Source organism: Butyrivibrio sp. AD3002, assembly GCF_000420905.1.
Lineage (GTDB): Bacteria > Bacillota > Clostridia > Lachnospirales > Lachnospiraceae > Butyrivibrio.
The window spans coordinates 1-57,671 of the sequence record NZ_ATVV01000016.1 but is presented as its reverse complement, the minus strand read 5'-3'; the positions used below and the strand labels follow the sequence as shown (position 1 = coordinate 57,671).

The 57,671-nt window shown below is 43.2% G+C and carries 36 protein-coding genes and 2 pseudogenes (1 of these 38 running past the window's edge); 34 read left to right on the top strand and 4 right to left on the bottom strand.

Annotated elements, in window-relative coordinates:
• Nucleotides 1-1,367: the final stretch of an alpha-L-rhamnosidase gene (locus tag G596_RS0112215; protein ID WP_022762129.1), read on the top strand. It extends 1,447 nt beyond the left edge of the window; 1,367 of the gene's 2,814 nt are visible here — the last part of the coding sequence; the start codon falls outside the window, past its left edge; its stop codon occupies nucleotides 1,365-1,367.
• A gap of 83 nt (nucleotides 1,368-1,450) precedes the next feature.
• On the opposite strand, the gene G596_RS22035 is transcribed toward G596_RS0112215, so the two are convergent.
• The gene (locus G596_RS22035; protein WP_022762128.1) at nucleotides 1,451-3,484 is read right to left on the bottom strand and encodes a methyl-accepting chemotaxis protein; all 2,034 of its coding nucleotides are present in this window, start codon (nucleotides 3,482-3,484) and stop codon (nucleotides 1,451-1,453) included.
• A 217-nt stretch (nucleotides 3,485-3,701) separates the two neighbouring features.
• On the opposite strand from G596_RS22035, the gene G596_RS0112205 reads away from it, so the two are divergent.
• The gene (locus G596_RS0112205) at nucleotides 3,702-6,161 is read left to right on the top strand and encodes a glycoside hydrolase family 2 TIM barrel-domain containing protein (RefSeq protein ID WP_022762127.1); all 2,460 of its coding nucleotides are present in this window, start codon (nucleotides 3,702-3,704) and stop codon (nucleotides 6,159-6,161) included.
• Between the two features lie 242 nt (nucleotides 6,162-6,403).
• The gene (locus G596_RS22030; RefSeq protein ID WP_044928561.1) at nucleotides 6,404-7,813 is read left to right on the top strand and encodes an MFS transporter; all 1,410 of its coding nucleotides are present in this window, start codon (nucleotides 6,404-6,406) and stop codon (nucleotides 7,811-7,813) included.
• A gap of 69 nt (nucleotides 7,814-7,882) precedes the next feature.
• Here the strand turns inward: G596_RS22030 and G596_RS0112195 are convergent, their stop codons facing one another.
• Complete coding sequence (locus G596_RS0112195; protein ID WP_242829188.1) at nucleotides 7,883-8,965, bottom strand: helix-turn-helix domain-containing protein; 1,083 nt, start codon at nucleotides 8,963-8,965, stop codon at nucleotides 7,883-7,885.
• An 82-nt stretch (nucleotides 8,966-9,047) separates the two neighbouring features.
• On the opposite strand from G596_RS0112195, the pseudogene G596_RS22025 reads away from it, so the two are divergent.
• A pseudogene (locus G596_RS22025) lies at nucleotides 9,048-9,269 on the top strand (methylglyoxal synthase); the annotation flags it as partial.
• Between the two features lie 51 nt (nucleotides 9,270-9,320).
• On the opposite strand, the gene G596_RS0112185 reads toward G596_RS22025, so the two are convergent.
• Nucleotides 9,321-10,307, bottom strand: a complete 987-nt coding sequence (locus tag G596_RS0112185) for an AraC family transcriptional regulator (protein ID WP_022762123.1) — start codon at nucleotides 10,305-10,307, stop codon at nucleotides 9,321-9,323.
• Nucleotides 10,308-10,532: 225 nt separating this feature from the next.
• Between G596_RS0112185 and G596_RS0112180 the strand changes: the two genes are divergently transcribed.
• The 30 genes from G596_RS0112180 to G596_RS0112025 all read left to right on the top strand — a co-directional run bounded on the left by G596_RS0112180 (nucleotide 10,533) and on the right by G596_RS0112025 (nucleotide 57,358).
• Complete coding sequence (locus G596_RS0112180; RefSeq protein WP_022762122.1) at nucleotides 10,533-11,783, top strand: L-rhamnose isomerase; 1,251 nt, start codon at nucleotides 10,533-10,535, stop codon at nucleotides 11,781-11,783.
• Nucleotides 11,784-11,799: 16 nt separating this feature from the next.
• A complete protein-coding gene (gene rhaD, locus G596_RS0112175; protein ID WP_022762121.1) occupies nucleotides 11,800-12,648 on the top strand; it encodes a rhamnulose-1-phosphate aldolase in 849 nt (282 codons plus the stop codon).
• 75 nt (nucleotides 12,649-12,723) lie between these two features.
• Nucleotides 12,724-14,175 (top strand): rhamnulokinase, encoded by a 1,452-nt coding sequence (rhaB, locus tag G596_RS0112170; RefSeq protein WP_022762120.1) that lies wholly within the window; start codon nucleotides 12,724-12,726, stop codon nucleotides 14,173-14,175.
• Nucleotides 14,176-14,637: 462 nt separating this feature from the next.
• Nucleotides 14,638-15,474 carry a polysaccharide deacetylase family protein gene (locus G596_RS0112155; RefSeq protein ID WP_022762118.1) on the top strand — a complete coding sequence of 279 codons (837 nt, stop codon included), beginning with the start codon at nucleotides 14,638-14,640 and terminating at the stop codon, nucleotides 15,472-15,474.
• Nucleotides 15,475-16,114: 640 nt separating this feature from the next.
• Nucleotides 16,115-16,834, top strand: coding sequence for a gamma-glutamyl-gamma-aminobutyrate hydrolase family protein (locus G596_RS0112150; RefSeq protein ID WP_022762117.1), 720 nt, complete (start codon nucleotides 16,115-16,117; stop codon nucleotides 16,832-16,834).
• 249 nt (nucleotides 16,835-17,083) lie between these two features.
• Complete coding sequence (locus tag G596_RS0112145) at nucleotides 17,084-17,920, top strand: sugar phosphate isomerase/epimerase family protein (protein ID WP_022762116.1); 837 nt, start codon at nucleotides 17,084-17,086, stop codon at nucleotides 17,918-17,920.
• 73 nt (nucleotides 17,921-17,993) lie between these two features.
• Complete coding sequence (locus tag G596_RS0112140; RefSeq protein ID WP_022762115.1) at nucleotides 17,994-19,283, top strand: Gfo/Idh/MocA family protein; 1,290 nt, start codon at nucleotides 17,994-17,996, stop codon at nucleotides 19,281-19,283.
• Nucleotides 19,284-19,370: 87 nt separating this feature from the next.
• Nucleotides 19,371-20,243 (top strand): sugar phosphate isomerase/epimerase family protein, encoded by an 873-nt coding sequence (locus G596_RS0112135; RefSeq protein ID WP_022762114.1) that lies wholly within the window; start codon nucleotides 19,371-19,373, stop codon nucleotides 20,241-20,243.
• Nucleotides 20,244-20,273: 30 nt separating this feature from the next.
• Nucleotides 20,274-20,717, top strand: a complete 444-nt coding sequence (locus G596_RS0112130) for a C-glycoside deglycosidase beta subunit domain-containing protein (protein WP_022762113.1) — start codon at nucleotides 20,274-20,276, stop codon at nucleotides 20,715-20,717.
• A gap of 121 nt (nucleotides 20,718-20,838) precedes the next feature.
• Nucleotides 20,839-23,247: a GH39 family glycosyl hydrolase gene (locus tag G596_RS0112125; protein WP_022762112.1), complete on the top strand. Its 2,409-nt coding sequence runs from the start codon at nucleotides 20,839-20,841 to the stop codon at nucleotides 23,245-23,247.
• Nucleotides 23,248-23,514: 267 nt separating this feature from the next.
• On the top strand, nucleotides 23,515-24,939 hold the full coding sequence (locus G596_RS0112120; protein ID WP_022762111.1) for an MFS transporter: 1,425 nt from the start codon (nucleotides 23,515-23,517) through the stop codon (nucleotides 24,937-24,939).
• Between the two features lie 107 nt (nucleotides 24,940-25,046).
• On the top strand, nucleotides 25,047-26,081 hold the full coding sequence (locus tag G596_RS23875; protein WP_022762110.1) for an alpha/beta hydrolase: 1,035 nt from the start codon (nucleotides 25,047-25,049) through the stop codon (nucleotides 26,079-26,081).
• Nucleotides 26,082-26,095: 14 nt separating this feature from the next.
• Nucleotides 26,096-27,736, top strand: a complete 1,641-nt coding sequence (locus G596_RS0112110; RefSeq protein WP_026671309.1) for a glycoside hydrolase family 43 protein — start codon at nucleotides 26,096-26,098, stop codon at nucleotides 27,734-27,736.
• 27 nt (nucleotides 27,737-27,763) lie between these two features.
• Nucleotides 27,764-30,004, top strand: coding sequence for a glycoside hydrolase family 3 N-terminal domain-containing protein (locus tag G596_RS22015; RefSeq protein ID WP_022762108.1), 2,241 nt, complete (start codon nucleotides 27,764-27,766; stop codon nucleotides 30,002-30,004).
• Nucleotides 30,005-30,134: 130 nt separating this feature from the next.
• On the top strand, nucleotides 30,135-32,771 hold the full coding sequence (locus G596_RS0112100) for a hypothetical protein (protein ID WP_022762107.1): 2,637 nt from the start codon (nucleotides 30,135-30,137) through the stop codon (nucleotides 32,769-32,771).
• A 220-nt stretch (nucleotides 32,772-32,991) separates the two neighbouring features.
• Nucleotides 32,992-34,107 (top strand): substrate-binding domain-containing protein, encoded by a 1,116-nt coding sequence (locus G596_RS0112095; protein WP_022762106.1) that lies wholly within the window; start codon nucleotides 32,992-32,994, stop codon nucleotides 34,105-34,107.
• A gap of 133 nt (nucleotides 34,108-34,240) precedes the next feature.
• Nucleotides 34,241-35,761, top strand: coding sequence for a sugar ABC transporter ATP-binding protein (locus tag G596_RS0112090; RefSeq protein ID WP_022762105.1), 1,521 nt, complete (start codon nucleotides 34,241-34,243; stop codon nucleotides 35,759-35,761).
• A complete protein-coding gene (locus G596_RS0112085; protein WP_022762104.1) occupies nucleotides 35,758-36,783 on the top strand; it encodes an ABC transporter permease in 1,026 nt (341 codons plus the stop codon). Before G596_RS0112090 ends, G596_RS0112085 begins: the two co-directional genes overlap by 4 nt.
• Nucleotides 36,784-36,972: 189 nt before the next feature.
• On the top strand, nucleotides 36,973-40,545 hold the full coding sequence (locus G596_RS23870) for a hybrid sensor histidine kinase/response regulator (RefSeq protein WP_022762103.1): 3,573 nt from the start codon (nucleotides 36,973-36,975) through the stop codon (nucleotides 40,543-40,545).
• Nucleotides 40,546-40,666: 121 nt separating this feature from the next.
• Nucleotides 40,667-41,554, top strand: coding sequence for a metallophosphoesterase family protein (locus G596_RS22005; protein ID WP_022762102.1), 888 nt, complete (start codon nucleotides 40,667-40,669; stop codon nucleotides 41,552-41,554).
• Nucleotides 41,555-41,895: 341 nt separating this feature from the next.
• Nucleotides 41,896-43,662 (top strand): leucine-rich repeat protein, encoded by a 1,767-nt coding sequence (locus G596_RS0112070; RefSeq protein WP_022762101.1) that lies wholly within the window; start codon nucleotides 41,896-41,898, stop codon nucleotides 43,660-43,662.
• Nucleotides 43,663-43,885: 223 nt separating this feature from the next.
• On the top strand, nucleotides 43,886-44,404 hold the full coding sequence (locus G596_RS0112065) for a hypothetical protein (protein ID WP_022762100.1): 519 nt from the start codon (nucleotides 43,886-43,888) through the stop codon (nucleotides 44,402-44,404).
• A gap of 442 nt (nucleotides 44,405-44,846) precedes the next feature.
• Nucleotides 44,847-46,688 (top strand): YARHG domain-containing protein, encoded by a 1,842-nt coding sequence (locus tag G596_RS0112060; RefSeq protein ID WP_022762099.1) that lies wholly within the window; start codon nucleotides 44,847-44,849, stop codon nucleotides 46,686-46,688.
• A 483-nt stretch (nucleotides 46,689-47,171) separates the two neighbouring features.
• Entirely contained in the window at nucleotides 47,172-49,148 is a 1,977-nt protein-coding gene (locus G596_RS0112055; protein ID WP_022762098.1) for a hypothetical protein, read from the top strand.
• 181 nt (nucleotides 49,149-49,329) lie between these two features.
• A complete protein-coding gene (gene deoD, locus G596_RS0112050) occupies nucleotides 49,330-50,040 on the top strand; it encodes a purine-nucleoside phosphorylase (RefSeq protein WP_022762097.1) in 711 nt (236 codons plus the stop codon).
• A 16-nt stretch (nucleotides 50,041-50,056) separates the two neighbouring features.
• Nucleotides 50,057-51,184 (top strand): BMP family lipoprotein, encoded by a 1,128-nt coding sequence (locus G596_RS0112045; RefSeq protein WP_022762096.1) that lies wholly within the window; start codon nucleotides 50,057-50,059, stop codon nucleotides 51,182-51,184.
• An 11-nt stretch (nucleotides 51,185-51,195) separates the two neighbouring features.
• Nucleotides 51,196-52,785 (top strand): Y-family DNA polymerase, encoded by a 1,590-nt coding sequence (locus G596_RS0112040; protein WP_022762095.1) that lies wholly within the window; start codon nucleotides 51,196-51,198, stop codon nucleotides 52,783-52,785.
• A gap of 90 nt (nucleotides 52,786-52,875) precedes the next feature.
• The gene (locus G596_RS23865; RefSeq protein WP_022762094.1) at nucleotides 52,876-54,447 is read left to right on the top strand and encodes a KAP family P-loop NTPase fold protein; all 1,572 of its coding nucleotides are present in this window, start codon (nucleotides 52,876-52,878) and stop codon (nucleotides 54,445-54,447) included.
• A gap of 9 nt (nucleotides 54,448-54,456) precedes the next feature.
• A complete protein-coding gene (locus tag G596_RS0112030; RefSeq protein ID WP_022762093.1) occupies nucleotides 54,457-56,022 on the top strand; it encodes a hypothetical protein in 1,566 nt (521 codons plus the stop codon).
• Between the two features lie 40 nt (nucleotides 56,023-56,062).
• A complete protein-coding gene (locus G596_RS0112025) occupies nucleotides 56,063-57,358 on the top strand; it encodes a hypothetical protein (RefSeq protein ID WP_022762092.1) in 1,296 nt (431 codons plus the stop codon).
• A 127-nt stretch (nucleotides 57,359-57,485) separates the two neighbouring features.
• On the opposite strand, the pseudogene G596_RS21995 reads toward G596_RS0112025, so the two are convergent.
• A pseudogene (locus G596_RS21995) lies at nucleotides 57,486-57,671 on the bottom strand (ISNCY family transposase); the annotation flags it as partial.

The following is a 57,671-nucleotide window of genomic DNA, read 5'->3' as shown; positions in this document are numbered from 1 at the left end:
CAAAGCGTCACGAGGGAGGCGTTGCAAGCTTCCTGCCCAATACAGCCAATAACCTTGCGGGAGTTGGAAGCATCTGGGCTGATGTAAGCACAATAGTTCCTAATGTACTTTATAATACCTTCGGTTCTCTGGAGGATACCAAAGAACACTATGAAATGATGAAGGGCTGGGTAGAGTACATGCATCGAAATGATGCAGAGCATGGCGACAAGGGGTTCTTCATTTTGCCTTTCCAATTTGGCGACTGGCTTGGTCTTGATGGAATAACTGAGCAGAGCTTCAAGGGAGGGACCAATGACGACTACCTTGCTGCAATCTATTACTATCGCTCAACAGTCATAACAGCACAGATGGCAGAGAGGCTTGGACTCAAAGAGGATAAGAAAAAATATGATGCCCTTGCAGAAAAGGTAAAGAGCGCAATTCTTGATGAGTACTTCTCAAAGACAGGACGTCTTGCCTGTGATACTCAGGCAGCATATATTGTTGCACTTGCCTTCGATGTATATGTGGACAGGGATAAGCTCATAGAGCAGTTCATTGACAGACTTAATAAGGACTGTTACCAGATAAAATGCGGTTTTGTGGGAGCACCTCTTCTTTGTACCACTCTTGCAAAAATCGGAAGAATGGATCTGGCATATCATTTCCTGTTTAATGAAGGGTTCCCAAGCTGGCTCTACTGCGTAAATCTTGGAGCTACCACAATCTGGGAGAGATGGAATTCGGTTATGCCTGATGGAACAATATGTGATGAGGGAATGAACTCCCTTAACCACTATTCATACGGAACGGTCGTGCAGTTTATGTATGAGTACATAGGAGGACTTCGTCCTGCCACTGAAGGCTTTAAGAGTGCAATAATTGCACCGCAGCCTTCCATGAAATTCAGACATTTTAATTCATCTATGGTAACTGCAGCAGGAAAATATGTATCCAATTGGAAGATCGGGGAGGACGGAATATTTACATTAAATATTGAAGTGCCGTTTAACGGAAGTGCTAAAGTAACTCTTCCCAGATTTAGCAGAAGTAAGCTTGCAGTTACAGGTTTTGATGCAGAAACTATTGATGAAAGCGGAGCAGTGGTACTTCCTGCAGGAAAGTATGAAATCAGCTACGTGCCTTCAAGAGATTATCGATGCGTGTACGGACCTGAAACCAGGCTCTCCGAGCTTGAGAAGGACGAAGAAGTGATGGCACTTCTTGAGAAGGAGCTTCCCCCTGCCTATGGAATAATCCGTAAGCATGATAAGGAAAACGGCAATCATACCTTGGGCGAGCTGCCATTCCTGTTCTTTATGGGCTTTACACCTGAAAATGTAGGTCCTGTTAATGAAAAGATATTCAATTTTAAGAGATGGTAAAACTATAGTATAAAGTGCCTCGTCACCATTAAAAGTATTCTGGTAACGAGGCACTTTTATGTTAAATAGGATATAAATCATTCTTATACTTTAAATACATTTATAAGGTTTTCTATTTCTTCTGAAGAATCACTTACAGCGGTAGCACTGTGATCAACACCTTTAGAATTCTCTGCAACCATCTCAGCGCTGGATGTGAGGTGTGTTGCGGTAGCACTTACTTCCTGAGTACTTGCTGACTGTTCCTCTGAAATGGCTGCCATAGAGGTTGCAATTTCATCTACACTGCCGACTTTGGATATCATTTCTCCAACAATATCGCTGGTTTCGTCAAGACTCTTGAAGATTTCTTCAAAGGTAGCGCCTGCAGTATCAACAGCATCCATGTTAGAGCGAATCTCATCCATGTTGGATTGAGATTTGCGTGAAAGCTCCTCAATCTGAATAGTGATATCCTTTATGATGGAAGATATCTGTTGGGTTGAATCAGCAGAGTTCTGCGCAAGCTGTCCAATTTCCTGTGCAACAACGGCAAAACCTTTTCCTGCTTCGCCTGCTCTAGCAGCTTCAATGGATGCATTAAGTGACAGGAGATTAGTCTGGCTGGAGATGGAATTGATCATATCTACGATTGAGTTAATCTTCTGGGCGGACTCTCCAACTACCGAAACAACCTCGTTCATATCTGACATTGATTGTGATATTCCGGTCATACCATTCTGGACAATTTCCATGTCTCGCTGTCCGTCTTTTGCCTTAGTAACAAGAGAATCCATGACATCTCTTGTCCGCTGGCTCTTGTCTGTGAGGTCTGATACCTCCTGAGCAAGGGTTGTTGCCTGATTGGCAAGCTCTGTTACAGCGTCTGCCATATCATCCATAGCACCCTGTATCTGTTGCATGGCCTTTGACTGTTCATCGGCCTGGTAATTCAGGTCGCTTGATGCACTCTTGGAATTATTCGCTTCTCCCGAGAGCTTCTCGGTTACATCTTTCATCTTTATCAGGGTATCACGCATCTGAGCAACATAATCAGCCATATTGTTGTTCATAAGGCCTATTTCATTTTCGCCTCCGCGTGTGCCTTTAGCTATCTCTACAGTGAAGTCACCCTGGGATATACGTGTGATATTATCTGTAAGTCTGCTGACAGGTTTTGCAATCATTGCGTTAAGTATGAAGAGCATAACAACGGAGCCGGTAAGTATTATTATTACCCCAATTACAGCAATGATGATAATAAATTTGTTTAATTCAGCCAGTACATCGCTCTCTTTTACGAAGGATGCCAGATACCAGTTTGTACCGCTTACCGCATCAATAGAAACGTAGTAATCAGCACCATCAGTTCCGTGAAGAACGAATACATCACTTCTTCCGCCGGAGGTTGTTATCTTGGAAATCTCCTGAATAAAGTTATCATTAGGATATTCTGAAACATCCTTACCTATCTGATCTGTTGTGGGTGATGCAACCATTATGGTTCCATCAAACATCATTGTTGAACCTGTTCCAAGTGGCTTATAGGCACTGGCAGTTTCGGAAATTCCGGATAATACGATATCTGTGGAGAGGACACCGGATCTTCCGTCAGTCAGTGTCACACCGCGAGACCCACAGACAACCATTTGCCCTGTTGTCAGATCTACCGAAGGATCTCCGAGTACTATGCTGGACTTTCCCTGTCCGTTCTGGTACCAGGCTCTGGTTGTCGGATCATAGCCTTCGTCAGGAACCCAACCGCCGCCATCATAGAAGTAATCTTTACCAAAGGCAAGGTATACATCGCTGACTACTCCGGGATAGGCTTTCATTCCGGGTTCCAAGGATTTTAAGATTGCAGCATCATCTGCGTAGTCTGAAACCTGAAGTGTATCGGCATACGCATTGTAATAGGAAACAATACCCTCCATCATTCCGGAGATGTCGGACGCATTTTTTTTTGCTTCCTGCTGTAGTCCGTTCTTCGCGCTATCAATAATGATATTTCTTGCATTAAAAGCCAGAAAAATAGTAACAAATGCAATTGCAGATATTACCATAGGCAGCAGGATTGCAAGTAGTTGCCCGGTAATATGCTTGCTCATTACTTTAGTGCCGTTTTCGTTATTCGCCATAGTATAATCCTCCATTGTAGATTGTAGTAACATGATTATATTTTAAGCGATATAGCGTAATGGAGGATAAATCGTGTATTAATTATTTGTTATTTTTATATTAATAAATGTCGGATTCTCCGCAAATTAAGAAGTGTTCCATCTAAACCTCAAATTATAGAATTGCTTATGAACAGACTAATTTGTGCATAACGCAGTATTTAAGAGGTGGAACATAATGAAAAAAACAAAATGGAACGATAACTGGCTTTTCTGGAACAGCAAGGATGCCTTTGCTCTAGTGTGGAGCATTCCTGAAAATGCGAGAAAAATTACACTTCCCCATGATGCGATGATAGAGACAGAGACCCATGCTGATTCGCTTAATGGTGGCAATACAGGATTCTATGATGGTGGTTCCTATACTTATGTGAAGTTTTTTGAATCAAAAAAGGGTGACAGAAGCAGGAATATAATGCTCTTATTTGAGGGTGCTTACATGAATACCTTTGTCTATGTTAACGGTCAGCTTGCTGCTAACAGACCTTATGGATATTCAGAGTTCACAGTTCCGATTTCTCAGTTTTTAAAGGAAGAGGGCGAGAATGAAATTCGCGTTCAGGTGAGAAACAATGCATGTCAGAACAGCCGCTGGTACACAGGCTCCGGAATCTACAGAGACGTATACCTTCTTGAAGCGGATAATACTTATATAAAGGAAAACAGCTTCCTGATAACTACTGAAGAATGTAATGAAGAAGAGGCAACAGTACTTCTTAAGGCATCTGTAAGGAATGCGGATATTGCTCCCAAAGACCTTGTTATCAGCTTTGGAATTTTGGACAGGAATGGAGAGCTTATTGCTTCCGATCAAAAGGTAATCAGCGCTAAGGCTAATTCTGAGATGACTGTTTTTTCAAGATTATATGTGGACAAGCCATCACTTTGGTCTGATGAAAATCCTGCACTTTATAAGGCTGAAGTTACGGTGTTCGAAGCAGTGGAAGAGAATGACGGGCAGACAGGCTGCGGAGAACCTCTGGATGATGAAGCGGAGATCTTCGGTATCAGAAAGCTGAGACTTGATGCAAAGCATGGCCTTAGAGTGAACGGAAAAAGTGTTAAGCTTCGTGGAGCCTGCATTCACCACGACAGTGGAATCTTAGGGGCAAAGACTTTTTATGAAGCTGAATACAGAAGAGTTGCTATATTAAAAAAAGCCGGCTTTAATGCCATAAGAATGTCTCATCACCCTGCGGCACCTGCACTTGTAAAGGCCTGTGATGAACTCGGAATGTATATCATGGATGAAGCCTTTGATATGTGGACCAGGGCAAAATCAGACTATGACTATAATCTGTATTTCATGGACTGGTGGGAGCGTGATGTGGAAGCGATGGTCATGAAGGACTACAACCATCCTTCCGTTATTCTGTATTCAATCGGTAATGAAATTCCTGAGATCGGAACAGATGAAGGCGCAAGGCTTGCTGCAGAAATCAGCGGACTTTGCCACAAGCTGGATCCTAACAGATATACCCTTGCTTCAATAAACGGAGTGTTTGCGGCAGGAGATGCTGTGCCTAAGATTACTGCAGATGTTGCTGCATCTGTAGAAGATGGTGATGATTCCATAAACGTAAATGATTTCATGACTATCATGGATAAGTACATGGATAAAATTGTCGTACATCCTGAGATCACAAAGCGTCTGGACAAGGCCTGTGCAGCAACTGACATAGCAGGTTATAACTACATGACAGCACGTTACAGCCTTGATGCCAAAAAGGCTCCTAACCGTGTTATTGTCGGTAGTGAAACCTATCCTCCTGAGATTGCTGTAAACTGGAGAGAGGTTACAAAATACCCTCAGGTTATCGGAGATTTCACCTGGACAGGCTGGGACTACCTGGGAGAAGCAGGCGTAGGAATTCCTGCATATAAATTCGGTGAGGGCGGCTTTGGCGCACAGTTCCCTGCTAAGCTTGCTTATACAGGAGATATTGATATCACAGGCTTTAGAAGACCTTTATCATATTACAGGGAGATTGTTTTCGGACTAAGAAAAGCTCCTTATATAGCAGTTCAGGATCCCGCACACTATGGCGAGAAACTGATAAAGACACCCTGGGTAATGAGTGATACTGTTTCAGGATGGACCTTTAGCGGATATGAAAATAAGCCGGTTGTGGTTGAGGTTTATTCTTCAGGGGATGAGGTGGAATTATTACTTGATGAAAAATCCATAGGAAAGAAAAAGGTTGTGGAAGAGGATAACTGCAGAACTCTTTTTGAAACAACTTATCAGCCGGGAACATTAAAAGCTGTGGCATACAAAGATGGCGAGAACATAGGCGAATATGAGCTAACTACTGCAGTGGGAGATATGAAGCTTTTTGCTGAGGTAGATGGAAATATATTGGAAGATAGTGAGATAGTATACGTGAATCTTTCTCTTCAGGACTCTGATGGAGATGTTTTCATAAACTCTGATCAGAGTATTACGCTTGAGCTTGAAGGTGACGCTGAGCTTTTAGGCTTTGGATCAGGTAATCCCAAAGAGCAGGAGCCTTATAGTAGCAATACTTCAAATACCTGGAATGGACGTGCCCTGGCTATTGTCCGTAAGATACCGGGAAAAAAAGTCGTTCTCAAGGCAGGTATAGATTCAGGTATTAAAACTGAAATAGTACTGTGATAGAAAATTAAATAATTCGAGATATCATGTAATATAATGGAGTTTCCCCGATAACTGTCCGGAATCTAAAATATTAGGCCGGATTATTATTGGGGATTTTTATTTATATTTATGCATCTTAAAAAATGTCGGATATCGATAAACATATTACATGGAGCAGGAAGTATTACCTTGCTATTATAATCTCACAAAGCAAAAAACATTGTTTACCACATTTAAAAAACATGAAAAGGAGAAGGACAATGGGGAACAATAGTAATTCTACAAATAAAGCAGAAGTCGGTGGTGCCTTTAGATGGTTCCATGCTACTTCCGTAAACGGCGGCGCGATGATGGTAGCTGCAGTACTGGCAAGTTATCTGTCTGTTTATATGACGGATACATTAGGGATTCCGGCAGCTATATGCTCAGTAATAATGTTTATAGCAACTCTCTGGGATGCGATAAACGATCCGATGATGGGTGTGATCGCTGACAGTACACATTCAAAGATGGGACGTTACAGGCCTTACTTCCTGTTTGCACCGGTTCTGCTTACATTCTTTGCAACTATGGTCTGGGTAGACTGGGGCTTTACAAATACTACGGCTAAGGCTGCATACATTCTTATTATGTACATCGGCTACGGAATGACAGTTACTATGTACACAATGCCTCAGATGGCAATTCTTCCTGCAGCTGTTAAGAATGACGGCGAGAGAAATAAGATAATCACAATGGGAGCAGGATGTTGTGCCGCAGCATTTACAGTAGGTAACACCTTTACTCCAAACATCACAGGCTTCTTTAACAGCCTTGGATTTTCAAATGGCTATGTGCCCTACATGATCATTTGCGGTATTCTTTCATTTATTTCCTTCTGGGGACTTTTTAAGGCTTCAAAGGGACAGGAGAGATATCTTGCAAAGCCTGAAAAGAATCCTCTTAAGGGAATTGGAATGGTATTAAAGCACAAGGAAGTATATCCTAACATCATTGCCTGGGTAATGGCTTCAATGGGATATGGACTTATGTTTTCATCATCAGTTTACTACATGATGTATTACTACCAGAGACCTGACCTTATAGGTGCATACATGGGTGTTATTTCAATCGGCGCACTTATTTCAATGGTTGTTGCAATGCCAATCGTTCTTAAGATATTCAAGAGTGGACAGAGAGCACTTTGCTTCTCTCAGGTGACAACAATAGCTTTATATGTAGTTCTTTTCTTCTTCGGAAAGACAAACTTTACTTTCCTTTGCGTGCTCACTTTCATCGCATCTGTAACAGGAGCTATGCAGAACGCACTGGTTAATATTCTTGTAAATGATACTATTGATTTCATCATGTACAAGGAAGGAAAAACAGCAAACGGACTTGTTTCATCAATCAAGGGATTTGCACAGAAGTGCGGTAATACAGCTACAAGCTCAGGCATACTTGCAATCCTTGCAGTATCAGGATATGTGGCAGGTGCCATTGGACAACAGCCCGAATCAGCTATGTTTGCTCTTAACTTCATCAAGTTCGGAGCACCCAGCATTACAGGAAGCATTGTTATTCTCTGTGTAGTATTTGGACCAATCAAGCACTACAAGAAAGAGATAGAAGAGATGAAGTCCAAAATGCATGCTGAGGACAGTGAGAATAGTCTGAAGAAGGCTGTTTGATAAGAAAAAAGGGAACTGAGTCCGCATACGGTCTCGGTTCCTTTTTCAGTGTGTGAAGTTTGATTTACATTACTCATGTGAGAATGGAATGAAGGGGCTGTCCTTTTTATTGGACTTTCTGAAATCGGCCGGTGAGCAGCCATAGGTTTTTCTGAATACCCTGGAAAAATGATCGGCGCTGTTATACCCTATTTCTTCAGCTATTTCATTTACCTTCTGGTCGGTATTTATAAGCAGATTTACTGCATCACGCATACGAAGATTCTTAATAAGATCCGTGAAGTTTTTTCCGGTATTCTGCTTTATGAGTGTGCAAAGATGCGGCTCCGAATAGTGAAAAAACTCGGCAAGAGAGGACAACGAAAGTGTCTGATAGTTGTGCTGAATATATTGCAGTACAAGTGAAAAATCAGAATCAATATCATAGTTGTAAAAGGATATTGTCTTGCTGTAGTTTCGGAGAAGATTAGCAAAAAATAAATTGATTATGTTAATACAGCAGTTGTTACTATACCCGTCAGGAGCCTCTGATTCGATCAGAAGCTTTCGAAGGAAAATTCTGCATTCCATATTGTTTTCAGTAAAGAGCATAAGGTAATTGGGCCTATCCTCATTTCTAAGGATGTGCCTGAAAAATCCTGACAAAAGATCCTGATGAAGCATAAGTGAAGTGAAGGTACTTTCGAAGGTACTTTTCCTGATGCAAACGGTATAAACTATGCTGGTTTCATCATCTATGATGTAGTCATGATTGGAGCCCGGAGCAACTATACATACTTCACCTTCGTGCATCTTATGGGCAGTTCCCTCAAAATACAGAGTGCCCGCACCCTTTATCACAAAATCCAGCTCAAAATAATTATGCCTGTGAGCATAATTTCTGGTAAATCGCGGATGACGAATAGTGTAGACATCATAAAACTGAGGAATGATTTTTTCCTCACCTACATAGGAATTTATTGCATGCTCTACATCATAATGAAGAGGTATATTATCCACAAGCTTATCAAATTCATCATCACTTACTGACAGGGCATCTGCAGGAAGCCTGAAAAAAGATGGCGATGTACTAAGAAGCCCCTTTTCATTCATGCGCTGCATCATTTCGGTAAACTGAAGCTTCATACCTGTGCGCTTGTAATATGAATTCATTTCATTTTGGAATTTTCCATAAGTCGTATATTTTTTCATGGCTATATCATAACATACTAAATTCTTTTGAAAAAATAATGCAGATATTCTTTCAAAGCACTTTTTATGCGGAACAGGTACAACGGCTCGTATGATAACTGATGCAACAAATCTTCCTGTACGCGGTTATAATTTAGGCCCCCTTGGCGGTGACCAGCAGATCGGCACTAAGATAGTAGAGGGGAAAATTGATTTTGTTATTTTCTTTTCAGACCCGCTTACAGCAGCACCTCATGATCCTGATGTAAAGGCACTTATGAGAATTGAAAATGCAATATGATATTAGCTACAGGCAGATGTATTTTGGGATATTTAATCACTGTATAAAACTGTGATTAGCCAGTCGGTAGTCTCTGGGACTGCAGCCATATATTCTGCGGAACAGACGATGGAAAAAGCTGGTGTTGTCATAGCCTACAGAGATAGCGATATCGGCAATAGGTGCATTTGAACGAACAAGAAGAGAGCAGGCCCTTTCAAGGCGCTTCTCCTGAAGGAAATCCTTGAAGGTGTGGCCTGTTTCTTTTTTTATTATGCGACTAATTGTGTATACATCTGCTTTTTCTGTTGCTGCAAAATCTTTAAGAGATGCGGTTTTGTAGGATGTATCAATATAGGAGAGGAGCTTAAGCGTTATCTCCTGTTCATAGGAATTCGAAGCAATATGAATAAGCTCAGAATGATTTGTGAGATTAAGGAAAAGAAGTCCCACAGTGGCCTGGTTTATGGTTCTGCTGTTTTTGTCGGAGTTCAGCATATTCCATATCAGGTTTTCCATTAAATTCTGAATGGGAAGAACATCCGAAACATTAAAATACATGTAGTTGCTGGTCAAATCCTTTCTGGTGAGGCAGCTTATTATGAAGTCTCTAAGGGCGCTTGGCTGAGCTCCCATCATAGGAAGCACCACATCAAAAAATTCCGGAAGTATCATGAAATTAACTGCAATATCATTCTCACCTGCCGGATATATTTCCTGAGTGGCATGCTGATTCAGGAAAAGAAGATCGCCTTCTTTCAGAATAATTTCCTTACCATCCACGATATGTCTTGTAGTACCATTGCACATATAAATGAACTCAACATAGTTGTGAGTATGCTTCGGAAAGTGAATAAAGCGCACATGCGGACGCATATCTATAAGGCGTCCGTTTTTTAATACCCTCGCAGAATCAATCTCATCTGATTTTTTGGACGCTTGAGGACTATAGTACAAGTCACGGTTTATATATTCTTTTCCATCCAGTATGGACTGCTCCTCATCTGTGATAATACTGAGCTTTTGCAGTAATTCTCTGTTCATTTAGGACCTCCGTGAAGGATTATGTCTTTAAATTAACATGTGTGTTTATTATTTGCAATAAAGGACCTATTTTTCTTCAATGTAGGACCTTAAATATTTCGTCTGGGAGTTTTAATATAATTTCAAGATGTTTAAGACGAGAGTTTTTCACGATTGATTTATCTTGGCCAATATTTTTTCGGATTATAAACGGATAGCAAAAAAAGAAAGGGAAGGTTACAAAAAATGATAGTTAAGGAAAGATATGAAGCAGCAAAAGAGCGTTATGCAAAGCTTGGCGTTGATACAGATAAGGCTATCAGCGAACTTGAAAAAATCAGTCTCTCAATGCATTGCTGGCAGGGTGATGATGTAGTCGGTTTTGATCAGAAGGGACCTCTTAGTGGAGGAATTCAGACCACAGGAAATTATCCGTATAAGGCTACAACACCTGAGCAGCTCATGCAGGATATTGATGAGGTATTTTCACTCGTTCCCGGCAAACACAAACTCAACCTCCACGCATGCTATGCAGTATTCGAAGGTGATGAGTGGGTTGACAGAGATAAGCTTGAGCCTAAGCATTTCAAGGCTTGGGTGGATTTTGCTAAGAAGCACGGCATCGGTCTTGATTTTAATCCCACAATGTTTTCACATCCCATGGCAGAGAATGCAACACTTTCATCAGAGGATGAGACAGTTAGAAAATTCTGGGTTGATCACTGTATCGCATGCCTTAAGATTTCTGAGTATTTTGCAACAGAGACAGGCGTACCCTGCATGATGAATATCTGGATTCCGGATGGTTTCAAGGATGTGATTCCGGATCGAATCTCACCGAGAAAGCGCCTGAAGGATTCACTTGATCAGATTCTTGCTACTCCTTATGACAAGAGCAAGGTTTACGTTGCGGTTGAATCCAAGGTATTCGGAATCGGAATGGAATCCGTTACTGTAGGTTCACAGGAATTCTACTTAAGTTATGCTGCTAAGAACGGAATCATGTGCCTCATCGATTCAGGCCATTTCCATCCCACAGAGAATGTTGCGGACAAGCTTTCATCAATGCTCCTTTTCAATGAAAAGATGGCACTTCACGTAACAAGGCCAGTTCGCTGGGATTCCGATCACGTTGTTATATACAATGACGACGCGAAGGAAATCGCGCAGGAAATCGTTAAGAACGGCCCCGACCGTTTCTTTATCGGGATGGATTATTTCGATGCCAGCATCAACCGCGTATCTGCATGGACAAATGGTATGAGAAACTTCCTGAAGGCACTTTTGAACGCAGAGCTTCAGCCTAATGAAAAGCTGTGTGCACTTCAGAATGAGCGTAACTTCACAGAGCTCATGTCACTTCAGGAGCGCATCAAAATGATGCCTGTCGGAGATGTCTGGGATTACTACTGCGAGAAGATGGGCGTTCCCACAGAAGACGAGTGGTTCGACGCCTGCAAGAAATACGAGGACGAAGTGCTCACGAAAAGAGCATAAAGAAAGGAAATATATCATGAAAGTACTTAATTCAGAATTTGCAAAAGGTTTCTGCCGCATGTGTGTAGACGGTTTCTACCAGGGCTGGCACGAGAGAAACGGCGGTAACCTTAGCTACAGAATAAAAGATGAAGAAATCGCATCAGTAAAGGAAGACCTTAAGGAAGACGGAGAGTGGAAAGAAATCGGAACCACCGTACCTGATCTTGCAGGTGAATACTTCATGGTCACAGGCTCAGGCAAATATTTCAGAAACGTGGAGATCGATCCCGCAGCAAATATCTGCATCATCAAAGTGGACGACAAGGGCGAGAAATACCAGATCCAGTGGGGACTTGTGAACGGTGGAAGACCTACTTCCGAACTTCCTTCACACCTCATGAATCTCGAAGTGTGCAAGAAGAGAAACGCAGATATCAGAGTTGTTTACCACTGCCATCCTGCAAATACCATTGCACTTACTTATGTACTCCCTCTTGACGGTGAAGTTTTCACAAGAGAGATATGGGAGATGGCTACAGAGTGCCCCGTTGTATTCCCTGACGGAATCGGCGTTGTACCGTGGATGGTACCCGGTGGCCGCGACATAGCAGTTGCAACCTCCGACATCATGAAAAAGCAGGACGTAGCTATCTGGGCACACCACGGCATGTTCGCCTGCGGAACTGATTTCGACATCACCTTCGGACTTATGCACACAGTAGAGAAGGCAGCAGAGGTCCTCGTCAAGGTTATGTCCATGACAAACACAAAGCGTCAGACTATCGAACCCGATGATTTCAGGGCTCTCAATGAACCCTTCGGAATCAAGGTAAACGAAGACTGCCTCTACGAGAAAAAGAGCAACATAATCGGGGAGCGCTAACATATAAGAGCCTTCTCCAGTGGAGAAGGTGGTGCGAAGCGCCGGATGAGGGCATTAAACAAAGGGTATAGCAACATGAATATAAAATATTACTTAGCCGTCGATATAGGCGCCTCCTCGGGACGCCATATCCTTTCATGGATCGAAGACGGCAAAATTAAATATGAAGAAATACACAGATTCTACAACGGTATGGATGACGAAGGCGGTCACAAGGTTTGGGACACAGGGAGGCTCTTTGAAGAGATCCTTACCGGCATGAAGAAGTGTCATGAGATGGGCAAAGCACCCGCCTCCATGGGAATCGATACCTGGGGCGTTGATTACGTTCTCCTTGATAAAAACGACAACATCATTGGAAGCACTTATGCCTACAGAGATAGCCGAACCGATGGGATGGACGACGAGCTCTATAAGATTATTTCCGAAAAAGATCTTTATGCGCGCACCGGAATTCAGAAAGCTATTTTCAACACAATTTACCAGCTTATGGCTTGCAAAACCAAGGAGCCCGAGAATCTTGAAAAGGCAGAATCGCTTTTGATGATTCCCGACTATCTGCACTTCCTGCTGACAGGGGTTAAAAGGCAGGAGTACACCAATGCAACCACCACGCAGCTTGTAAATCCGGAAACCAACGAGTGGGACATCGAACTTATTGAAAAACTCGGTTTTCCTAAAAAATTATTCGGAAAGCTCTCCATGCCCGGAACTGAAGTGGGTGACCTCTCAAAAGAGATTCAGGAAAAAGTGGGCTTTAACTGCAAGGTCATCCTACCTGCGACGCATGACACAGGCGCCGCAGTCATGAGTGTTCCGAATACCTCGGAGGATGTTCTATACATCTCCTCCGGAACGTGGTCGCTCTTTGGGTGTGAGCTGGAAAAAGCGAACACTTCGGAAACAGCGCGCAGCGCTAATTTTACCAACGAGGGAGGATACGATCACAGATACAGATTCCTAAAAAATATCATGGGCCTTTGGATGATACAGTCCGTGAAGAAGGAGTTTGAGGCAGGCTACAACTATACTTCCGGGGATGGTTGCAGTGATAACGCGGAGGCAGCAGATTATTCCTTTGCAAATCTCTGTGCAAGAGCTGAAAAGGAGACAATCGATTCCATAGTTGATGCCAACTCCGAACTTTTCCTTGCGCCTAAGTCCATGATAAGGGCGATTCAGGATGAGTGTTACAGAACTGGTCAACCGGTGCCTGTCACGCCTTGGGAGATTTCGCGCGTGATTTACAGATCTCTCGCAGCGTGCTACAAACAGGCAGCAGAAGAAATCGAAGAGATTACGGGGAAGCATTTTGACTCCATAAATATAGTAGGCGGCGGATCAAACGCAGAGTATCTGAATAAGCTGACAGCGGGGGCAACCGGCAAGACGATTTATGCAGGCCCTTCGGAAGCAACAGCCATCGGTAACATCGGAGCGCAGATGCTCTCAGACCGCACTTTTGCTGATCTTAATGCCTTCAGACAATGCGTCTTTTCATCCTTTGGGGTTAAAGAATTTAAGTAATTGTCTTGACGACTTTTTGTAGGACACGGGGTGATAAATTATAAGGGTAGCGATGCTTGAAAAAAGTGTTAATAGTAGGGGGATATCATGAAACACAATCGCATTCTATACTTCGCTCCGATACTTATGACTGCAACTATGATGACGTATTTCAGCGTTATGCTGATGCTTGTTCTGATGCTCGCAGAGTAAGGCGTTTAAAAGCAATAATTGGCATTATCATAACAATAATGCCCAAGAACACAGTAGCCGTATATGTTACATTAATATGTAGCATATATGGCTTTTTTATATCATAGGAAATTGCTTTCCTATGATATAAAAACACTCCGTGAGGATGCGCACTCGCGCGAAAGGAATATGTTGCATAAATGCAACCGCGCTCGGCGCGAGAATGCCGCAAGCGGCATTCTTTCTTATTTGGAATATGCTGCTATTATATAGAAAAAAGGAGAAGGAACTATGGCAAATATGATAATGCGCTTTCCCGGAGGCCTTCCGAAGGCGCTTACTTTAAGCTATGACGATGGTGTAGAGCAGGATGAAAAGTTTATTGAAATAGTAGAAAAGAACGGATTGAAGGGAACCTTTAACCTTAACAGCGGTTGTTTTCCTCCGGAGGATGTGAAGTACGAGCCCGGCACAATTCACAGACGCATGCCTCTTAACCGTGCGAAGCAGGTTTATGCTAAGAGTAAATGGGAGATTGCAGCGCATGCCTACACTCACGCATCGCTTGTGGGACTTCCCGGGAATATTGCGACAGAGGAGATTGCAAAGGACAGAAAGGAACTTGAGGAGATTTTCGGAACCTTCGTAAGAGGCTTTGCTTATCCTTATGGTGCTTATGATGATACAAGTGTGGAGATTCTTAAGAATTGCGGCATTTGCTATGCGAGAACGGTGGAGGCAACACATGATTTCCATCTTCCCAAGGATTGGATGAGACTGCCTGCAACCTGCCACCACGCTGATCCGGAGCTTATGAATCTTGCAAAGAGGTTTGTCGAGACCAAGGACTGGTGGGATCCGATGTTCTTCTATCTCTGGGGACACACCTATGAGTTCGAACAGTTCGACAACTGGAACGTGATTGAGGAGTTCGCTGAGTATATTGGCGGCCGCGACGATATCTGGTATTGTACCAACATCGAAGCATATGATTACTGCCATGCGTTCAGTCAGCTTATTTTCAACACTGATATGACTATGTGCAAGAATCCGACTTCCAAGGCACTGTGGTTCTCCTATGGCGAGAAAAATGTATATGTTCCTGCAGGAAATACTGTGACATTTTAAGATTAAAGCTTAATGAGGATTGGGGATCGTAGCTGTGTAATACATGAATTATCTTAAGGACTTGGTATTTATGATTTGCAAATTATAGATGCCTGGTCCTTTTTGTGTGGCATTGTTATGTGGAAATCTGCGGAAAAGCTTATTGGTCGGATTTCACAGATGTATTTTTGGTAGGAAATCTGTGTTAATGAATACTTTGATTATTTCACAGATAAAAAAATATTAGGAATCTGTGGAATGGATAATTTGTCTATTTTCACAGATGAATTATTCTTAGATATCTGTGAAAGGATGTCTTTCTTTGAAAACACAGATGTGCATGATAACAAGAATCTGCGGAATATGTAAAGAGGCCAAAAGCACAGATAGTGGTAGTTAAAGTCATCTGTGGAATATGTAAATGAGCACAAAACGCAGAATCCGGGAATAAAATCATCTGTGGAATAAGTGAAAAAGTCAAGAACACAGATGCCCGATAAAAAACTCTCTGTGAAGTCGTGTGAAGAAAATGCAAACAATGCAAAAAATATGATATTATTATGAAAAGAGGCAAAGACGCTTTCAGAACGAACGTGGTCTTTGCCTTTTGTTATATATAATAGGAAGTAAGACAGGACGGATTGATAAAGGGGATAATGAGATGATAGAAAAGAGAAAACCAATAATTGGCATATCACCGCTTTTTGATGATGAAAAAGATAGCTTATGGATGCTTCCGGGGTACATGGATGGAATAACGCAGGCAGGTGGAATACCGATAATGCTGCCGTTAACTTCAGATAAAGAGACGATTCGTCAGCTTCTTGATACCGTGGATGGAATTCTTCTGACGGGCGGACAGGATGTGTCCCCGGAGATTTATGGAGAAGAGAAGCTTGATAATTCTGTTGTCTGCTACGAGGCAAGAGATGGCATGGAAAAAGAGCTGTTGGGTCAGGCTCTGGAAAAGGACATTCCTATTCTCGGAATTTGCAGAGGTATTCAGTTTCTGAATGCATATCTGGGAGGGTCGCTCTATCAGGATTTGGGGAAACAGCATCCTTCAGAGACAGAGCATCACCAGAAACCACCTTATGATGTGCCTGTTCACGAAGTAAATATTATAGAAGGATCCGGGCTGCATAAGCTGATTCAGTCAGATAGAATCAGCGTAAACAGCTATCATCATCAGGCGGTAAAGAAAGTTGCAGATGCTTTAAATGTAATGGCAGTATCCGAGGACGGTCTGACAGAAGCTGTGGAACTACCGGGAAAACGCTTTGTGTGGGCATTGCAGTGGCACCCTGAATTTTCATATAAAAAGGATGACAACAGCAGACGGATATTCAAGGAGTTCGTGAGCCGCTGCTCTGATTGCTGAGTCTTATCTCTGTTATTAAATGAAACATATGTTGCTCATTTGTTGCATGCATTTTTTGCATGCACTTTTTTATTGCAATATTTGTGCCTTTTTTAGAAATCTGAACAAAGAGGAGCTCTTTTCAAAACGATAATATATAGACCATAAGATAACAAAAACGCAAGGAACAAAGCCTTGCATGTAACACATAAGATACCGCATCGAGGCGGTACCGGGAGAGTATTTTATAAGAAAAGAGAGGATATAAAAATGAGCAAACTTCCTGTTGCAATCCAGGTATACGGTCTTCGTGATCTTCTGGAGAACACACCTGAGAACTTCAAGAACGTAATGACAAAGATCAAGGAGTTCGGTTATGACGGCGTTGAGCTGGCTGGCCTTTACGGACTTGAGCCCGCTTTCGTAAGAGAGACTCTTAAAGAGGTTGGCCTTACCCCTGTAAGTGCACACGTTGCATTCGCAGACATGATGGATGATCTTGATAAGGTCATCGCAGACTACAAGGAGATCGGAGTTCAGTACCTTGTAATGCCTTACATGGCTGAGGAGTACAGACCGGTTAATCCCGAAGGATTTGAAAAGTTCCTTCCCCTTCTTAATGAAGTAGGAAAGAAAATCCATGATGCAGGAATGACATTCCTTTATCACAATCACGACTTCGAGTTTGTAAAGCTTCCTGATGGAAGATACGGATACGATGCAATGTTCGAGGCAATTGACCACGACAACCTCATGTGCGAGCTTGACACCTGCTGGTGCGATGTTGCAACAGGTCAGGCACCTGAGTTCATCGAGAAGTATTCAAACAGAATCCCGATCGTACACCTTAAGGACTACATCAAGAAGGGTGAAGTTAAGAACATGTACAAGCTCATCGGAATCGAGGAAGAGGAGTCAGAGGGAGATACAGGATACTTCGGATTCCGCCCCGTTGGATTCGGCCAGATGATCTGGGAGCCCGTTCTCGAGGCATCAGTTAAGGCTAATGCAAAATGGGTAATCGTTGAGCAGGATGAGCACTACGATGCAGACGTACTTGAGTGTGCAAGAAGAAGCCGCGAGTACCTCAGGATCTTCGGATGGTAAATCGAATTATATAAAACAATAAACAGTACATTCACGGAAAAAACAATTTCCATTTAAATAAGGGAGGAAAACAATGAACACACCTAAGGAATTAAGAATTGCAATCATCGGTTGCGGAATGATTTCACACCGTCACATGACAGTTATCGAGAACCTCAACAAGAGAGGACAGAATCTTCGCGTAGTAGCTGCTGCTGAAATTGACAAGGACAAGCTTATGGCTTGGGGCAAAAAGTATGGCCTTTCAGAGGATTGCCTCTACCAGGATTTCAGAGAAATGCTTAAGAGAGACGACATCGATGAAGTAGAAGTTTGTGTACACAACAACCTTCACACATCTGTTGCAACAGCTGTTATGGCAGCAGGCTTTGACTGCTATTCAGAGAAGCCCATGTCAGCAAGCTATGCTGATGCAAAGATTCTCTACGATGCACAGAAGAAGTATGGTAAGAAGCTCGCTATCCAGATCAGCTCAATCTACAACCCTCAGACAAGAATTGCAAAGGAAATGATCGCTGACGGAAAGCTTGGTAAGATTTACCATTGCAGATCAGTTGGACACAGACGTCAGGGACGTCCCGGCTATGATATGCCTTTCTTCAGCCGTGATTTTGTAGATCCTAACGTAGGCGTACACGGACCTCTTTTCGACCTTGGTATATATCACATCGCACAGATGCTCTATGTAATGGGCATGCCTGAGCTCGAAAGCGTATACGGCACAACAACCTGTGATTACTGGAGAGATAAGGCAATCGACGATGCAGTAGACTGCCACACACCTGTTGAAGATCTTTCAGTTGCAATCGCTCGCTTCAAGAACGGCCTTTCAATGGATATCTATGAAGACTGGGCTATCCATATGGATGAGATCGGAACAAGCTTCATCGCTGGTTCACTCGGCGGACTTAAGTTTACAGACGTTGACCAGACAGGTGGCCCCATGGCTGTTCCGGAAGGCGGACAGATTGTAGGCGGCGGTGCTCTTCAGAAGCCCAGACTTCAGTACTTCGGTGTTGATGAAAAGGGTCGCCTCTTTGATACAAAGCTTGAGTGTGCAATCGACGACGTTACAGGTATGCAGGAGCTCGCTCTTCACCCTGAGATGGCTATGTACAACGACAACCAGCTTCAGTGGTATTCATACCTCCGCGGAGATCTTACAGATGAGACAAGAATTGACTCACCCTATATCGCAATGCAGACAGCATTCCTGTCAGAGGGTGTTATGCTTTCAAATGAACTTGGCCGCAGCGTAACAGCTGAAGAGATCAAGAAGATGTCCAAGTCCATCGCTCTTCGTGAGCAGAAGACAGACTTCGGCGTAATCACATACGACTTCGACGAGTACAAGCCCGAATAAAAAACACCTTAAGCCTTCTCCCCAAGGGAGAAGGTGGCACGAAGTGCCGGATGAGGGGATATAACATTAAAGAAAGGAATATTCAAAATGTATCAGTATAACAAAAAAGGCCCCAAGCGCGGCGTAGCTCTTTACAGCTATTCAGCAGAGTTTGGCCTTACCAAAACACTTGAAGACTGCTTCGAAGATCTCTATGACATGGGAGCTCATGGTATTGAGATTCTTGCAAATACACATATCGAAAACTATCCTTATCCCACAGATGAGTGGGTTGAGAAATGGCATCATCTCTGCGAGAAGTATGAGATCGTTCCTGTTGAATATGGTAACTGGATCGACAGCCACGTTCTCGGTGACAGAGATCTTACAACAGAAGAGTCTGTTGAGATGCTTAAGAGAGACATCCGTCTCGCACACCGCCTTGGTTTTACAGTTATGAGAACCAAGATGCCCGTTATCAACGACCTTCTTGAGCCTGTTGATAACTGGAGAGAGATCATCAAGGGAGCACTTCCGCTTGCTGAGGAACTCGGAATCCAGATGTGCCCTGAGATTCACACACCTTCCAATCTGAAGGGCAAGCTTGTGACAGATTTCGTTGATTTCATAAAGGAGACAGGAACCAAGAACTTCGGACTTAACATTGACTTCTCTGTTTTCCGTACAGAGTTCAAGCCCGGTGAGTGGGTAGATCCCAACTTCACACCCAACAAGCCTGAGGATATCATCCCGCTTCTTCCTTACATTTACTGCTGCCACGCTAAGTTCATCAACATGAGTGATGACTTTGAGGAGACAACAATTCCTTACCGCGAGGTTATCAAGGTAATGGCAGAAAACGGCTACGAAGGATATCTCCTTAGTGAGTATGAAGGTGCTGACAAGTATGACGATGGCTACGAAGTAGGCCAGACACTCAGAAAACACCACATCTTACTTAAGGATGTGCTTGGTGACTAATACCGATTTGCAGAGAAGGAGAGAAATACAATGGAGAAACAGGTAATCCAGTCAGTTGGATTCAGAAATATAAAAGACGCAGAGGGCAATGTTACAGGCTTCCAGTTCAAGGTAAGACTGCCCTATTACAGAGGAATTTTCCTTTCACAGCTTCGTCCCGGCACACTTTTCGTTGACGGTGAGAAGATCGAGAAGGAAAACATCACCTGGAACATCAAGGGTGAGGATTTCACAAACGAAGAGATGGCTTCAGACTTCCATACACATTGGATGACAACAGTTCCCGCTGTTCTGAAGGTTAAGAAGGAAGGCGGCCTTGCACAGGGTTATCACGACCTCAAGTATGGTTTCTGCTGGACATCATCTTATATGCCGCCCATCATCCAGGACGGACTTGATCCCGACAAGGAGCCCATGGTTTACATGCCCGAGTTCGGTCATCACGTAAATGAGAGACGTCTTCTTATTGTTTAATCTGTAATATTTTGAGCGCTTCGATAGAGCTTACAGTAAGCTTTATCGGGGCGTTTTTTGCGTAAAAATCTTCAAAATGTTACAATTAATATTCACCAATAAATAAAAAAAGGATGTTTCTATGAATTTTGATACATGCTCTTATGAAATAGTAAGACCGGAAAAGAATGAAAAACACATTATTATGAGCCTGACGCTTCTTTTTGCAATTGAGGGAAGCGTTACCGTCAACGTGCTTGAGGATAGCTTCGTCCTTAACGAGGGTGATGTTGTCATGATTAATCCCGGCGTTGAGTACAGTTTTGGAGATGTGGGCGAGTCTATTGTGGGACGTGCTCTTTTTTCCATGAAGATGATCGGAAGTGTAATGAAGGGCAAAAATGTGCTCTTTTACTGCAACTCGGTGGCTGATAAGAGTAAGTCCTACGAGGATTTAAGAAACATTTTTTACCATATGACGGAGGAGTATCTCTACGGATCGCGCCAGTCGGACTGCCGTATTGACAGCAACCTGTACCTGATTCTTGATACTCTTATAGAGAACTATCAGACACAGAACCTCAATGAGGCGCAGGGTAATCCTGACAACGATGTGCGTATGCAGCAGATGATGCAGTATATCATCGGCAATCTGGATCAGGAAGTTAACCTCACCGAGCTTGCGGAGAGCATGTATGTATCCGCATCAACGCTTTCCAGAATTTTCAAGAAAAATACCGGCGTATACTTTGCTGATTATGTAACAAGATTAAGGCTTCAGCAGTCACTTCTTTTGCTGTCATCAACCGATCAGAACATGACGCAGATAGCGTTGTCCTGCGGTTTTACCAACTCTTCATCCTTCAACCGCGCCTTCAGAAAAGAGATGAATATGTCTCCTTCACAGTACCGTGAGCTTCACAGCGAGGATGCGAAGAAAGAGGAGGATGAGAAGAAGAAAATTGACGTTGAGATCAGGGAAAAGCTTGAGAACAACGTTGCTATTCACGGAAGCGTCGGAGTGTCTGACAGCATTTCGGTGGATTTATCCGAAAATGACGGTGAGGATTATGAAAAAATCTGGAACCGCATGCTTAATATAGGAAGTGTCAATGATCTTACACGTGCAAACATGCAGTATCACACTGAATATCTGCATGACAAGCTCCATTTTGATATGGCTCGTATCTGGACACTTTTTTCAACAAAACTGATGATAACGGATGGCAGCGGAAGGAAAGCCTGCAACTTTAACATGGTGGATATTGCGCTTGACTTCCTTGTAAGACATCACATCAAAGTATTTCTCAGCCTTGGCAGAAAGCCTGATATGGCGGCTATGTCCACGGGTGAGATATATAAAATGGACGACTATATTCCTTTTGTGTCCAGGAAGGCCTGGGAGACAGCCGTTTCGGAATTCTTCAATCATATAGTCGACAGATACGGACTTAAGGAAGTATCTGATTGGATTTTCGAGCTATCTACCATACCGATTCTTCAGGAGGACAATATCAGATTATGGCAGGGGGATTCCTATTCCGTACAAGAGGCATACGATTTTCTGTATAAGACTGTTAAAAGGAAGATACCGGATGCAATGGTCGGCGGTTTCGGTGGAACGGTTGAGAATGACTGGGAGCAGCTTCGATCACTGTATTTGAGTCTCGTTGCAAAGGATGAGACGCCGGATTTTGTGTCCTTCCTGCTGTTCCCCTATGTGAATTCAGTTGATGACGAAGGGAACTATGACAGACGTGTATGCAAGGATCCTGAGAATGAACTGCGGCAGGTACGCCAGATAAGAGAGTTGATGGAACAGTCCGGATTATCGGACAGCAAGCTTTTCATAACCGAGTGGAATATTTCTATTTCTAACAGAAACTATGTAAATGACAGCTGCTTCAGAGCTTCATATATAGCGGGCAGAGCTGAGAAGCTTCTCGGACATGTTGATGCGCTTTCAATAATGAGCTCTACGGACTGGATCAGTAATTATATGGATACCACCGGACTTTTAAACGGAAGTATCGGACTTATATCCACTGACAGAATTCTGAAACCTGCTTATTATTCCTTTGATTTTCTGAATGCGCTGGGACACAAGCTTTTGGCACACGGTGATCATTACATTATTACGAAAACAGATAGCGGCAGTATAAGGATGCTGCTTTTCAATGATTCCTGGTTTTCTGCGGGATATTTCCTCGGACCGGAGGAGGTGCCACTTGAAAGGATGGGTTCCGGATCATATACGGTAGGACAGGCGCTGGAGCTTTCAGTAACCATCAGGCATTTGCAGGGTACCGGTAACTGGTATATAAAAAGGCGCATTCTTAACAGAAATCATGGAAGCATACTTGATGAGTGGCAGAAGTTCCAGTATGAGACAAGACTTACAAGGAGCGATGTGAAATACCTTGAGTCAATAAGCGTCCCGAAGCTCACTTTGGAGAAGGCGGAGCTTGAGGATTCGGATCATTCGATTTTGGTTAATGCAAGCCTTGAGCCGCACGAAGTGTGCATGATTCATATCTTTTCAATGGATTAAAAGGGTGATGCAACGATGTTTATCATTTGTTGCATCACTCTTATTTTTTGGCCCAAAATATGAAACGTTTGCAGTAAATCGTGGAATGTATAGCAAGAGAGAATTGCATATAAAAGATAAAGTATATACATAACAAACGTGCACGTGTTTAACCCGTCCTTAAGGGTTAGGCAAAGAAAAAACTTTTAACGCAATACTATATTTTTAGGAAGGTATAAAGGTATGGGATCGAAATTTACATCCCATGACTTGGGAGGAAACGACAAAATGGTAAATCATGCTACGACAGAGGCATCTGATGAGAGGGTGTTAACACCGGTAAACAATGCTTCGAATAATGAAAAAAAAGAAAAGACTAACTGGGTCACCGGTGGTTTCTACGCAATGGGTGAGGTTGGCTGCCAGCTTTCATGGTATATGATCAATACCTACCTCACAATTTTCTACACAGATATCGTTGGATTATCAGCATCAGCTATATCACTGATCTTCGTAATAGCTCGTGTGTGGGATGCTATCAACGATCCTATGATGGGTGCTATATGTGATAAGACAAAGACACGCTTCGGTAAGTTCCGTCCTTACATCATGTTCTCACCTATTTTCCTGGCAATCTTTAACATACTGACATTTACAGTATTCCCGCTTCAGGGCGCTATGAAAGTTCTTGTATGCCTGATCTGCTACATCGGCGCAGGTATGGCTTACACAGCACTTTGCATCCCTTACCAGGGACTTGTAAACTTTATCGCAAGAGATTCACAGGTTCGTATGGACTATGCTTCTTGCAGAGGTATCGGTTCAGGTGCTATCAGCATGATTCTTTCAGCTGTTGCAATGCCTCTTATCCTTTACTTCGGCCACAGCGCAACGCCTACAGTTCAGGGTTATTTCAAGACAACAGTTCTTTTCTCACTGCTTCTTATCCCTGTTTGCCTCCTTTGCGCATGGAAGTGTAAGGAAGTTGCAGTTCCGAAGGAAGAGAACGTAAAGCCTACACCTATCAAGGAAGCTCTTCCTTATGTTATTAAGAACAAGAACATCATGATCACAGTTTTCTCTACATTCTCAGGTGCTATGGGATGTATGGCTCGTATGTCAATGCTTACATTCTATGTAATCTATGTAATTGGAAACCCGATGATGATTTCACCTATCTTCACAACAATGACAGTTTGCCAGCTTCTTGGTAACCTGACACTTCCTTGGGGAACAAAGACATTCTCTAAGAAGGGCTACATGCTTCTTACAACATTCATCCAGGTTGCAGCACTTGTATTGCTCTTCCTTGTACCTGTAAACAACATGGCATTCATTCTTGCAGTTTCAGCAGTTATCGGTCTTACAATGGCTAACGCAAACATTGCACCCGGTATGATGTGCGACTCTATCGAGTATGGCGACTGGAAGTATGGCGTACGTGAGGTTGGTCTTACATTCTCACTTGTAAGCTTCTCAGTTAAGCTTGCTACAGCAGTTACAGGTGTTGTAACAGTATCACTTCTTTCAGCTATCGGTTATGTTCCCAATGCAGAGCAGACTGAAGCAGTTAAGGTTGGTATCAACGCACTTGTTAACCTCTTCCCTGCAGCAGTAATCGCACTTTCAGGTATCTCTGTTCTCTTCTATGATCTTACACCTAAGAAGATGAAGCAGATCTACGCTGAGCTTGATGCAAGAAAGAACAAGTAATTTTTCAAAAAACTAATGGTAACGATTTTGGTATGTAATCGCGCCGGTATGTGAAAAGACATGCCGGCGCTTTTTACTTACTTTCCGACATAATAAAAGGAATCATTATGAAAATAGAAACAATAACACTTAATAAAGAAAGAAACGTAACTTTAACCGCAATGATCCAGGATGTAGGCGGAGAATTCAGAGGAGTGACCAAGCGCCCTGCAGTATTTGTAATCCCCGGCGGCGGCTATATGTTCTGCTCCGACAGGGAAGCAGATCCGGTGGCACTTCCGTATCTCAAGGCTGGATATGATGCCTTTATTTTGAGATATTCTGTTAAGGAGGATTCAGCTTGGCCCAATCCTTTGAATGACTACGATCAGGCTATGGATTATATCAAGGAAAAAGCTGATGAGTGGAACGTAATGACAGATAAGATTGCGGTTATCGGCTTTTCAGCAGGCGGACACCTCGCGGGCGCAGCAGCGACAATGTCAAAGAACCGTCCCGCAGCAGCAATTCTTGGATATGCAGTTTTAAGAGAAGATACTGCACATGAGATTACAGACGGTCCTTCAATTGTGGATGCTGTTGATGAGAAGACCTGTCCCTGCTTCTTGTTTGCAACAAGGACTGACAATGTGGTGCCGATCCAGAATACTATCGACATGATGAGTGCGCTGAATAAGTACAACACTTCCTTCGAGTGCCATGTCTATGACTATGGTCCGCACGGCTTTTCAACCTGCGATTCAAGTTTGGTATTTAAGAATGTGCTTATCACCGAGAGAGCAAAGAACTGGGTTGATGACAGTATCGGTTGGCTCCGCGATGTTCTTGGGGATTTTGATGAGACCGGTATTGTAAAGCCTGTATGCAAGGCGCATGTGACAGACGACGGTGAACAGTGGCTCTCACTTGACTGCACACTTCAGAGAATCTTTGGTAATCCCGAGGCCGTTAAAGTGCTCTCTGACACTATCGACAGAATGCGAAAGGAGATACCTCCCTTTGCACCTGATCTCACCTTTGACGACATGATGATGGGAGTCCTTGGAAAAATGAAGATGAGAGATCTTCTCGCTGAAAGAAATATCGATGTTGATAAGTTTGACGAGATGGATGAGAAGCTTTCAAAGATACCTAATATTTGATGGGAGTAGTTACTATGGAGCATTTAATCAGAAATCCTATAATTCCGGGATTTTATCCGGACCCTTCCATATGCAGAGTGGGAGATGATTTTTATATAGCAAATTCAAGCTTCGAGCTGTGCCCGGGAATACCGATTTTTCACAGTAAGGACCTTGCGCACTGGAAGCAAATAGGCTATGCAATGACACCGGAGAACGGCTTCTATACTGACGCCAACCTGTTTTCCGGCGGAGTTATGGCACCTACAATACGCTATCACAAGGGAACATTCTATATTATAAATTGTAACTTTGGGGATAAGGGCAACTTTATAGTAACAGCGAAGGATCCCAAGGGACCGTGGTCACAGCCTCATTACATTACAGACATTCAGGATATTGACTGCTCCATATTCTTCGACGACGATGACAAGTGTTATCTGGTTAGCCCCGGTGAGGATAAAGAGCAGGATAACAACAGAGCTTTCTATTTAACACCTTATGATATTGAGAATTTCAAGGTATGCGGCGAGAGAAAGAAAATCTGGAACAGTGCGATGAGAGGAGCCTGGGCGCCTGAAGCTCCGCACATATACCATGTGGGCGATTACTACTATCTGATGATTGCTGAGGGAGGGACAGAGCACAACCATTCCGTAATGATTGCAAGAAGCCAGACCATAGACGGATGGTATGAGGGAAATCCTGCGAATCCGGTACTCACACACAGACATCTCGGCTGGGATTATCCTATTGAAAATGTCGGCCATGCAGATCTTGTGGAGACACCTCAGGGAAAATGGTACGCCGTTATGCTTGGTGTCAGAATAATCGAAGGCCAGCACATGAACATGGGACGCGAGTCCTTCATCTGTCCGGTGGAATGGCAGAGAGGATGGCCGGTTTTCAGTAAGGAGACAGGAAAAGTTGAGCTGAGCTATCCTGCGGATCCGGATCTTCCGTGGTGTGAGGATGGGGATGAAATATCCACAGACAGAGATGATTTTGATGGAAAAACACTTGGCATAGATTGGAGCTTCTGGGGAACACCTTCGGAGGACTACTACAAAATAGAAGACAGCGCATTACAGCTTAAGTGCCTTAAGAGAGGTATGACAAGAAAGCTTCAGCCTGTGAGCTTTGCACCGAAAACCGAAAAGGATGAGAACGTAGCCTTTGTAGGCAGAAGACAGAGACACATAGACTTTTCATTCGAAATCAGCATGGACTTCAAGGCAGGCACAAATGAAGGGACAAGTGAAAGCGCAGGCATGGTGATAATGCAGCAGTGCAATCACCAGTACCGCTTCGAGAAAAAAAGCAAGGACGGAAAACAGATTATTGCACTTGTACTCGTGACTACAAAGCAGAAGGGACTTCCTTTCATGCCCGGATATGAGAGCGAGTCAACTGAGACTATCTTAAAGGAATGCGAGGTGGAATTTGACGGACCTGTAATTCTAAGGCTTGAAGCAAAGGGACAGGACTACACTTTCTACATGGGACAGACTGCGGATAACCTGGAAGAGTTCTACGCACATGCAGACGGAAAGAAGATAAACCCCGAAGAGGTTGGCGGCATGGTCGGAACCATGCTGGGAATGTTTGCATCCGGTAACGGAAGTGAATCCGATAACGTTGCAAAGTTTGACTACGCTGAATATACAGGCAGATAAAAAAAGGCATAATAAGAGAGGGTAAAAATGGGTATAGCATTAACAAAAGAGCAGACAAATAGGGTGGAAGAGTTGCTCTCAAAAATGACATTAACTGAAAAGATCGGACAGATGAATCAGGAGTCCGTTTCGATTGTGGGAGGCTTTGATGTGCCTTTTGAACAGCTCATCGAGATGATGACTGACGGAAGACTCTCGAAAGAAGAGTTTGAAAACATCATGAAAACCGCAAAGACCGACTACCATGAGGATGCAATCAGAGAAGGAAAAGTGGGATCACTCATGGTGCAGGATCCCGAGAAGTGCAACGAACTTCAGAAAATTGCGGTGGAGGAGACACGACTCGGAATTCCGCTTATCTTCGGACTTGATGTAATTCACGGATTCAGATCGGTTTATCCGATTGCAATAGCGGAGGCAGGCTCCTTTGACACAGAGCTTATGGAGAAAACTGCTGCGATGGCGGCTAAGGAATCCAGATGCTCAGGCGTTGCCTGGCACTTTGCGCCTATGCTCGATGTTGCAAGGGATGCAAGATGGGGAAGAGTATCCGAGGGACCGGGAGAAGACCCGTATCTTGGCTCATGCTTTGCAAGGGCGAAGGTGAGAGGACTTCAGAATGACCACTCTGAAAATGAAAACTACGTGGCAGCATGTCTTAAACACTTTGTGGGATACGGAGCGGCAGAGGCCGGCAAGGACTACAACACCGTAAGCATGGCTAACCACATTTTATATAACAATTATCTCGTGCCCTTCAGGGCAGCAGTGGAGGAAGGCGCGCAGACAGCTATGGCGTCCTTCAACGATTTGAATGGTGTTCCCAGCACTGTGAATAAGTGGGCGCTCCGTGACATCCTTAAGGACAACATGGGACTTCCGGGATTTGTCGTAAGTGATGCCAATGCAATAAAAGAATGTGTGGTTCACGGCATCGCCGAGGACGAGAAGGATGCAGGCGAAAAGTCAGCAAATGCCGGACTCGACATGGACATGGGAACGGAAATATATATTCAGAACCTTGAGAAGTCCGTAGAGGAAGGCAAGGTTTCAATGGATGCTATAGACGATGCCTGCCGCAGAGTTCTGTCCGTAAAGATGTGGCTTGGTCTCTTTGATCATCCCTATGTGTCCGAAGAGGTGATGAAGAGATACGAAGAGATTCCGGAAGAGCACAAAGCACTTGCTCTTGCATCAGCAGAGAAGTCAGCAGTCCTTTTGAAAAATGAAGGTGGTTTACTGCCCCTTAAAAAGGACACTAAAATCAGTCTTGTAGGAAGTCTTGCCGACAACAGGTCTGAAGTAGTTGGAGCCTGGGCAATAAGCTGGAAGGAAAAGGACTGCGTTTCTATTTTAGATGGAATGAAGCAGGAATTTTCAAATGTAAATTACTATCCCTGCGGTGGTCCCGAGGGTGATATAAATGATGATGAAGTCAAGGCTGCCTGCGATAACGGCGATGTGATCGTTGCGGTTCTCGGAGAAACTGTTGCTATGTCAGGCGAAGCTTCCTCAAGAGCGGACATCACACTGCCCGGAAAACAAAGAGAGCTTCTGCAAAAGCTCATTGCTTCCGGAAAGCCGGTGGTTCTGGTTCTTATGAACGGAAGACCGCTTGCCCTTCAGTGGGAAGCAGAAAATGTTACTGCAATCCTTGAGGGCTGGCATCTTGGAATTCAGATGGGTAATGCAATAGCACATATTCTTTCGGGAAAAAAGAATCCTGAGGGAAGACTCTCATCTTCATTCCCTGCAGTTACGGGACAGTGCCCGATCTACTACAATCATCCAAACACGGGAAGACCTGCGGGCAACTTCAAGTTCACCTCGAGATATCTCGATGCACCGTTCACCGCGCTCTATCCGTTTGGATACGGACTTTCCTACACAAGCTTCGAGTATTCAGACCTTGCAGTAACCGAGGACAACGATGCACTCAAAATCTCTGTTAAGGTTAAAAACACCGGTGACAGAGAAGGCACCGAGACTGTTCAATTTTATATGCAGGATGTCGCAGCATCAATAGTAAGACCCGTTAAGGAGCTTAAGTGTTTTGAAAAGGCCACGCTGGCTTCAGGCGAGGAAAAAACTGTAGAGGTAAAACTTTTAAAGAAGCATATGGGCTTCTGGAACAATCAGGGTAAGTACTGCTTAGAGGACGGACTCTTCAGAATCTATGCAGGTGCAGACTCAGCTACAGAACTGTGCGAAGAAATAAGAGTAGGATTTGAAAGCGTCGAGAAGGAGCCGGATTATCCTACAGAATAAAGCCTTCCCCTCATCCGCCCTTCGGGCACCTTCCCCCCAAGGGGAAGGCACAAAAGATGAAGCCTTCCCCTTTGGGGGAAGGTGGCAGCGAAGCTGCCAGATGAGGGGAAAAATATAAAGGAGAACAATCATGAATAACTACATTTTCCCTTTCCTGTGGATGCGCGGCGAGGACGAAGCCACCATCCGCAAGGAAATGGAAAAAATAGACGAATGCGGCATAAAGGCCGTCTGCGTGGAAGCAAGACCGCACAAGGATTTCTGCGGGCCCGGCTGGTGGCATGACATGGACATTGTCATTGACGAAGCAAAGAAGCGTGACATGAAAATATGGATACTGGACGATAAACACTTTCCCACAGGCTATGCCAACGGACTTATCGAGGAAAAGTATCCCGAAAGGAAAAAGCAGTACCTTGCATGTACTGCCTGCGATGTATTCGGTTCTGTGAGACCGCGCACACTTAACGTCCGCCGCATGATGAAACCCACCATAGGCTTCTGGCAGATAGGACAGCCTGCAAACGATGCGGAGAGAGAAAAGAATAAGATACTCTCAATCGTGGCTGTGCCCTTCGCGGAGGGCAACCGTTTTCATGAAAAAGAGATAAACCTCATGGGCCAGTACCATGGACAGGATGAGATAACCTTCACTCTCCCCAAGGGACAGTGGAGGATACATGTGCTTTACACAACCTGCACCGACGGTGGTAACGAGAGCTACATCAACATGATAGACAGCGTTTCCGCGCATACTCAGATAGAGGGTGTCTACGAGGAGCACTATAAGCACTACGGTGATCTTTTCGGAAATGTGATCGCGGGCTTCTTTTCAGATGAACCGCAGCTTGGCAATACAATGGAGCAGGGCTATGATACGAAGCTCGGTAAGCCCGGTATGCAGCTTCCCTGGAGCGATGAGCTTGCACAGATGCTAAAGGAGCGCTGCGGAGAAGACTATCAGAGACTTCTTGCCTTCCTCTTTGCAGAGGGTGAGGAGAAAAAGGACGAGCCTCAGATCCGCTATGACTACATGGATTGTGTTTCCAGACTTTATCAGAAAAACTTTTCAGAGCCCATCGGCAGATGGTGCCATGAGCATGGGGTCGAATATATCGGACACGTGGTTGAGGACAACGGAGTTCATTCAAGACTTGGCCTGGGAGATGCCCACTGGTTCCGCGCAATCAGCGGCCAGGACATGGCAGGTATTGACGTAATCGGAGGCCAGGTGGTATTCGGCGCGCCGGTTCAGGAGAGAAAGGGCATGGGACCGCTTGTTCTCGATGGCGAGTTCTATCATTATGCCTTAGGAAAAATGGGTGCCTCAGCGGGTCACCTTGATCCGAAGAAAAAAGGCCGCACTATGTGTGAGCTTTTCGGAGCCTACGGATGGAACTTCGGAGTGCGCGATCAGAAGAGACTTCTTGATCACCTTCTTGTGAGAGGTATCAATCATCTTGTTCCGCATGCATTTTCCATGGCACAGTATCCGGATTTCGACTGCCCGCCACATTTCTATGCAGGTGGAAACAACCCGGAATTCCCATATTTTGCAGAACTCATGAAGTATGCAAACAGAATGTGCGACCTCTTAAACGGCGGTGTCCACAAGGCGAGAATAGCTGTGCTCTATGACGGCGAGGGCGACTGGAGCGGATCATGCATGCCGATGCAGAGAGTGTGCCGCGCGCTCACAACGAATCAGATAGAGTTCGACATCGTATGCCTCGATATGTTGTGTGATCTCAAGGCCTACAACGGCTATGCGGACGGAAACAAAATTTGCATTAACGGTGAGACCTTTGATGTGCTTCTTGTGCCATATGCGGAGTATCTCCCCGAGAGGCTCTATGAGTTTAAGAAGGAAAATCCTACCTTCCCCGTTTACTTTGTCGGCGGCTACCCGAAGTCCATGCTTATGGATGAAGTGAGAAAAGCGCCTGCGAAAGAGGAATGGAAGAAGCTTTTCAGCATGGTCAGCCTTGATGAAGTGTCGGGAGAGCTTGAGTGCAACGACTGGAGCAAGCCTTTCCTTGATGAGGAGTTTTCGGAGCTCACACTCTACCATTATGAAAAAGAAGGTAAGCAGATTATTATGCTTATGAACGAGTCTCCCGAGGAAGATTTTAACGGTGTGATAAATCTTCCGTTCGAGGGAAGTGCAGTATATGTCGACGCCTTCAGACAGAAAAAATGGGCGCTTAGCAGGATGGCAGATGGCAGAGTAAGGATCGAAGTACCTGCAGGAGAGAGCTGTCTATTAATAGAAGAGGACGGAGAGGGGCTAAAGCCCTATTGCTCACTTTCCGGAAGACTTCGCGCTGCGGATAAGATAGAAGATATCTCCCACGAGTGGAAGGTCTCTGCAACAAAAGCAAAAGATTATCCCACTTTTTCGGAGGAAGAGACCTACAGAGATCTGGAGCCCTATAGCGATGCGCACCCGGATTTCGCAGGTGTCCTTCGATATAGGAAAAATGTCACCATAGGCCGTCCTGTAAAGGAAGCTTACCTTGAGATGGAACAGGTTTATGATGTGGTTAAGCTTTTTGTAAACGGAAAGGAGTCTGAAGTAAGGCTCACTCCGCCCTACACGGTAAGCATCGGTGAACTTCTGAAGGAGGGTGAAAACGAGATTCTCTGCGAGGTTGCAACAACACCCGCCAGAGACCAGAGAAACTACCCCTCTGCACCTTTTGACTTTAATCATGAAACCACAGACCCGACAGGTATTTGCGGGAAGGTGAGACTATACCTCAAATAAAAAGCCTTCCCCCTCATATGCATGCAACGGATATTTGACTTCTGTTGCATGCTTTTTTTATGCCTTCAAACTTTTGCAATAAAAGGGCGGCTATATTCAATAGAGGGAAAAGCGGGCACCCTCCTCCCCGCGATATCATATGTACATCAAATGAAACACGCACATGTGCACAGCACTTGTGACGAGCATAATTTTTTTCACTTTAGGGAGGATTATCAAAATGAAAAAGAAACTATTAGCAGGACTTCTTGCAGGTGTTATGGCATTATCACTTACAGCATGCGGCGGCTCATCTGCAGAGTCTACATCAGAATCAGCAGATACAGCACAGAGCACAGAGGCAGCTGCAGCTGAAGGCGCATCACACATCTATGTTCTTACAGCACCCGAGGATCACGGCTGGACAGGTTCCGTTGCAACATTTGCAAAGGAGAAGGTTGCAGAAGTGAACGGTGGCGGAAAGTACTCAGCAGAGGTTATCACCTGTGAGGACGCTGCTTACCAGATCACACAGATCGAGGACATCATCGCTAAGGGCGAGAAGGACATCACAGTAGTTGTTCAGCCTATCGATGACACAGTACAGTCAGCTATCCAGGAACTTGTAGATGCAGGAATTCCTTACGTAGCATTTGACAGAATCATCGACGGCGTTGCATCAAGCGCAGTTTCAAACGTTAAGGGTGACAACGAAGGTATCGGCGCAGGTTCTGCAGCATACTTCGTATCACTTGGAATGAAGCCCGGTGAAAAGGTATATGTTTACGAGGGCGACACTTCTTCAGTTACAACTCTTCGTGACCAGGGATTCACAGAGTATCTTCTCGGCGAGATCGAATTCGACGGACAGAAGATCGCTGATGATGCAAAGTGGACACAGGATCAGATTGATGCAAACATCACATATTCAGGCGCTATGAACTGGAGCCGTTCCGATACCAAGGCTGCTTTCGAGACACTTATGGGTGATTCTTCAAACACAGATATCAAGTGGTTCTACGCTGAGGATGATGAACTTGCAATGGGTATCCTTGAGGCACTTAAGGGTGGCGGAATCGACGATGCAGCTAAGGAAGCTTTCCTTGGAAACCAGCCCGTTATCACAGGCTGCGGCGGTCTTGATGAGCTTTACGGCGTTCTTCGCGGTGAGGACTACACAGATATCACAGAGAAGCTTGGCGGCATCATGTCTGTAACATACAGCCCCAGCATGATCCAGACAGCAATCCAGGATATGGTTGATTCACTTGATGGCAAAGAGGTTACTCAGGACCACGTAATCGAGTGCCAGAACGTAACTTCTGACAACGTAGCTGACTTCGTAGGATTCAATTAAAGCCTTCCCCTTGGGGGGCGCTCGACGTCCGGGGGACGTCGGTTCAGCGCGGACCGAAGCGGAGCGAAGACAGGTGGCAGCGAAGCTGCCGGATGAGGGGTCAATAAACACAAATGTAGGATAGGTAAAAATCATGGCACTTCTTGAAATGAAAGGTATACGAAAGTCCTTCAGTGGTGTGCCGGTATTAAAGGGCGTGGATCTTACAGTTGAGAAGGGTGAGATTCATGCCCTTCTCGGTGAGAACGGTGCAGGAAAATCCACACTTATGAACGTACTTACCGGAACAATACCGTGTGACGGCGGCAGCATCAGATTTGACGGGCAGGACCTTAAGAACATCACAGTAAGAAAAAGTGAACAGCTTGGAATAGCCTTCGTTCACCAGGAACTTAATCTCTTTAACGATCTTCGAGTTTTTGAAAATGTTTTCATAAACAGAGAGATCACCGGAGCTTTTGGAAAACTGAATAAAAAAGAAATGATCAGACAGTCCGAGGAGCTCTTTGAGAGACTGGGAATAAAAATGGATCCGAAGGCTATGGTGTCCGACCTAAGGACAGGAGACAAGCAGCTTCTTGAGATCAGTAAGGCTCTTCTTACAGGGGCAAAGCTCCTCATACTTGATGAGCCCACCACCTCACTTAACAATGATGAGGTTGAGCACCTTTTCGGTATGGTAAAGGACCTGAAAAATAAAGGAATATCCTTCATCTTCATTTCACACAAGATGCCTGAGATTTTTGCCTACTGCGACTCTTATACCGTTTTCAGAAACGGAGAACTGATTGGAAGCGGTAAGATCGCGGACACTACTCCTCCGGAGGTGACAAAGCTTATGGTTGGTCACGCCGAGGAGGCAGGAAGCTACGAAAAGAGAAAGACCGGAGATACGGTTTTGAAGCTCGAAAACCTGTCGGGTAAGGGCTTTAAAAACATTTCTTTTGAGGTAAAAAAAGGGGAGATTATAGGGCTGACCGGACTTCAGGGGTGCGGCAGCAGTGAACTTTTACAGTGTCTTTTCGGAATAACAGCGCCAATAGAGGGAACTTTGGAGATAAACGGAAAGCCTGTAAAAAGCGGTAGCGTTCACAAAGCTATGAAAGCGGGAGTAGGACTTCTTCCCGCAAACAGAAAAGAAACATCGGTAATACCGGATATGAGCCTTGTGGAGAATATGTATCTTGCAGAGCAGACGCTGTCCGCAGGAAAATTCCACATAAATAAAAAGGCTGAAACAGAGAAATACAACCGCTACCAGAAGCAGCTTAACATCAAGGCGGAATCGGGGAATTCGCCTATTGTATCGCTGAGTGGCGGTAATCAGCAGAAGGTGTTCATAGCAAGATGGCTTAACACAGATGCTAATATCCTTTTGTTCGACAACCCGACTCAGGGTATAGACGTCGGCGCAAAGGAAGAGATATACAAGCTGATCCTGTCTCTTGCAAATGAGGGCAAGACAGTACTTGTAAACACGCTCGAAATACCTGAGCTTCAGAAGGTAGCGGACAAATGTCTGATTTTCTATGAGGGACAAATAGCAGGGACTCTTAGTCACGAGGAGATAGAAGAGCACACAGTGATGATGATGTCCACAGGACTTACGGAAACCGGAGCAAAGAAAAACGATAACGAGGTAACAGTGAAATGAACAACAAGTCAAAAACAAATATGATAGGAAAAATATGGCGAGGCTACAGCTTCATATTTGTATTTTTCATAATTTTTCTGGTTTACGCTCTGACCAGCAGCGGCTTTACCTGGAGTGCGACCATGAATATTTTCCGTCACTCAGCAGTTATCGGAATAGTAGCACTTGGCATGGGCCTTGTGTGCCTCACGGGAGAGATAGATCTGTCAGCCGGCTCAACACTGGCTTTCGTCAGCGGTTTTTCGGTAGTCATTTTTAATATGACAAATGGCAACATCGCAGCAACCCTCATCTTTTCCCTGGTAATGGGTGCGCTTCTCGGACTCATCAATGGAATACTGGTCGGTGTTGTGAAAATGCCTTCCTTTATCGTAACTCTTGCAACCATGCTTATCTACAGATCCTTTGCACAGTATTTTTGCCAGCACATTTCAAAGAAGCTTATCGGCGGAGGAAGCTCAGTATACAAGATGACCTCCGGCCTTGCGGGCTACGATTCAATGTACGGCTTTGGTAACGGCAAGCTTGCAACACTTCCTATTGTGGGAATCGTGCTTATCCTTTTCACTGCACTTTTCGTGTACATCACAAACGATACTAAGTTCGGTAAAAAGATCTATGCCGTTGGTTCCAGCGAAAAGGGTGCATTCATGAGCGGTATCAACGTAAGACTCATGAAAATGATGTCCTTCGTGATCATGGGAGTTATGATCGGTGCAGCAGCTTTCCTCTGGATCTGCATGAACGGTTCATCTGATCCCGCAACAACAGGTAACAGCTATGAGATGTATGCAATCGCAGCAGTAGTGCTCGGAGGCATTGCAATGTCAGGCGGTAAGGGAAAAATGATCGGTGTTCTTTTCGGATCACTTTCCTACACCGTAATCGACAAAATCATCATCGCTCTTAAGATGGATTCACTCATTAACAACGCAATCAAGGGAATAATCCTTATCCTTGTAATTCTTATCCAGGTTGCAGGCCCTCAGATCAAAGAGAAGTTTATGACATCCAAAGAATGATCATATAGTTTTGGCACAAAGCCATAGAGCTTCATGCCTGAATTATAAGAAACATAGACAAATCACAGATCCAATCAAACGGGTCTGTGATTTTTTATGTTTATTTAAGATTTTTGGATGAAATACCATAGTAAAATAGATGCATAAAGGTTAAATTGTACCTTTTTTTCTTATAGAGGAACCTGTGTTATGGGCATCGATATCATTGAAAACGTATGCACCCTGCTGGTCGTTATTTTCGGGACGTTGTATTCGCTTTTTAAATACGTCAAGACGCCGCTTCGTGGGTGGCTTTACATTTCCATCTTTTTCCTGACACATCTTCTCAGCGATTATTATTGGACCACATATTTTCTCGTAATCGGTGAGGACCCTGATGTCTCGGCTCTGATGGCTTACTTCGGCTGGAATGTAGGCTATCTTGTTATGGTGCTCATGGCAATTAAAATGAGGCCGGATTATGTAAAAGGGTCCTTTAATCTTCTGATGCTGCTTCCGATTCCGCTCAATATCTGGCAGTTTTTCATATATATTCAGTACGGCGGAATCTTCAACAATATCTGGGAGGGAGTCCTGGCTACCGGTATCGCGTGCATATGTCTGCAGGTGATTCTGCATTATTTCATGCACAGGGCGGAGAATGTAGCTTTCCCGTATTTCCATGTTGTTTTGGCTCTTTTTATACTATTCGAATATGGCATGTGGACCTCCTCATGTTACGATTGGAGCTGGGCACCGGTAGATCCCTATTATGTATTCAGCTTCCTTGAGTGTGGATCATTGCTCCTTCTGGCGCCTGCCACTGACAAGGAATATGCCCAGAGGGGCTGTGTAAAGCCTGAGAGAAGCGTTCAGGAGACTCGGTTTACAATTCTCTTGCAGGCAACGATAGCAGTAATTATCTTCTTCGGCGGTGTCGGTGGCTACTCTGTCGGTGTTATGATGAAAAATGCTCTGCCTAAAGGGGCATCGGATCCCGGAAACTATAAAAATATCGCAATTACTCTCTTTGTCATTTCAATTGTTCTTGTACTTTTCATAATGATGATAATCACGATGACAGCCATGCGCTATAAGGCCATAGAGCGCAATATGCCCGAAGATGCTGCTATAAAGCGCGGACGCTTCAACTTTGTGCTGACTATTGTGATCACGTTGTCGCTGATGATCATTTCCGTTATTTATACATCAAGGCTGTTTTACAAAGTGGCTGTTACGGGTGTAATAGAAAACGGGCAGAACAGGGTTTATTCCACCTCGGAAGAACTCGAGAATTATATAGGTGTTGCGAGGTCGATTCTATGGGTTACGGCGGATACGGTAGATATCATGCTGGAAACAGGCTCTTCACAGCAAAATGTCCTTGATTACATCACGGATCAGACAAAGAATCAGTCTGAGCAGTTTGATGAGAACTTCACCGGTCTCTACGCCTATGTGAACGGAGAGTATTTGGACGGCTCCGGATGGGTTCCGCCTGCGGATTACGACGTGGAAGTGCGTGACTGGTATAAGAATGCGGTGGATGCGAACGGCAACACCATCATTGTTAATCCCTATGTTGATATGCAGACGGGATCGCTTGTTATAACCATTTGTAAACTGATTGATAACAGAGATGAACCCGGAAATTATGAAAAACGCGATGTCGTTGCACTGGATCTTGTCGTCAATCATGTTCAGAAGGTTACCGAGGATATCAATATCGGCGGCAAGGGCTTCGGGTTCGTTGTAAACAAAGACGGGATGATAATAGCCCACCCCGATCGCTCCTTAAACGGCAGCAATATAGAGGATATATACGGAACCGGACTCATAGAAACTATTACCGAAAACTGCAACAGCTCTGTGAAAGCAAGATTGGAGAACCGTGATTGTACTCTTTTCATAGATTCCGTCATAAATCAGTGGTATGTGGTGATTGCCATAAGTGATAACGAGCTCTTTGCGGAATCCAACGGACAGCTGGCAGTGAATATAGTTGTGTCACTGCTGATTTTCCTGCTGATTTCCTTCTTCTACTATCTGGGTTATAAGAATGAACAGCTGAATGCCAGAAAGATGGAGGATATGCGAAGCGCGGATATGCGCCATGAGTATGAGGCCCAGGTGCTCAAGCAAAAAGAGACAGCTGCGAATGAGGCTAACAAGGCAAAGAGTCAGTTCCTTGCACAGATGTCTCATGAGATAAGAACGCCTATCAATGCAGTGCTTGGTATGAACGAGATGATCCTCCGCACCTCGAAGGATGAACAGACTCTTGAATATGCCAATAACATTGATTCTGCCGGAAATATTCTGCTTGCGCTTATCAATACCATCCTGGATTTTTCAAAGATCGAGGACGGTAAGATGGATATAATTCCTGTAAATTATGATACATCATCATTCATTCTAGATCTGATAAATTCCATCAAGAGAAGAGCGGAGACAAAGGGATTGGAGCTCATTCCGGAGATAGACGAGAGCATTCCCTGCAAGCTTTTCGGTGATGACGTGCGCCTTAAGCAGGTTATAGTTAATCTTCTTACTAATGCCGTGAAGTATACTGAGACCGGATCTGTCTGGCTCACCATGAAAAATGTTATTATTGACGGTGACAAGTTGAAGCTCTACGTCTCCGTGCGGGATACCGGTATTGGTATCAAGCCTGAAGATATAGACAGACTCAGCCTTTCGTTCCAGAGATTTGATGAAAAGAAAAACCGAAACATCGAGGGAACGGGCCTTGGAATGTCCATCGTTACAAACCTTCTGAATCTCATGGGCAGTAGGATCTGCGTTCAAAGTACCTATGGCGAAGGCTCAAATTTCTATTTTGTTATTGAACAGGGAATTGTGGACAGAACGCCTATAGGCGATTTTGCAAAGAATCTGGAGAACAGGAAAAAAGAGCGCACGAACGAGGACCTGATAAGCGCGCCTGGCGCCCGGGTCCTTGTGGTGGACGACAATAACCTGAACCTCATGGTTGCCAAGAGCCTTCTGAAGCTGTGCAATATTTTTCCTGATGCAGTGGCTTCCGGAAGAGAGGCAATAAACCTCATGGGGAAGAAGTCTTATGACATTGTTTTCCTTGATCATATGATGCCGGGTATGGATGGAATCGAGACTTTGCATGAACTTGAGGAATGCAGCCTCATTCCTACCGGGACGAAGATGATAGTCCTAACTGCCAATGCGGTTGTGGGAGCTAAGGAAAACTATTTGAGGGAGGGCTTTGATGATTATCTGTCCAAGCCCATAGAGCTCAAAAATCTTGTGGAGCAGCTTAAAAAGTATCTTCCGAAAACCGCATATGAACATGTGCGCGAAACCGAAGCTGTAACGGTGAATACTGAAAAAAACAAGCAGCCCGAGAAGCCTGAATATAAGCCGATAGTATTCGATGATGATGCACCTGTCTATGATATAGAAAGACTGAAGGAGGCAGGTATGGACACCGAGACAGGCCTTGCCTATTGTGCAGGTGATCCCGACACCTTCTTTGAAGTGCTCTCTGTTTTCACAAGTGATTATGAATCGAAGAGCAGCAATTTTAAGTCTTATTATGAGAGTGAAAACTGGCATGATTATGACATTCTGATCCATGCACTTAAGGGTAATCTTCGTGCAATCGGAATGCAGGAGCTTGCAGAGAAGGCCTTTGCTCTGGAAAAAGCGGCCAAGGAAGGTGATGCCGATTACATCAAGGCTAATCACGAGGCTATGATGGAGGAGTATCGCAAAATTAATGAAGTTATCTGTGAAGCTGCGCTGTGATATTGTCGTATGATTTTTCGCACCCTTCGGAAATTCTCCGGAGGGTGTTTCTAAGTCTTGACCTCGCCCTTGGGGCAAACTTTATAATTCTTTTCAGATGATAAAGTCAGGAGGAAATGGTATGAAGATAGCGGTAATGGCTGATATTCACAGCAATCATATAGCACTTGAAAAGTGTGTCAGGCAGGCACAAAGGCTTGGAGCTGATGAGTTCCTTTTTCTTGGAGATTACGTCGGAGATCTCGCCTATCCTCAGAAAACACTTAAGTACCTTGAAAAGCTTCGTTCTGAAGTTCCCTGCACATTTATCAGGGGGAATAAGGAGGATTACTGGATAGATTACCGACAGGCAGATCATGACGAGTGGGAGTGGAAGCCGGGGACCTCAAACACAGGAATGCTCAGGTACGGCTTTGACAGGATCACGGACAGTCAGATAGATGAGTTTGAAAAGATGCCGATTTCCATGGTGATAGAGCGAGAAGGGATGCCGCCTTTTACCATATGCCACGGCTCACCCTTCAGTGCCACAGAGAGCATGAGGGAAGGCAACGATTATATTGAAGAACTTACGGAAAAGCTTGAGAACGAGCTTACAATCTGCGCCCATTTTCATATTCAGATGCAGTATGTAAGAAACGGAAAGCGCGTAATAAATCCCGGCTCCGTAGGCCTGTCCTTCAGGTGCGGCGGAAAGGCCCAGTTCATGATGCTTCACGGAAATGACGAAAGATGGGAGCCTGAGTTCATATCGCTCCCCTATGAGGTGGAAGAGGTCATAAGAGAGATGGACGAGGAAAAATTGTGGAAGCACGCACCCGCCTGGTATCAGGTCACAAGATCCATAATCCTCGGTGGCGATGTCTCTCAGGGCAAGATCCTGAAGAAGGCTTTCGAACTTTGCGAAAAGGCAGAAGGCTTTGCCCAGTGGGGGAAGATTCCTGAGAAGTATTGGGACATGGCGCTTGATTCCTACAGTATTCAGAGAGCTGAACCGGTGATGGATTGATATTTCAGATATTAGATGAAGAATTCTGATTCAAAAGATAAAAATTCGCATAAGTCAAGTACGAAATATGAACTGACTTATTCATAATTCGTAGGCAAACCCTCAAGGATTTCGTGTATAATACTATTGGTGGTTTCTTTTCTGCAAATCCAGACAGCGTCATGGGTATGGGAAACGATTTTCTTTGAGGGATACAAAATATGAAACTGGAGACTGGACTACGAAGGCAGAGTAATAGTCAAATACGGTTTCGCATCTACTTAGTATATGACACATCCTAAGTTTACTTGGGGTGTGTTTTTTGTGTTCATACTTTATGTTTTGGAAAGGGAGAAATTTTAATGAAGACAAAGAGATTATTTAAAAACATTATGCCTTTAATTATGGCTGTGGCACTTTTTATTTCGGCGCTGCCGGTTTCGGGGATCAAGGCGAAGGCGGCTGAAGATTTCACCCCTGTTGTATCGGTGAAAGAAAAAAAGATAACTCTTCAAATTAATCAGCCTGTTGAAGGCAATAAAATGGGTGATGTCGGAATCGTAAAATATACGCATTATTTGGATGCCAAAAATACGATTACTTTTCAGGAAAGCTGGATTGAGCAAGGGTCGTCACTCTATTTTGGAAATAATGATACTTTTAAAGGAGGGCATTATTATCACTATGAAGTTGTAGTATATGCGCCTAAAGAAGACCTGAGCGATTTTACAATCGATAGTGAGCATAATAAAGACCGCGTAGTATGGCAGGCCGGAACAGTAAATAGTACTTACAAAGGTGCACATACAATTATGTTTGAAGGGTATGTTAAGGCGAGTTTTAAGCCTCCTTGCGATATGGGAGAATATACACTTGATCTGTCAAAAGGTAGTGTGAAGATGGATACCCTGTCGGGAGACATTGTCTATGACACTTTAAGGGCTTTAAGAGAATGGGATGGTAGTATATATAATAAAAAAGCGCATGTTGAAGGAGTTGATGAACCTCTGCTAGGATATGATTTGGATAAGGATGAATCCTGTGACATGTATTGTGACAGGGATTCTGACGGAAATTACATATTTGGTCCTTATGTTGATAATTCTGTCAAAGACCAGAAAAAGCTTTATCTAAGTATTTTGTCAAGGGATCGCTTTGATAACAACAAAACTCGTTATTATAGTGCAATTACAATAAAGCTTCCTGAGATTTCTGAAACACCAAGTTTAAATCAAGGTGCACCTACTATGGATTTATCCAAGGGCAGCTATTTTTCAAACGATACAAAAAATATAGGTTACTTTTGTGCTTATTATGAAGCGTGTGTTGAGGAGGGAAGTGTTAATGCTGTCGAAAAATCACTTACCGAGGTAGATGTTGATTTGGATAAGAACGGTACATGGGATATAACTATTGTTTTGACTTTAGATTCGGCCTATAAGTTTGTTGATATGACTATTACAGCACTTCCTACAAGCAGCATTAAGACTAGTATTACCAAGAGTCTAAGTGAGTCAAAGAGGCAAGAATTAGATAAGGCAAAATACGCATATTATGGAGAAGCTACATTTGTTTTCCCTGATGAAAAGCCATCCACACCACCGGAAGAAGGTAAGAAAGAAGAGACAGGAAAAGTAGAAAAGGAAGAAAAAGCGGTAAAGGTAGAAGAACCCGCACCTGCCCATACTGTAGGCGAAGCCATAGAGAACGGCGGAGCTTCCTACACAATCTCATCAGTAGATGAAGGGAAAGAAGCGGTTACATATGCTAAGCCTGAGTCCAATAAGGTTGCAAGCGCTACAATTCCGGACACTATAACCATCGATAACAAGGAATATAAGGTCACTGAGATTGCAGCAAATGCATTCAAAAACAATAAGAAGCTTAAGAAGATAACTATCGGTAAGAACATAAATAAGATCGGAGCAAATGCTTTCTTTGGTTGCAAGAATCTTAAGAACATAAAGTTCAAGACAGTTCTTCTGACCAAGAAGTCAGTTGGCAAGAATGCTTTCAAGGGCGTAAATGCCAAGGCAAAAGCAAAAGTTCCGAAGAAGGTACTTAAAGCTTACAAGAAATTCCTTCCGGGCAAAGGCTTAAACGGCAAGGGACAGAAGATCACGAAGTAAATAGCAGGCTAAATACAAAATAGCTAAGAAATCAGTAAGCTTACTGTGCGAAAGATAGCAAAGAGAATAGCAAGCTGATGAAGTGAATAAAAAGATAAAAAATACGGGGGAGTCCATATATAGATTCCTCCGTATTTTCAAAAGAAGGTTTATATAGAATCGATTCCACTTTTTTTATATGATTAAATATAGTTGCATGGGACTTGTTATGAGGGGAGCCATAATGAAATTTATGAAATTATTTGTCGCAGTTTCTATAACTTTACTTATGCTTTTTTCGCTTATAGGATGCTGGAGCAAGAAAACCATATCTCATGATGAAATGCTGAAATTGCAGAAAGAAAGCTACACCGTGGTGCTGGATAGCGAAGAAGATCCGGAATTAACGAACTTTGTCTTTTCTGTCGGTGGTGGGATGGCTGCTGTGCCGAATAGCTACAAGATTCAAGTGGTAAAGCTGGCTGACGGATATTACTTCTCGAATGATTGGGAGAAATATTACAAGGCGAGTGATGCTGAGGTCAAGCTTTTTCTCAATATTCTGGATAAGTACAATATCTATAAGATCAAAGAAATTAAGAGTGATGACTTCGTACTGGATGGCATGGATTTCTATTTGGAATACTGGCTGTCAGACGGAACCAGGGTCACCGACAGCGGACAATTCGACAATATTCCTTATGGGTATTCTTTCCTAGAAGAACTTGATGATCTTGTAGATATGGGATTTAAGGTGAAGTGATAGGTTACGGAAGTCTTGTTTATTATCTTGGAATCAGCAGAAAATCGGAAATTACCTACTTATGGCGGTAGTGAAGAATAAGAAATGTATTATGATTAATAAGGAAAACAACAAAAGAAGTAGTGTTGCTTGAATTTATTGTAAGGAAAAATGAGCAATACAATAAATGGAGCAGCTATGGATATATTTGTTGTAAGGGAAAAGGCACCTGTACAACAAATCCGTAAAGAATAGTTAGATTTGTTGTTGCGACTATTTTTGTAAACAACAAACCGGCTGATAGCAGCTCAATTTATTGCATAGAGAATTCTAAGGTGCAACAAACCGGCTGATACCAACACAATTTATTGTTTAGAGAATTCTTAGGTACAACAAATCCAGAAATGATAAGAAGAGTTGTTGCACTATGAAAATATACTAATACTGCTCACATGGAGGGATTATGAAAAATCATTATATAAAGGCATTTTCATTAACACTTGCGGCAGTGATTGCGTTGAATATGACTGCTTGCGGAAAAGCGGGTGACGACAAGGCTTCAAACACGCAGGATGAGAATAGCAGTACTCAGGAAACAGCTCAAGAAGACAGTGCTGTTTCCGAAGGCAAGGATGACACAGATAAAGATAATGCAGATGCGCAAGCTGATGCGGATTCCCAAAGCGAAGATGTCGCAGACGCTCAGAACGAAGCTGACGCAAATTCCCAAGAGGAGACCAATGCAGAATCCGAGAATAACAGCGATGATTCATTGTCCACACTTGATTCTGCTAAAAACGATGCCGGAACAGATGCGATTTCTATAGCAGCTTACGAAGAAGTTTACGCGCCTGTTCTCGATGCCTATCGTGACATTCTGAAAAACGGCTACGACTACGAAGGTCCGCTTTCCGACTATATTGCGATGGGAATGTTGGAAGACGTGAATTATGTTGAAAAAGATATCATGAATGATACCGTCGGTTATCTGATAAAAGACCTCAGCGGTGATGGTGTGCCGGAGCTTGTGGTTGGAAGAAACAGACAAAAAGATTTTGTAGGACCCGGGAATGAAGGAATTGTCTATTGCTGCTATACCTGCAAGGATAATAAGCCTGTTTTAGTCTTTGATGGCTTTAATCGAAGCTGCTATTACTGGGCAGGAGACGGAAAGTTCAGCTATCTGGGTTCAGGCGGCATTATGTACCAGTACTTTGGGTTATGCCATCTAAGCGATGATGGCACAAAGGAAGTATGGGAGGATTACTATTTTTCAGAAGATAATCATGACGGAACCGCCTCCTATTACCATAATACATTAGGAACGGATGATGTGGATAAATCAGAAAAACTGGACATCACCGATATGGATTTTTCAAATGAGGAAGACAGTTTGGTAAAGGAAGAGCTTCCACTCACACTTTTCAAAGACAGTGGCGATGGCGTGGAGGCAGATAGTGGGGAGCCCACGAAGGTATTTAAGAACAATATGTCAGCGGCCGAGCTTAGGGTAATTGAGAAAAAGCTGAACAGTATCGGTTACTATGGTTTCCTGCTAAGGTCTTTCACGGATCCTCACTACATTGACTGGAATGAAGTGTTCTATACAGGTGCCGGATTTGATCAGCACGGAGCTACGAAGGAGGTCAGGGATGCATTTTTGAAGGCAACCGGTGATGATGAGATATACACTGATCTCACGGTTGTTTCCGGTAAGGACGTCAGGGATTATGTGAAGAAGACCACCGGCTTTGACTACGATGAAATGGTAAACGACCTCGACTGGGTTTATCTTGAGAAATATGATCTTTTCATTTCTGAGCATGGCGATACCAATATGGCCTTTGTCACAGTTAACGAAGGAATGTTGGAGGATGGCGAGTATACTATTATTTACACCAACTATGAAGGCAAGGAGTACGGTGTAACTTTCACCGAGGAAAATGGCACATATTGTTTTAAATCCAATCTTCCTGACTATATTGCAAAGAATCCGTCATACGAGCCGGATATTGATCAGAGTACGATCACAGAGGGACAGCTCATTCCCGACAGCGACCAGAGATACATAACAGAGGATGACTTAAAGGGCTTCAGTGAGGAAGAACTCAGGATTGCAAGAAATGAGATATATGCCCGCTGTGGAAGAAAGTTCAAAGACAAGAAGCTTCAGGAATACTTTGAGACAATGGAATGGTATTTCCCTATGACCGAGCCGGACGATTTTGATGAGAGCCTTTTGAACGTATATGAAAAGGAAAATCTGGACTTTATCAGTAAGTATGAGAAGAAGATGAAGAAGTAAGTTCGATTTCTTTTTCTATGGAATGAAAGATTTGTGTGAAAGCACAGATGAGTAGATCGGTGGGAATCTGTGGAATAGAAGAATTGTGCTAAAACGCAGATTCCTGTCTACAATAGTTGTTGATACAAGAGGTGTCTTGGCATGGCTAAGTATAGGCACCGCCAAGATATTAGGAGAATCACTTATATCTTGGTACGGGAAAACCATTTCATTACCAATATAAAGTTGAAACAAGAAAAATCTTGGTACATGAAAGTTGTTTCATTACCAAGATAAAGGCGAAACGTGAAAAATCTTGGTATAGGAAAACATTTTTTTTACCAAGATATAGTTAAAACAAGAAAAATCTTGGTACAGGAGGAAGATTTTGTTACCAAGATAAAGTCAAAACAAGAAATATCTTGGTTCATGAGAACTATTTCATTGCCAAGATAAGGTTGAAACATGATATATCTTGGCACAACATGATATGAGGGAGATAGCATGAAAAAGAAATCTTTGTTGTCACTACTATCGATAACAATAGTCACTTTATCACTTGCTGCAACAGCATGCGGAAATAGTAATAATCCCGGTTCAGATAGCAATAGCAACGGTGGAGAAGTAGATTCCGCGCAGGCTGAGCAAGGTGACGACATCGAAGAAACAGGCACCGGAACAAACGATACAGAAAAGAACGACATCGATGAATCCACATCCTCCGATGAAGACGAGCCGGATTCAGACGGCCTGAAGGCACCTGTAGTGTCGCAGATTGAAATTGCAAAGATGACAGACACCTTCACTGCTAAGGTTGCAAAGGCAGCAGGCGTGTCGCCGGAAAAGGTATCCAAATATTTCCTTGTGGACGATTTCGATACCGATGGAAAAATCGAGGGCTTCTTCTATGTCGGTGATGGAGTCATGGATGAACTTGGCGCCTGTGAAGGAACCATCTGGTTTGTAAACGAGAACGAATGCAGACAGATTCATGATGAATTTGGCTTTGCAGCTGATAATGAAAATGTCTTTGGAATTATCGAAGGTGCGGATAAGCGATTTATTGCATTCAGCGATGTCTATGTGACAAGCAGGGTGACGAATCTCTACTATGTTGACGGGGATAAATTAAACGAGTCATCTGTTTCAAGAATGGGTTATGCAGAAGTGGATCAAAGCACAGGCGATCTGATAATAACCATTGATGCCTATGACAATTACTGCGACTATGAGAAAGGGTCAGACAAACCCATGTGGACAGGGCACACCTGGAAGCCGTATTACTATTATTACTCAAGAAGTGAAGGCGATTTCACCGAATACGAAGCAAGGTTTATAGATGAGGATATCTTGGATGAAAAGTACGGAATCAATGCGGAAAAAGAACTGAAGAGTCAGGGATATACACTGGATAGCATAATCGAAAGAGACAATGGCATAGTAAACATAAATTACTCAAAGACAACAGAGAATGAAGACGGTTCTAAATCAATTGAGTACAGAAACGCCACCTATGATTCCAGAACAAGCAAATACGACAATCCCTGGGACAATGAGAAGGCAGGATTTTTTGAATCGGATTACGGCGGAACCTTTAGCTGTTTCTTAGGCACTGCAGATAGCATAAAAGCCTACGCCGATTTTCTGGAAAATTACATGCAGCATCCGGTTATATCTACTATGTATGAAGAAGGTTTTGGGGAGGAAGACAGACCTGTAGACGCTAGCGATGTGGTTTTCGAACTCATCTATGTAAACGATGATGATATTCCGGACCTTGTGCTTGCAAATGGGGACTGTCCCTGGAATCCTGTGCACCTTTTCACAGTTGAAGAAGGAGAAGTGAAGCAGGTCGGAGAGTACTCAATGTACGGACTGATGTATTACTCACCAAAAACGGGAGAGATACTTCCAAATTATTATATACCGGCAGGAAATGCGGAAATAAACATATTTGGAAGTGACAAGACGAAACCTTATGACTTAGATAAGGATGCAACAAGGTTCCTGAAGTCTCCCGATATTCAGGGCATGAGGCTGAATGATGTCAAGGATTTTGAGCGCACTTTGGCACATATGAAAAGCGCTGCCCCTACAGGTTTAACACCGGTTGGAGCACCGATAATTGACGACTCCTATTTAAAAGAAGGCGAAGTTACTTTTGAAGGAAAACATGCCGCAGCTATTCCCGGAATTTGGTATCTCTACTACGATGACGGAATTGCACCGACCTGGATGGAATTCGATACGGTGGGAACATTCACTGCCCATGATGCGGATGGCTTTGTGGAGGCTACAGGCTACGTCGAATTCAGGGATAAGGATCCCATCTTAGAAGACGGCGAGATTTACAGACTCTTTTATTCCGACGGCACATTTTACAAGGACTTTGAATTTGCACCGGTTGATGATTTCGGATACATGATGGATTACGCTGGACAGCTTTATTACAAAGACCCCGATAACTGGCCCAAGGGATAAACACAATTATAAAAATATATGGATTACCTTAAGGAGATTCTGAAGGGTATATGATTTCAAGGGACTTTTGCCTGTTCATTTGGGGCATGAGTCCCTTTTCATATTTTATACTTGTTTAAGATTATCCTGGGACGAAATATAGTAAAATGAAAGGAGATTTACTAATGAGGAGGCAGTAACTATGGCAACACCGCATATAGGTGCAGAACCAGGTGATTTCGCGAAGACAGTTCTAATGTCGGGAGACCCGCTCAGGGCAAAATTCGTGGCGGAGAATTATCTTACGGATGTAAAGTGTGTAAATGAGATCAGAGGGATGCTTGGCTACACAGGAAAATATGAAGGCAAGGAAGTGTCCGTGATGGGGCATGGAATGGGAATCCCTTCAATTTGTATTTATACCTATGAACTCTACAATTTCTTTGATGTTGATAACATCATAAGAATCGGCACTGCGGGAGCACTGCAGGATAGCATAAGAGCCCGAGATCTGATATTTGCGGTGGGGGCTCATTACGATTCCTCTTACGGACAACAATATGGACTGGTGGGGTGCTTTTGTCCTACAGCTTCCTACAGCATTTTAGAGAGAGCTGTGAACAAAGCAAGAGAAAGAGGCGTAAGATATCATGTAGGAAATGTCTTTTCGACTGACATTTTCTACTCGGACACTCTGGACAGGTATGCGCGCTACAGAGATTTTGGCACACTTGCGACTGAAATGGAGACCTCCGGTCTTTACATGAATGCCGCTGATGCCGGGAAAAATGCGCTCTCTATCCTTTCCGTCTCGGATCATCTTTTCAGAAAGGATAATATAACTCCGGAGGAGAGGCAGACAACTCTCACGGATATGATTGAAATCGCACTTCAGACTGCTGTAGAACTATGAAAATAGGAGGCACAAGATGAAAAAAATTATAGCAATGTTACTTACTCTGTCACTTTTAATCAGCGTGACTGCCTGCGGCGCATCTTCGAAGAGCAAGGGCGGCGATAGCGGAGATTACAAGATAGCGATGATTACTACCTCCGGTGATGTCACGGACATGTCCTTTAACCAGACGACCTATGAGGCATCAAAAGAGTTTGCGGAGGAAAGAGGTGTGGATTTCCAGTACTACAAACCCACCGAGGACACTGATGATGCCAGAATTGCTGCTATTGATAATGCGGTAGCTGATGGCTTTAATGTAATAGTAGTGCCCGGGTATCTGTTTGCAGAAGTCCTTGCAAACTGGGCCGGCAGTAACGAAGATGTTCATGTTATCGTGGTTGACTGCAGTCAGGGCGATTTCGAAAGCGCAGGAGTCTACGAGCTTCCTCAGAACACCTGCTCTCTGACATATAACGAAGGGCTCGCGGGATATATGGCGGGCTATGCTGTAGTTAAGGAAGGATACAAAAAGCTTGGATTTCTCGGTGGAATGGCAGTTCCTGCGGTTATCAGATTCGGTTACGGTTTCATCCAGGGCGCCGACGATGCGGCAAAGGAACTTGGAAATACCTCGGAAGTTGAAGTAAACTATGTATACGGAGGGCAGTTCTTCGGCGATGAGTCGATTACCGCAGTTATGGATACCTGGTACCAGAATGGCACAGAGATAGTATTTTCTTGCGGCGGCGGAATTTTCACATCAGCAGGAGAAGCTGCAAAGAAGGCAGGCGGCAAGATCATAGGTGTTGATGTCGATCAGTCTGTATCTCTGGACGGTCTTTACGGAGACGGAATCTGTGTGACTTCTGCCATGAAGGGAATTGCTCCGTCAATAAAGGCAGCGCTTACAGATCTGTTCGACGGAAACTGGGACAACTACGCAGGCAAAATTATGAGTCTGGGAATTGTTTCGGGCGATGACCCTGAAGCGAATTATGTACAGCTTCCGATGGATACCTGGTCCATGAAAAACTTTACCATTGATGACTACAAGGCACTTGTTTCATCAATGTATGAGGGAAATGTTAATATTTCAAATGACATCGCAGCGATGCCGACTACTGAAATAAAAATTAAGGTATTTGACAATATACACTGATACTTAAGTCTATGTCTCAAAACGAAAAACAAAAAGCATATATTGCCATAGATTTGAAGTCCTTTTATGCCTCTGTCGAATGCCATGATATTGGCAGGAATCCGCTGACTACAAATCTCGTAGTTGCGGACAGAAGCAGAACTTCAAAAACAATTTGTCTGGCTGTTTCTCCCGCTCTCAAAAAATATGGGATCCCCGGGAGGGCCAGACTTTTTGAGGTTGAGCAGAAGGTTAAGGAGATAAATGCGAAGAGGCTGATGAACGCTCCGGGAAGAACTTTTACCGGAGAATCTGATGATGACAACGCGCTTTCTTCAAATCCATCTCTTAAGCTGGATTTCATTGCCGCCGTGCCGAGGATGGCAAGATACATGGAGATAAGCACTGAGATCTATAAAATCTACCTGAAGTATATTTCCCCCGAGGATATACATGTCTACTCGATTGACGAGGTTTTCATAGATGCCACGGGCTACCTTGGGACTTATAACAGAACTCCGAAGGAGCTGGCAATGGACATGATAAAGGATGTTCAGGAGGCCACCGGAATTACGGCAACTGCGGGAATTGGTACAAATCTCTACCTTGCAAAGGTTGCGATGGATATCGTGGCTAAGCATGTTGAACCCGATGAAAACGGAGTCAGAATTGCAGGGCTCGATGAGATGAGCTATAGGGAAAAACTGTGGAATCATACTCCTCTCACGGACTTTTGGAGAGTCGGAAGAGGCTACGTGAAAAAGCTCTCCGAGGTCGGGCTTTATACGATGGGAGATATCGCAAGATGCAGTCTCGGAAAGGATATGGAATTCCATAACGAAGAGCTTCTTTACAAGCTTTTCGGAATTAACGCTGAGCTCCTCATTGATCATGCGTGGGGATACGAACCCTGTACGATGGAGATGATAAAGGCTTATAAGCCCGAGAACAGCAGCCTAAGTCAGGGTCAGGTTCTTCATTGTCCCTATGATTTTGATAAGGCTAGGATAATTGTAAGGGAGATGGCAGATGCCCTTGCCATGCAGCTTTTGGAGGAGAAAAAGGTCACCGACCAGATAGTTCTGACCATAGGCTATGACATGGAAAGTCTTAAGCTTCCCGGAATAGCTAAGAAATACAAGGGGAAAATCAAGAAGGACTATTATGGAAGAGAGGTTCCGGAGCATGCGCACGGAAGTTGTAACCTTGACGAATTCACGGCCCTCTCCGGACATATCATAGATGCAGCATTAAAGATTTATGATGAAAAAGTGGCTCCCGAACTTTTGATAAGAAGAGTGACAATCGTCGCATCGCATGTACTTGATGAAACCGCTTCACAAAAGATGGCAGAGGAATCTTACGAACAGCTTTCACTTTTTGATGTTATGAATCCGCAAAAAGCTGATGCCCGGCAGCAGGGCAGAGACGGTGAAAATGAGCAGACTAAGTCCGACGAAAAGCAGCTTGCCAAGTCCGATGAGAAGCAGCTTGCCCTTCAGAAGGCAACTCTTGAGATTCAGAAGAAATTCGGGAAAAACGCCATAGTAAAAGGCACTTCGCTTCAGGAAGGTGCCACCGGATTGGAGAGAGGAAAGCAAATCGGCGGGCATAAGGCATGAAGGTATGTAAGATTGCTATTCAGATGTGTTTAAGATTATCTAAGTTGTGAGACAGAAACAATAATTGTTGATTTTTCAAGGAGCTAGACGATGAAAAAAAGTAATATTGGTTTTACTGATGTGGCATCTGTAGAGGATTTGTTTGATATTGGCCAATATACTAAAGGGCTTACCGAGTTTATATCCGCATGCCGTACGCCAATGACAATTTCTATACAGGGGGCATGGGGGACAGGGAAAACTACAGTGATGAATATTGTTAGGGATTCCTTAAAACAGTGCGATGATATACAAATGATTTGGTTTAACACCTGGCAATTTTCTCAGTTCCATATGGATGATGAGCTGGCGTTGTCATTTTTGGAGTATTTATGCTCAGAGCTCGAGTTGTCTGAATCTGATAAAGATGAGATATCACGACTTACACAAGGTTTTAGGAAAGTTACATCTGCATCAAAGGAAATATTACTGTCTATAGTGGACTCTCAGCTTGGGGGAAGAATTGCGGATAATTTGGAACGGGGACTTAGCGGCGGTGAGAAGAACTTTAATCCGATAGAAGCAATGCGCAATATGCGTGAACGTTTCGAAAGTTATATACAGGAAACGCTGATAAAGAGAGAAAAAAGTCGGATTGTGATTTTTATTGATGATTTAGATCGGCTTGAACCTCGTAGAGCAGTAGAACTTCTTGAGGTTTTGAAATTATTTTTGGATTGTCCAAATTGCGTTTTTATTCTGGCTATTGATTATGATGTCGTTGTTAGTGGAGTGGAAGCTAAGTATGGATTTGATGATGAAGATAAAGGAAAAAACTTTTTTGATAAAATAATACAGGTACCATTTAGACTCCCTGTAGCAAATTATAATATAACTCGTTACGTGAAAAACTGTTTGGAGGAGATAGGAATACAAAGTGATGATAATGAGCTATCAAATTGTGAAAATTTGATTGAATGTTCTATTGGTGCAAATCCAAGGGCAATAAAGCGACTGTTTAATGCATATCTGCTTCTTCGGTACATAACACCAAAATCACTTTGGGATAATACAGCTACACGGAATCTTCTTTTTGCAACACTATGCCTGCAGTATGCTGATGAGAATTTGTATAATATTATTATAAGACAAATATCAGGATTGGAGATGAACGATATACGAGCGCTGGCAACTGAGGAAATAGTACCAGATGTTTTTTCTGAGTTTATTGATGAAGAGGAATTAACACAATGGAGACCATTCTTTCAAGTATTTGTTTCATTGATAGACGGAAGTGCAGGTAATGATGAAGAGCGAATAAAATTATTACATGAGACTACAGCACTTTCTACAGTTACTGCATCAGGAGAAAAGGATTCCAAAATGCAAGGTGAGAAAGTGCTTGATCATAACATGGAAAAAGTAAAAGTTTTAGGTGCTACTGATGTAAAATATAAGATATGTGTATTAGGAACGAATTTTAATATTGGACTTGGACAGTATGTGAAAGTGGAATACAACGGAAAAATTTATAATGCTAAAATGCACAATTCTATAAAAGGAAGAGTAGATAGGCTTGGAGCTTTGTTTAGTGATAATGATTTACATGAAGGTGATCGCATACATGTGTTTTACGATTATGCCGAAGGTCATTTGTTGTTTGAAAAAATAACTGAGGAATAAGGGGGAAATATGAAAGCTATAAAAAAGTTGGGACATACAGATGTTCAATATAAAATTATGACATTTGGAAAGGATTTTGATATAGGAGCGGGTACATCGGTTACGGTACAATATGAGCACAACCAGTATCAGGCGAAAATGCATTCTAAAGCAAAAGGAAGAATTGATGGACTTGCAAAACTATATCAGTATTCCAATTTTAGTGAAGGCGATGTTATTTCAGCAGAGTGGGATGAGAATACTAGGCTGATTATAATAACGAAATGTGGGAATGAATATGATGGCGATATTGTATCAGAAGGATCTCTTGATAATGTAGATTTAGACAATAATTATCAATATGATAGTTTGGAAAAAGCTAAATCAGAATTTGATTACGGGTGGAGGTTGCAAGAAGACCAGGATGCAATTCATAAACGCGAGTTGGAAGATATTTTTACAGACCTTGATTCCGTACCGGCTCATAAAGAGTTTTATTTTAATTCTGGGCACGAGGACTTTGTAGGGAGAATGCAAGTAAACAGAGATTGGATTTTGTATTGGGATCCATACAAAAATATGCTGCAATTTATGACAGAAACTGGAAATTTTCTGGTTAAGGAAAAGCTGCCGGATTGCAATAATTATTCATTTCTGCTTGGATTTAATAATGAAGGAGTTTGGTTCGCTGAATATGGCACAGGTTATACATGGGATGATAGTGAATGGATTAATCGTATAGTATGTTGCGATATAGTAAATAAAAAAGTAAAGGCATATAAGATTAATCAAAAGAAAGGTGTTCTGTTACTCAAGAATATTTACATATATGGAGATGAACTTTTCTATTTCTGCAGGGAATCAGAGACCATAGAAACAGCGTATAGAGTCAATGAAGGAGGAGAGCATAAAATTCTATCTCTGGCGCTCCATGAAGATGACAGTTCACATATATGCAGGGTTGTTTGTGGCCAGGATAAATATGCAGTAGTAATGAACACGGATTTCTATGACAAGGCCCAGGGGGTGCAAATATCATCTGTCTGTCGGATTTATCAAAAATCGTCAGGAGTCATGGAGGACGAAATAAAATCCGTGTCTCGTATAAAGACAATTGATTTTAATCGTAAATGCGCTATAACAGAGCTTTCTGTAATTGATAACATTAATTGTTCTTTTGCAATCCCTGTGTCACCGCCGCAAGGAATGGAGTGGTGGGTGTTAAAACCTTTGTACAACAATCCTGGACTTGAACGAATTGCAACATTTAAGCAAAGTGGAAAGCCAGCTGTTTTCCCTGTTTCAGAATGTAGTAGCCAGTTATTATATTTCGACTTTGAAAACTGTTATGTTGCTCCGCACTATTCAAAACTATGCAGATATGCACGAAATGGTAAAGAGTACTGTCTGTCTGGTGGAGGACATGGTGTCACTGAGTCAATTCTGGTTTCTTCAAAATATGTTTATTGTGATTATGATGCAAATGGTGTATCACAGTTACCTAGAAATTTTGACGATTTTGAAGGGCTGGCAAGAACTAATCCTCAAGCGACATTGATATTAAAGGAGCGCGTTGGAATAGATAAATGGAATTAGTGTCGATTGTATATCAATTTATTAGAAAAAGAACAAAATTATGAGAAAAAGAAAAATTATACTGTTATTAATAAGCGCTAATTTAGTATTTTTGATGGCGTGTTCAAATCGATATACAACTATTGATACAGAAAACACGATTGTGGATGAAAAGAATAATAATGAGGATATGTCTACGGTGGAAGAAACAGTATTAGAGGCTAAGAAAGATCCAGATTCTGAGCTCGTGGTTGCTGATAATGCTGATTCTTCTGACAATAATAACCTTGATAAACAGCAACTTCTAAGTGATGAAAGCATGGCAGCATACGAGAGATTTCTACATTTGGAAGAAGAGTTATATTTTGATAATTACGCGATGGATGGACTTGTTGCTGGTCAGGGGTATGTCTTCCGGGATGTTATAAAGGCTATTTCTGAGAATGGTGGATTTGAAGAACACAATTATCATGACTTTCAATATGCCTATATAGATTGTGGAAATGATGGTATTCCAGAGCTACTTATATCATTTTCTGATTCAACTGAAATGTCAGAATATGAGGGTGATACGGATTGTGCAATTGTTATCAAATATATTGATGGCAAACTTCAGTTTTGCACTGAGGAAATATGGCATTACAGAAATGCTGGGGCGATAAACAAATATGGAATTAGTTTTGGATCTATGACGGCATATGCCGGCTGTGGAATGGATACGGATTGCGCCGGTGTGGATAAAGATGGAAAGCGTTGCGATCTTTTCTATACAGATGAGTGTTATGCAGAGGCAATACCTTCGACCTATTGTGGTGGAGATAATGGTATTGATCTATCTTCAATGAGTGATAAGTGGAATGAATGGGGAGACAAGGTTTATTTGTACTCAACTACATTTTCATTTGGTCAGGATGATGGTAAAACCATCTATTCATATGAAATTTTTGATAGTGGCATTGACTCGCTTACTGTTGAGCAGATACTTACAGAAGGAGGTATGCCCTGGATTCCAAAGCAGGAATATGATTCTGAGGTAAAAAAATATATTGAAGAATTTGGGCTAAGCGTAGATGAATTTTATGCCGGAGAACCTGAATTTTCGCCTTTGGAAGCATTTAATGAAGCAGCTAAGAACTTTAATGAAGAGGATACTGCTAAGAGTGATAATACTTACAATCTAATCCTTAATGATGTTGTGGCAGATTCAAACTTAAATTCTGAAACAGCTCGCATGTTTTCAGCTTTTTTACATGGAGAGATTACGGCTGAAAATGGTGGAGAACAGATAAGTATTTATGAACTTTTGGCAGAAGATATAAGAAAGTATTTAAATATAGGTAATTGCGAAACTCAGTAAAAGTATATGCGCAACTTTAACATAAGCATTACGGAATGCATTTTTTGAAAGCCATGCTCTTAACTTAGAAAAAATCTGGTTTTAGGCGCACTTGAATAAAGCTAAAACATTATTAAGTTGGTAAGTCCTATGCTATAAGAGGCTTAAGGCTTCTGATGTATTCATGATGATGAATCTTGTCGGCAAGCACAACGGAGATAAGCTGTGTGATACCAGCAAGTATCAAGTCAGCATGCAGAGTTTTCTCGTTTCGTGTACGACGATTTGCTAAGCAAAAGTTATCCTTCATGTGATTGATTTCTCGCTCAACAGT

Coding starts and splice junctions, on each gene's coding strand:
- G596_RS0112205 (WP_022762127.1), top strand. CDS start 3,702: ATGAAAAAAACAAAATGGAACGATAACTGGCTTTTCTGGAACAGCAAG.
- G596_RS0112030 (WP_022762093.1), top strand. CDS start 54,457: ATGAAAGCTATAAAAAAGTTGGGACATACAGATGTTCAATATAAAATT.
- G596_RS22015 (WP_022762108.1), top strand. CDS start 27,764: ATGGGTATAGCATTAACAAAAGAGCAGACAAATAGGGTGGAAGAGTTG.
- G596_RS0112195 (WP_242829188.1), bottom strand. CDS start 8,965: ATGAATTCATATTACAAGCGCACAGGTATGAAGCTTCAGTTTACCGAA.
- G596_RS0112040 (WP_022762095.1), top strand. CDS start 51,196: ATGTCTCAAAACGAAAAACAAAAAGCATATATTGCCATAGATTTGAAG.
- G596_RS0112090 (WP_022762105.1), top strand. CDS start 34,241: ATGGCACTTCTTGAAATGAAAGGTATACGAAAGTCCTTCAGTGGTGTG.
- G596_RS0112085 (WP_022762104.1), top strand. CDS start 35,758: ATGAACAACAAGTCAAAAACAAATATGATAGGAAAAATATGGCGAGGC.
- G596_RS0112095 (WP_022762106.1), top strand. CDS start 32,992: ATGAAAAAGAAACTATTAGCAGGACTTCTTGCAGGTGTTATGGCATTA.
- rhaB (WP_022762120.1), top strand. CDS start 12,724: ATGAATATAAAATATTACTTAGCCGTCGATATAGGCGCCTCCTCGGGA.
- G596_RS23865 (WP_022762094.1), top strand. CDS start 52,876: ATGAAAAAAAGTAATATTGGTTTTACTGATGTGGCATCTGTAGAGGAT.
- G596_RS0112055 (WP_022762098.1), top strand. CDS start 47,172: ATGAAAAAGAAATCTTTGTTGTCACTACTATCGATAACAATAGTCACT.
- rhaD (WP_022762121.1), top strand. CDS start 11,800: ATGAAAGTACTTAATTCAGAATTTGCAAAAGGTTTCTGCCGCATGTGT.
- G596_RS0112130 (WP_022762113.1), top strand. CDS start 20,274: ATGGAGAAACAGGTAATCCAGTCAGTTGGATTCAGAAATATAAAAGAC.
- G596_RS23875 (WP_022762110.1), top strand. CDS start 25,047: ATGAAAATAGAAACAATAACACTTAATAAAGAAAGAAACGTAACTTTA.
- G596_RS0112025 (WP_022762092.1), top strand. CDS start 56,063: ATGAGAAAAAGAAAAATTATACTGTTATTAATAAGCGCTAATTTAGTA.
- G596_RS0112150 (WP_022762117.1), top strand. CDS start 16,115: ATGATAGAAAAGAGAAAACCAATAATTGGCATATCACCGCTTTTTGAT.
- G596_RS0112185 (WP_022762123.1), bottom strand. CDS start 10,307: ATGAACAGAGAATTACTGCAAAAGCTCAGTATTATCACAGATGAGGAG.
- G596_RS0112070 (WP_022762101.1), top strand. CDS start 41,896: ATGAAGACAAAGAGATTATTTAAAAACATTATGCCTTTAATTATGGCT.
- G596_RS0112145 (WP_022762116.1), top strand. CDS start 17,084: ATGAGCAAACTTCCTGTTGCAATCCAGGTATACGGTCTTCGTGATCTT.
- G596_RS0112065 (WP_022762100.1), top strand. CDS start 43,886: ATGAAATTTATGAAATTATTTGTCGCAGTTTCTATAACTTTACTTATG.
- deoD (WP_022762097.1), top strand. CDS start 49,330: ATGGCAACACCGCATATAGGTGCAGAACCAGGTGATTTCGCGAAGACA.
- G596_RS23870 (WP_022762103.1), top strand. CDS start 36,973: ATGGGCATCGATATCATTGAAAACGTATGCACCCTGCTGGTCGTTATT.
- G596_RS22030 (WP_044928561.1), top strand. CDS start 6,404: ATGGGGAACAATAGTAATTCTACAAATAAAGCAGAAGTCGGTGGTGCC.
- G596_RS0112140 (WP_022762115.1), top strand. CDS start 17,994: ATGAACACACCTAAGGAATTAAGAATTGCAATCATCGGTTGCGGAATG.
- G596_RS22005 (WP_022762102.1), top strand. CDS start 40,667: ATGAAGATAGCGGTAATGGCTGATATTCACAGCAATCATATAGCACTT.
- G596_RS0112125 (WP_022762112.1), top strand. CDS start 20,839: ATGAATTTTGATACATGCTCTTATGAAATAGTAAGACCGGAAAAGAAT.
- G596_RS0112120 (WP_022762111.1), top strand. CDS start 23,515: ATGGTAAATCATGCTACGACAGAGGCATCTGATGAGAGGGTGTTAACA.
- G596_RS0112045 (WP_022762096.1), top strand. CDS start 50,057: ATGAAAAAAATTATAGCAATGTTACTTACTCTGTCACTTTTAATCAGC.
- G596_RS0112100 (WP_022762107.1), top strand. CDS start 30,135: ATGAATAACTACATTTTCCCTTTCCTGTGGATGCGCGGCGAGGACGAA.
- G596_RS0112135 (WP_022762114.1), top strand. CDS start 19,371: ATGTATCAGTATAACAAAAAAGGCCCCAAGCGCGGCGTAGCTCTTTAC.
- G596_RS0112110 (WP_026671309.1), top strand. CDS start 26,096: ATGGAGCATTTAATCAGAAATCCTATAATTCCGGGATTTTATCCGGAC.
- G596_RS0112155 (WP_022762118.1), top strand. CDS start 14,638: ATGGCAAATATGATAATGCGCTTTCCCGGAGGCCTTCCGAAGGCGCTT.
- G596_RS0112180 (WP_022762122.1), top strand. CDS start 10,533: ATGATAGTTAAGGAAAGATATGAAGCAGCAAAAGAGCGTTATGCAAAG.
- G596_RS22035 (WP_022762128.1), bottom strand. CDS start 3,484: ATGGCGAATAACGAAAACGGCACTAAAGTAATGAGCAAGCATATTACC.
- G596_RS0112060 (WP_022762099.1), top strand. CDS start 44,847: ATGAAAAATCATTATATAAAGGCATTTTCATTAACACTTGCGGCAGTG.